The 52,939-nt window shown below is 64.3% G+C and carries 63 protein-coding genes (2 of these 63 only partly in view); 30 read left to right on the forward strand and 33 right to left on the reverse strand.

The window, feature by feature from the left end; translation table 11 throughout:
- The 3 genes in view from fdhF to BMG00_RS05370 are tightly spaced (each overlapping or abutting the next) and all read right to left on the reverse strand, a layout consistent with a single transcriptional unit that may run on beyond the window.
- Positions 1-1,470, reverse strand: the 5' portion of a protein-coding gene (gene fdhF / locus BMG00_RS05360; protein WP_078573591.1) for a formate dehydrogenase subunit alpha. Its footprint begins 1,416 nt before the window's first position; the window shows 1,470 of its 2,886 coding nt (coding positions 1-1,470); its start codon is at positions 1,468-1,470; its stop codon lies beyond the left edge, outside the window.
- Complete coding sequence (locus BMG00_RS05365; RefSeq protein ID WP_078573592.1) at positions 1,467-2,990, reverse strand: formate dehydrogenase beta subunit; 1,524 nt, start codon at positions 2,988-2,990, stop codon at positions 1,467-1,469. The genes fdhF and BMG00_RS05365 overlap by 4 nt, the downstream gene beginning before the upstream one ends.
- Positions 2,987-3,439 carry a formate dehydrogenase subunit gamma gene (locus BMG00_RS05370; RefSeq protein WP_078573593.1) on the reverse strand — a complete coding sequence of 151 codons (453 nt, stop codon included), beginning with the start codon at positions 3,437-3,439 and terminating at the stop codon, positions 2,987-2,989. Before BMG00_RS05370 ends, BMG00_RS05365 begins: the two co-directional genes overlap by 4 nt.
- Positions 3,440-3,577: 138 nt before the next feature.
- Between BMG00_RS05370 and BMG00_RS05375 the strand changes: the two genes are divergently transcribed.
- The 9 genes from BMG00_RS05375 to BMG00_RS05410 all read left to right on the forward strand — a co-directional run bounded on the left by BMG00_RS05375 (position 3,578) and on the right by BMG00_RS05410 (position 10,963).
- On the forward strand, positions 3,578-4,417 hold the full coding sequence (locus BMG00_RS05375) for a S49 family peptidase (protein WP_169836809.1): 840 nt from the start codon (positions 3,578-3,580) through the stop codon (positions 4,415-4,417).
- 3 nt (positions 4,418-4,420) lie between these two features.
- Positions 4,421-4,612, forward strand: a complete 192-nt coding sequence (locus tag BMG00_RS17705) for a hypothetical protein (protein ID WP_168172703.1) — start codon at positions 4,421-4,423, stop codon at positions 4,610-4,612.
- On the forward strand, positions 4,609-5,565 hold the full coding sequence (locus tag BMG00_RS05380) for a calcium/sodium antiporter (protein ID WP_078525176.1): 957 nt from the start codon (positions 4,609-4,611) through the stop codon (positions 5,563-5,565). Before BMG00_RS17705 ends, BMG00_RS05380 begins: the two co-directional genes overlap by 4 nt.
- A complete protein-coding gene (locus tag BMG00_RS05385; protein ID WP_078573594.1) occupies positions 5,562-6,338 on the forward strand; it encodes an SDR family oxidoreductase in 777 nt (258 codons plus the stop codon). The genes BMG00_RS05380 and BMG00_RS05385 overlap by 4 nt, the downstream gene beginning before the upstream one ends.
- 299 nt (positions 6,339-6,637) lie before the next feature.
- Positions 6,638-8,545, forward strand: a complete 1,908-nt coding sequence (gene uvrC, locus BMG00_RS05390; RefSeq protein ID WP_078573595.1) for an excinuclease ABC subunit UvrC — start codon at positions 6,638-6,640, stop codon at positions 8,543-8,545.
- A 1-nt stretch (position 8,546) separates the two neighbouring features.
- Positions 8,547-9,605, forward strand: coding sequence for a lysine-2,3-aminomutase-like protein (locus BMG00_RS05395; RefSeq protein WP_078573596.1), 1,059 nt, complete (start codon positions 8,547-8,549; stop codon positions 9,603-9,605).
- 45 nt (positions 9,606-9,650) lie between these two features.
- A complete protein-coding gene (pgsA, locus tag BMG00_RS05400; protein ID WP_078525184.1) occupies positions 9,651-10,280 on the forward strand; it encodes a CDP-diacylglycerol--glycerol-3-phosphate 3-phosphatidyltransferase in 630 nt (209 codons plus the stop codon).
- Entirely contained in the window at positions 10,273-10,521 is a 249-nt protein-coding gene (moaD, locus tag BMG00_RS05405) for a molybdopterin converting factor subunit 1 (protein WP_078525186.1), read from the forward strand. Before pgsA ends, moaD begins: the two co-directional genes overlap by 8 nt.
- 1 nt (position 10,522) lies before the next feature.
- Positions 10,523-10,963 carry a molybdenum cofactor biosynthesis protein MoaE gene (locus BMG00_RS05410; RefSeq protein ID WP_078525188.1) on the forward strand — a complete coding sequence of 147 codons (441 nt, stop codon included), beginning with the start codon at positions 10,523-10,525 and terminating at the stop codon, positions 10,961-10,963.
- On the opposite strand, the gene BMG00_RS05415 is transcribed toward BMG00_RS05410, so the two are convergent.
- On the reverse strand, positions 10,964-11,782 hold the full coding sequence (locus tag BMG00_RS05415; RefSeq protein WP_078573597.1) for a sulfotransferase family protein: 819 nt from the start codon (positions 11,780-11,782) through the stop codon (positions 10,964-10,966).
- A 149-nt stretch (positions 11,783-11,931) separates the two neighbouring features.
- On the opposite strand from BMG00_RS05415, the gene BMG00_RS05420 reads away from it, so the two are divergent.
- Positions 11,932-13,506: a DUF5928 domain-containing protein gene (locus BMG00_RS05420; RefSeq protein WP_078573598.1), complete on the forward strand. Its 1,575-nt coding sequence runs from the start codon at positions 11,932-11,934 to the stop codon at positions 13,504-13,506.
- An 11-nt stretch (positions 13,507-13,517) separates the two neighbouring features.
- The gene (locus tag BMG00_RS05425) at positions 13,518-13,898 is read left to right on the forward strand and encodes an HIT domain-containing protein (RefSeq protein ID WP_078573599.1); all 381 of its coding nucleotides are present in this window, start codon (positions 13,518-13,520) and stop codon (positions 13,896-13,898) included.
- Between the two features lie 42 nt (positions 13,899-13,940).
- Here the strand turns inward: BMG00_RS05425 and BMG00_RS05430 are convergent, their stop codons facing one another.
- Together BMG00_RS05430 and nth are read right to left on the reverse strand one after the other, a co-directional pair.
- Positions 13,941-14,927: an adenosine kinase gene (locus BMG00_RS05430; RefSeq protein ID WP_078573600.1), complete on the reverse strand. Its 987-nt coding sequence runs from the start codon at positions 14,925-14,927 to the stop codon at positions 13,941-13,943.
- Positions 14,924-15,568, reverse strand: coding sequence for an endonuclease III (gene nth, locus BMG00_RS05435; protein ID WP_078573601.1), 645 nt, complete (start codon positions 15,566-15,568; stop codon positions 14,924-14,926). Before nth ends, BMG00_RS05430 begins: the two co-directional genes overlap by 4 nt.
- Positions 15,569-15,701: 133 nt before the next feature.
- On the opposite strand from nth, the gene BMG00_RS05440 reads away from it, so the two are divergent.
- From BMG00_RS05440 to BMG00_RS05455, 4 genes are all read left to right on the forward strand, one after another.
- Positions 15,702-16,658, forward strand: a complete 957-nt coding sequence (locus tag BMG00_RS05440; protein ID WP_078573602.1) for a Hint domain-containing protein — start codon at positions 15,702-15,704, stop codon at positions 16,656-16,658.
- Positions 16,659-16,726: 68 nt separating this feature from the next.
- Positions 16,727-17,626 carry a methylated-DNA--[protein]-cysteine S-methyltransferase gene (locus BMG00_RS05445; protein WP_078573603.1) on the forward strand — a complete coding sequence of 300 codons (900 nt, stop codon included), beginning with the start codon at positions 16,727-16,729 and terminating at the stop codon, positions 17,624-17,626.
- Positions 17,627-17,736: 110 nt separating this feature from the next.
- The gene (locus BMG00_RS05450; RefSeq protein ID WP_078573604.1) at positions 17,737-18,396 is read left to right on the forward strand and encodes a YiaD family glycine zipper/OmpA-like lipoprotein; all 660 of its coding nucleotides are present in this window, start codon (positions 17,737-17,739) and stop codon (positions 18,394-18,396) included.
- A gap of 96 nt (positions 18,397-18,492) precedes the next feature.
- A complete protein-coding gene (locus BMG00_RS05455; protein ID WP_078525206.1) occupies positions 18,493-19,260 on the forward strand; it encodes a FadR/GntR family transcriptional regulator in 768 nt (255 codons plus the stop codon).
- Between the two features lie 141 nt (positions 19,261-19,401).
- On the opposite strand, the gene BMG00_RS05460 is transcribed toward BMG00_RS05455, so the two are convergent.
- The 5 genes from BMG00_RS05460 to BMG00_RS05480 form a co-directional block, all read right to left on the reverse strand.
- On the reverse strand, positions 19,402-19,962 hold the full coding sequence (locus BMG00_RS05460) for a F0F1 ATP synthase subunit B (protein WP_078527140.1): 561 nt from the start codon (positions 19,960-19,962) through the stop codon (positions 19,402-19,404).
- A gap of 4 nt (positions 19,963-19,966) precedes the next feature.
- Positions 19,967-20,539, reverse strand: coding sequence for a F0F1 ATP synthase subunit B' (locus BMG00_RS05465; protein WP_078525208.1), 573 nt, complete (start codon positions 20,537-20,539; stop codon positions 19,967-19,969).
- A gap of 90 nt (positions 20,540-20,629) precedes the next feature.
- A complete protein-coding gene (locus BMG00_RS05470) occupies positions 20,630-20,866 on the reverse strand; it encodes a F0F1 ATP synthase subunit C (RefSeq protein WP_038066250.1) in 237 nt (78 codons plus the stop codon).
- 63 nt (positions 20,867-20,929) lie between these two features.
- Complete coding sequence (locus BMG00_RS05475; protein ID WP_245794999.1) at positions 20,930-21,685, reverse strand: F0F1 ATP synthase subunit A; 756 nt, start codon at positions 21,683-21,685, stop codon at positions 20,930-20,932.
- Between the two features lie 7 nt (positions 21,686-21,692).
- Entirely contained in the window at positions 21,693-22,049 is a 357-nt protein-coding gene (locus tag BMG00_RS05480; RefSeq protein ID WP_078573605.1) for an AtpZ/AtpI family protein, read from the reverse strand.
- A gap of 215 nt (positions 22,050-22,264) precedes the next feature.
- Here BMG00_RS05480 and BMG00_RS05485 point away from each other — a divergent pair, with 215 nt between their 5' ends.
- Positions 22,265-22,660 (forward strand): ArsR/SmtB family transcription factor, encoded by a 396-nt coding sequence (locus tag BMG00_RS05485; RefSeq protein WP_078573606.1) that lies wholly within the window; start codon positions 22,265-22,267, stop codon positions 22,658-22,660.
- Here the strand turns inward: BMG00_RS05485 and BMG00_RS05490 are convergent.
- Together BMG00_RS05490 and BMG00_RS05495 are read right to left on the reverse strand one after the other, a co-directional pair.
- Positions 22,657-23,409 carry an SDR family NAD(P)-dependent oxidoreductase gene (locus tag BMG00_RS05490; protein WP_078573607.1) on the reverse strand — a complete coding sequence of 251 codons (753 nt, stop codon included), beginning with the start codon at positions 23,407-23,409 and terminating at the stop codon, positions 22,657-22,659. The two genes, BMG00_RS05485 and BMG00_RS05490, sit on opposite strands and share 4 nt — an antisense overlap.
- Positions 23,410-23,527: 118 nt before the next feature.
- Positions 23,528-24,286 (reverse strand): DUF1013 domain-containing protein, encoded by a 759-nt coding sequence (locus BMG00_RS05495; protein WP_078573608.1) that lies wholly within the window; start codon positions 24,284-24,286, stop codon positions 23,528-23,530.
- Positions 24,287-24,418: 132 nt separating this feature from the next.
- On the opposite strand from BMG00_RS05495, the gene BMG00_RS05500 reads away from it, so the two are divergent.
- Positions 24,419-25,069 carry a ribonuclease T2 family protein gene (locus BMG00_RS05500; RefSeq protein ID WP_078525218.1) on the forward strand — a complete coding sequence of 217 codons (651 nt, stop codon included), beginning with the start codon at positions 24,419-24,421 and terminating at the stop codon, positions 25,067-25,069.
- 3 nt (positions 25,070-25,072) lie between these two features.
- On the opposite strand, the gene BMG00_RS05505 is transcribed toward BMG00_RS05500, so the two are convergent.
- From BMG00_RS05505 to BMG00_RS05515, 3 genes are read right to left on the reverse strand one after another with little or no spacing between them, the layout of a single operon-like run.
- Positions 25,073-25,534 (reverse strand): SpoIIAA family protein, encoded by a 462-nt coding sequence (locus BMG00_RS05505; RefSeq protein WP_158521683.1) that lies wholly within the window; start codon positions 25,532-25,534, stop codon positions 25,073-25,075.
- 60 nt (positions 25,535-25,594) lie between these two features.
- Positions 25,595-26,581 (reverse strand): NAD(P)H-quinone oxidoreductase, encoded by a 987-nt coding sequence (locus BMG00_RS05510; RefSeq protein ID WP_078574251.1) that lies wholly within the window; start codon positions 26,579-26,581, stop codon positions 25,595-25,597.
- Between the two features lie 14 nt (positions 26,582-26,595).
- Positions 26,596-27,264, reverse strand: coding sequence for a COQ9 family protein (locus BMG00_RS05515; protein ID WP_078573610.1), 669 nt, complete (start codon positions 27,262-27,264; stop codon positions 26,596-26,598).
- A 104-nt stretch (positions 27,265-27,368) separates the two neighbouring features.
- Between BMG00_RS05515 and rpsU the strand changes: the two genes are divergently transcribed.
- On the forward strand, positions 27,369-27,575 hold the full coding sequence (rpsU, locus tag BMG00_RS05520; RefSeq protein WP_011748553.1) for a 30S ribosomal protein S21: 207 nt from the start codon (positions 27,369-27,371) through the stop codon (positions 27,573-27,575).
- Positions 27,576-27,797: 222 nt separating this feature from the next.
- Positions 27,798-29,246: a TrkH family potassium uptake protein gene (locus BMG00_RS05525; RefSeq protein ID WP_078573611.1), complete on the forward strand. Its 1,449-nt coding sequence runs from the start codon at positions 27,798-27,800 to the stop codon at positions 29,244-29,246.
- Here BMG00_RS05525 and BMG00_RS05530 read toward each other — a convergent pair.
- Positions 29,243-29,707, reverse strand: coding sequence for an Lrp/AsnC family transcriptional regulator (locus tag BMG00_RS05530; protein WP_078525225.1), 465 nt, complete (start codon positions 29,705-29,707; stop codon positions 29,243-29,245). The genes BMG00_RS05525 and BMG00_RS05530 overlap by 4 nt on opposite strands.
- A 143-nt stretch (positions 29,708-29,850) precedes the next feature.
- Here BMG00_RS05530 and ald point away from each other — a divergent pair, with 143 nt between their 5' ends.
- Positions 29,851-30,975: an alanine dehydrogenase gene (gene ald, locus BMG00_RS05535; protein ID WP_078573612.1), complete on the forward strand. Its 1,125-nt coding sequence runs from the start codon at positions 29,851-29,853 to the stop codon at positions 30,973-30,975.
- A gap of 63 nt (positions 30,976-31,038) precedes the next feature.
- Here the strand turns inward: ald and mscL are convergent, their stop codons facing one another.
- Positions 31,039-31,461 (reverse strand): large conductance mechanosensitive channel protein MscL, encoded by a 423-nt coding sequence (gene mscL, locus BMG00_RS05540; RefSeq protein ID WP_078525229.1) that lies wholly within the window; start codon positions 31,459-31,461, stop codon positions 31,039-31,041.
- 122 nt (positions 31,462-31,583) lie between these two features.
- Between mscL and BMG00_RS05545 the strand changes: the two genes are divergently transcribed.
- A complete protein-coding gene (locus tag BMG00_RS05545; RefSeq protein ID WP_078525231.1) occupies positions 31,584-32,279 on the forward strand; it encodes a glutathione S-transferase N-terminal domain-containing protein in 696 nt (231 codons plus the stop codon).
- 3 nt (positions 32,280-32,282) lie between these two features.
- On the opposite strand, the gene BMG00_RS05550 is transcribed toward BMG00_RS05545, so the two are convergent.
- The 3 genes from BMG00_RS05550 to BMG00_RS05560 form a co-directional block, all read right to left on the reverse strand.
- Complete coding sequence (locus tag BMG00_RS05550; RefSeq protein ID WP_078525233.1) at positions 32,283-32,906, reverse strand: hypothetical protein; 624 nt, start codon at positions 32,904-32,906, stop codon at positions 32,283-32,285.
- A 105-nt stretch (positions 32,907-33,011) separates the two neighbouring features.
- On the reverse strand, positions 33,012-33,803 hold the full coding sequence (locus tag BMG00_RS05555) for an inositol monophosphatase family protein (RefSeq protein ID WP_078525235.1): 792 nt from the start codon (positions 33,801-33,803) through the stop codon (positions 33,012-33,014).
- Between the two features lie 144 nt (positions 33,804-33,947).
- Positions 33,948-34,853 (reverse strand): LysR family transcriptional regulator, encoded by a 906-nt coding sequence (locus BMG00_RS05560; protein ID WP_078573613.1) that lies wholly within the window; start codon positions 34,851-34,853, stop codon positions 33,948-33,950.
- Between the two features lie 93 nt (positions 34,854-34,946).
- On the opposite strand from BMG00_RS05560, the gene metF reads away from it, so the two are divergent.
- A complete protein-coding gene (metF, locus tag BMG00_RS05565; RefSeq protein ID WP_078573614.1) occupies positions 34,947-35,813 on the forward strand; it encodes a methylenetetrahydrofolate reductase [NAD(P)H] in 867 nt (288 codons plus the stop codon).
- Positions 35,814-35,956: 143 nt separating this feature from the next.
- Here the strand turns inward: metF and BMG00_RS17470 are convergent, their stop codons facing one another.
- Positions 35,957-36,637 (reverse strand): hypothetical protein, encoded by a 681-nt coding sequence (locus tag BMG00_RS17470; protein WP_146642563.1) that lies wholly within the window; start codon positions 36,635-36,637, stop codon positions 35,957-35,959.
- Between the two features lie 245 nt (positions 36,638-36,882).
- Between BMG00_RS17470 and BMG00_RS05570 the strand changes: the two genes are divergently transcribed.
- Entirely contained in the window at positions 36,883-37,374 is a 492-nt protein-coding gene (locus tag BMG00_RS05570; RefSeq protein WP_078573615.1) for a PaaI family thioesterase, read from the forward strand.
- On the opposite strand, the gene BMG00_RS05575 is transcribed toward BMG00_RS05570, so the two are convergent.
- Both BMG00_RS05575 and BMG00_RS05580 read right to left on the reverse strand, forming a co-directional pair.
- On the reverse strand, positions 37,276-38,481 hold the full coding sequence (locus tag BMG00_RS05575; RefSeq protein ID WP_078573616.1) for a DUF2235 domain-containing protein: 1,206 nt from the start codon (positions 38,479-38,481) through the stop codon (positions 37,276-37,278). The two genes, BMG00_RS05570 and BMG00_RS05575, sit on opposite strands and share 99 nt — an antisense overlap.
- Before the next feature lie 108 nt (positions 38,482-38,589).
- Positions 38,590-39,735, reverse strand: coding sequence for a type III PLP-dependent enzyme (locus BMG00_RS05580; RefSeq protein ID WP_078573617.1), 1,146 nt, complete (start codon positions 39,733-39,735; stop codon positions 38,590-38,592).
- A gap of 226 nt (positions 39,736-39,961) precedes the next feature.
- Between BMG00_RS05580 and BMG00_RS05585 the strand changes: the two genes are divergently transcribed.
- The gene (locus BMG00_RS05585; protein ID WP_078525249.1) at positions 39,962-40,393 is read left to right on the forward strand and encodes an Lrp/AsnC family transcriptional regulator; all 432 of its coding nucleotides are present in this window, start codon (positions 39,962-39,964) and stop codon (positions 40,391-40,393) included.
- Between the two features lie 60 nt (positions 40,394-40,453).
- Here the strand turns inward: BMG00_RS05585 and ftsY are convergent, their stop codons facing one another.
- Positions 40,454-41,647 (reverse strand): signal recognition particle-docking protein FtsY, encoded by a 1,194-nt coding sequence (ftsY, locus tag BMG00_RS05590; protein WP_078573618.1) that lies wholly within the window; start codon positions 41,645-41,647, stop codon positions 40,454-40,456.
- A gap of 56 nt (positions 41,648-41,703) precedes the next feature.
- Positions 41,704-42,339, reverse strand: a complete 636-nt coding sequence (locus BMG00_RS05595; protein WP_078574252.1) for a lysoplasmalogenase family protein — start codon at positions 42,337-42,339, stop codon at positions 41,704-41,706.
- Between the two features lie 98 nt (positions 42,340-42,437).
- Here BMG00_RS05595 and BMG00_RS05600 point away from each other — a divergent pair, with 98 nt between their 5' ends.
- Both BMG00_RS05600 and BMG00_RS05605 read left to right on the forward strand, forming a co-directional pair.
- The gene (locus BMG00_RS05600; RefSeq protein ID WP_078573619.1) at positions 42,438-43,646 is read left to right on the forward strand and encodes an alkane 1-monooxygenase; all 1,209 of its coding nucleotides are present in this window, start codon (positions 42,438-42,440) and stop codon (positions 43,644-43,646) included.
- Positions 43,647-43,705: 59 nt separating this feature from the next.
- Complete coding sequence (locus BMG00_RS05605; RefSeq protein WP_078525255.1) at positions 43,706-44,116, forward strand: hypothetical protein; 411 nt, start codon at positions 43,706-43,708, stop codon at positions 44,114-44,116.
- A 196-nt stretch (positions 44,117-44,312) separates the two neighbouring features.
- On the opposite strand, the gene rplT is transcribed toward BMG00_RS05605, so the two are convergent.
- The 4 genes from rplT to pyk form a co-directional block, all read right to left on the reverse strand.
- The gene (gene rplT, locus BMG00_RS05610) at positions 44,313-44,678 is read right to left on the reverse strand and encodes a 50S ribosomal protein L20 (RefSeq protein ID WP_038077331.1); all 366 of its coding nucleotides are present in this window, start codon (positions 44,676-44,678) and stop codon (positions 44,313-44,315) included.
- Between the two features lie 18 nt (positions 44,679-44,696).
- Positions 44,697-44,897, reverse strand: a complete 201-nt coding sequence (rpmI, locus tag BMG00_RS05615; protein WP_078525257.1) for a 50S ribosomal protein L35 — start codon at positions 44,895-44,897, stop codon at positions 44,697-44,699.
- A gap of 124 nt (positions 44,898-45,021) precedes the next feature.
- Positions 45,022-45,264 (reverse strand): hypothetical protein, encoded by a 243-nt coding sequence (locus BMG00_RS05620; protein ID WP_078525259.1) that lies wholly within the window; start codon positions 45,262-45,264, stop codon positions 45,022-45,024.
- Between the two features lie 36 nt (positions 45,265-45,300).
- The gene (pyk, locus tag BMG00_RS05625; RefSeq protein WP_078525261.1) at positions 45,301-46,746 is read right to left on the reverse strand and encodes a pyruvate kinase; all 1,446 of its coding nucleotides are present in this window, start codon (positions 46,744-46,746) and stop codon (positions 45,301-45,303) included.
- A 136-nt stretch (positions 46,747-46,882) separates the two neighbouring features.
- Here pyk and BMG00_RS05630 point away from each other — a divergent pair, with 136 nt between their 5' ends.
- The 3 genes from BMG00_RS05630 to BMG00_RS05640 all read left to right on the forward strand — a co-directional run bounded on the left by BMG00_RS05630 (position 46,883) and on the right by BMG00_RS05640 (position 49,604).
- Positions 46,883-47,629, forward strand: a complete 747-nt coding sequence (locus tag BMG00_RS05630; RefSeq protein ID WP_078574253.1) for an N-formylglutamate amidohydrolase — start codon at positions 46,883-46,885, stop codon at positions 47,627-47,629.
- A 134-nt stretch (positions 47,630-47,763) separates the two neighbouring features.
- Complete coding sequence (locus tag BMG00_RS05635) at positions 47,764-48,693, forward strand: calcium-binding protein (RefSeq protein ID WP_078525266.1); 930 nt, start codon at positions 47,764-47,766, stop codon at positions 48,691-48,693.
- A 227-nt stretch (positions 48,694-48,920) separates the two neighbouring features.
- Positions 48,921-49,604: a hypothetical protein gene (locus tag BMG00_RS05640; protein WP_078573620.1), complete on the forward strand. Its 684-nt coding sequence runs from the start codon at positions 48,921-48,923 to the stop codon at positions 49,602-49,604.
- 82 nt (positions 49,605-49,686) lie between these two features.
- On the opposite strand, the gene BMG00_RS05645 is transcribed toward BMG00_RS05640, so the two are convergent.
- The 3 genes from BMG00_RS05645 to dgcN form a co-directional block, all read right to left on the reverse strand.
- On the reverse strand, positions 49,687-50,547 hold the full coding sequence (locus BMG00_RS05645; RefSeq protein WP_078525271.1) for a D-amino-acid transaminase: 861 nt from the start codon (positions 50,545-50,547) through the stop codon (positions 49,687-49,689).
- Between the two features lie 18 nt (positions 50,548-50,565).
- On the reverse strand, positions 50,566-51,528 hold the full coding sequence (dgcA, locus tag BMG00_RS05650; RefSeq protein WP_078573621.1) for an N-acetyl-D-Glu racemase DgcA: 963 nt from the start codon (positions 51,526-51,528) through the stop codon (positions 50,566-50,568).
- A gap of 69 nt (positions 51,529-51,597) precedes the next feature.
- Positions 51,598-52,599, reverse strand: a complete 1,002-nt coding sequence (gene dgcN / locus BMG00_RS05655) for an N-acetyltransferase DgcN (protein ID WP_078527148.1) — start codon at positions 52,597-52,599, stop codon at positions 51,598-51,600.
- A 270-nt stretch (positions 52,600-52,869) separates the two neighbouring features.
- On the opposite strand from dgcN, the gene BMG00_RS05660 reads away from it, so the two are divergent.
- Positions 52,870-52,939, forward strand: partial view of an L-malyl-CoA/beta-methylmalyl-CoA lyase gene (locus tag BMG00_RS05660; protein WP_078525275.1) — the start only. Its footprint extends 887 nt past the window's final position; 70 of the gene's 957 nt are visible here — the first part of the coding sequence; the start codon lies at positions 52,870-52,872; its stop codon lies beyond the right edge, outside the window.

Here is a 52,939-nt window from a genome sequence, read left to right on the forward strand (position 1 = left end):
TTCCGTCACGATCACATGGGCCAGCGCGGTCAGCACCGCGACATTGGTGCCCGGGCGTAGCGGCAGGTGGATGCCCTCGCCCATATGCGGCGTTTCCAGAAGGTCGATCCGGCGCGGGTCGATCACGATCAGCTTTGCACCCTGCCGCAGCCGCTTGCGCAGGCGCGAGCCGAAGACCGGGTGGCCATCGGTCGGGTTCGCACCGATCACCACGGCGCAATCCACCTGCTCGACACTGTCGAAATCCTGCGTGCCGGCCGAGGTGCCAAAGGTCTGCTTTAGCCCGTAGCCGGTGGGCGAATGACAAACGCGGGCGCAGGTATCGGTGTTGTTCGTGCCCATTACCGCGCGGGCGAGCTTCTGCACGAGGAAGGTTTCCTCATTGGTGCAGCGCGAGGAGGTGATGACGCCCACGCTGTCCTTGCCATGCTTGGCCTGCGCCGCCTTGATCCCCTCGGCCGCGAAATCAAGCGCCTCTTCCCACGAGACTTCGCGCCACGGATCGGTGATGCTCTCGCGGATCATCGGGCTCAGGATGCGGTCGCTATGGTTCGCATAACCCCAGGCGAAACGGCCTTTCACGCAGGAATGGCCGCGGTTCGCCTTGCCGTCCTTCCACGGCACCATGCGCACCAGCTGATCGCCGCGCATCTGCGCCTCGAACGAACAGCCAACCCCGCAATAGGCGCAGGTGGTCACGATCAAACGCTCGGGCGTGCCGATCTCCTCGACGGTCTTTTCCTGCAACGTGGCCGTGGGGCAGGCCTGCACGCAGGCTCCGCAGCTCACGCAATCGGAGTTCAGGAAGTCTTCGGTCCCGGTCGAGATACGCGCATCGAAGCCGCGCCCCTCGACGGTCAGCGCGAAGGTGCCCTGCACCTCTTCGCAGGCCCGCACGCAGCGCATGCAAACGATGCATTTCGAGGGATCGTAGAAGAAATAGGGGTTCGAGTCGTCACGGGGAATGTAACGCGGATTGGCGCCGTCGCCTGCGCGAGTCTCGACATGGTTATCGCCGGGCGTATAGCGCACGTCGCGCAGCCCCACGGCTCCTGCCATGTCCTGCAATTCGCAATCGCCATTGGCCGCGCAGGTCAGGCAATCCAGCGGGTGATCGGAGATATACAGCTCCATCACCCCGCGCCGCAGCCGTGCGAGCTGTTCGGTCTGGGTCTTCACGACCATGCCTTCGCGCACGGGCGTCGTGCAGGAGGCGGGCGTGCCGCGCATTCCCTCGATCTCGACCATGCACAAGCGACACGAGCCGTAGGCCTCCAGCATGTCGGTCGCGCAAAGCTTCGGCACCGTGATCCCGGCCTCGGCCGCCGCGCGCATGACGGACGTGCCCTCTGGCACCGTCACGTCCATGCCGTCGATCACAAGCGTCACCGGCGCACCCGATTTCGCAGGCGTGCCCATATCGGAGAGTTTCGGCCCGTGAATGCCGTCGGGGATGATCAGATCCTTCATTCCGCAGCCTCCTCAATGCGCGAAAATTCCTGCGGGAAGAGCCGGATCGCCGAACGCACCGGATAGGGCGTGAAGCCCCCCATTGCGCAAAGCGAGCCCTTCTCCATCACTTCGCAAAGTTCATGCAACAGCTCGATCGCCTCGCGGTCGCCCGCCGCCACGCGGTCGAGCGTTTCCATCCCACGCACCGCACCGATCCGGCAGGGCGTGCATTTTCCGCAGCTCTCGATGGCGCAGAACTCCATCGCGTAGCGGGCAAGCGCGAGCATATCCGCGCTCTCGTCGTGAACGACAAACCCGGCATGGCCCACCAGACCGCCCTGATCGGCAAATGCCTCGTAGCAAACACGCAGGTCGAAATCGTCCGGCCCGTGATAGGCGCCAAGCGGGCCGCCCACCTGCACCGCCTTGAACGGACGCCCCGAAGCGGTGCCGCCGCCGATCTCGTTGATTAGCGTCCCGAGCGTCATCCCGAAGGCGGTCTCGAACAGCCCGCCCTGTTTGACGTTGCCCGCGATCTGGATCGGGATCGTCCCGCGCGAACGGCCCAGCCCGAATTCGGCATAGGCCGCGCCCCCATGCGTCATGATCCACGGCACCGCCGCCAACGAGAGCACATTGTTCACCACGGTCGGTTTCCCGAACGCCCCTTCGAGCGCGGGGAGCGGCGGCTTGGCGCGCACCATCCCGCGCTTGCCTTCGAGCGAATTGAGAAGCGAGGTTTCCTCGCCGCAAATATAGGCCCCCGCACCGACGCGAACCTCCAGATCGAAAGCGGGCCCCTGCCCCATCAGGCTGTCGCCGATGATCCCAGCCGACTGCGCCGCGTTGATCGCCGCAACCATCGTGCGGATCGCATGGGGGTATTCCGAACGGATATAGATAAATCCCTTGGTGGCCCCGACCGCGAGCCCGGCAATCGCCATGCCTTCGATCAGACAGAAGGGGTCGCCCTCCATCAGCATCCGGTCGGCGAACGAACCGCTATCGCCTTCATCCGCGTTGCAGACGATGTATTTCTGCGCGTCCTCGGCCCCCGCGACCGTCTTCCACTTGATACCTGTGGGGAAGCCCGCGCCACCACGCCCGCGCAACCCGGAGGTCGTGACTTCCTCGACGGTCTTCTCGGCCCCGAGGTCCAGAGCACGGCGGAGTCCCCGCCAGCCCTCACCCGCCTCGTAATCGGCCAGCGAGAGCGGATCGGTCCGCCCGCAGCGCGCGAAGGTCAGGCGGGTCTGTTTTGCGAAGAAGGGGATGTCCTCGACCGGGCCAAGCGCCTTGGGATGATCGCCCGCTTCGAATAGCGCGGGCACGTCCTCGGGCGTCATCGGGCCGAAGCCGTGGCGAACCCCATCGCGCTCCACCTCGACCAGAGGCTCCAGCCAGATCATCCCGCGCGTGCCGTTGCGGATGATCTCGACCTCTTCGCCGCGCAGTCCTGCCGCCGACGCAATCGCCGCCGCGACTTCATCAGCACCACAGGCGACCGCAGCCGCATCGCAGGGAACCCAGACCTTCATGCCGAGACCTCCGCCACCAGCGCCTCGATCCGCTCGGAACTGGCGCGGCCCACAAGCCGGTCACCCACCATCGCGGCGGGCGCGCAGGCGCAGAGTCCGAGGCAATAGACCGCCTCAAGCGTCACGTCGCCCTTGGTCTCGCCGATCTTCATGCCCAAGGCACGCTCCAGCCTCGCGATCATCTCGGCCCCGCCCATCGACTGGCAGGCCTCGGCGCGGCAGAGCTTGATGACATGCTTGCCCGCGGGCGCGTCGCGGAAGTCATGATAGAACGAGACGACGCCCGAGACCTCCGCCCGGCTCAGCCGCAGCGCATCGGCGATGGGCTGGTAGCAATCGGCGGGCACGCAGCCGAATTCGGCCTGCAAATCATGCAGGATCGGCAGCAGGGCGCCCTCGCGGCCAGCATGGGCGGCAAGGATCGCGTCCAGCCTGTCATCTTTCGTCATGTCGTCCTCCCTGCCCCGATGATGGGGCAAGCATGGCGCGGCTCGCAAGTCACGACTGGTTCAATCGCGAACAGGCGCAGGCAGGAACCGTCATCGCTGCGCTTGCACGGGCGGGGGCGAGCCTCTACATCCCTTGTCATGAGCCTGATCCAACGCCTCCCCTTCGTCAAGAAAACGCCCTTCGTCGCGGTGATCCGCCTGCATGGCGCCATTGGCGTCTCACGCCCCGGCGCGCCCGGTCTTTCGGATGCCGCGATGGCCCCGATCATAGAGCGCGCCTTTGCGCGGGGCAAACCGGCGGCGGTGGCGCTGCTGATCAATTCGCCCGGCGGATCGCCCGTGCAATCGGCGCTGATCGCGGGACGGATCCGCAGGCTCGCGGATGAAAAGAATATCCCGGTTCACGCCTTTGTCGAGGATGTGGCTGCCTCGGGCGGCTATTGGCTGGCTTGCGCAGCGGATCAGATCTGGGCCGACCCGACCTCTGTCGTGGGCTCGATCGGGGTGATCTCGGCCGGCTTCGGGTTGGACGAGTTCATCAGCCGCCACGGCATCCAGCGCCGCGTTCACACTGCGGGCGGGTCGAAAAGCTTCATGGACCCGTTCCGCCCCGAGAAGGACGAGGACATCGCGCGGCTGAAAAAGCTGCTCGAGGATATGCATGTCAGTTTCAAGGAGCATGTGCAGTCCCGGCGCGGCGCAAAGCTGCCCGAGGATCGCGACCTCTTTACCGGTGATATCTGGACGGGCCGTCAGGCTCTGGCCGAGGAAACCGGGCTGATCGACGGGATCGGCCATGCGGTGCCGAAGCTCAAGGAACTTTACGGAGAAAAGGTCCGCATCATCCCCTACGCGCCCAAACGTTCGCTCTTCCGCCGCTTCGGCGCGCAAATGGGTGGCGAGCTGGGTGCGGCCACGGCAGGCGCGCTGATCGACGTGGCCGAGGAGCGCGCTCTCTGGTCGCGCTACGGGCTGTAAGCGATGCTGATCAAGGGCATGACCCTCTTTCTCGTCGTCATGGCGGTGCTCGCCATGTTCGGCAAGCTGCGACTGCCCGGGCGCAAGGGACCGGCCCGTGTCAGTGATCGCTGCCCTGATTGCGGCCGGCCGAAGATCGGGCGCGGCCCCTGCCCCTGCAAGACCGACAGGAACAAGACGGGACGCCGCGGATGATCTGGGATTTCGGCGAAATTGCCGCGGGGCTCGTGCTGCTTGTGGTGGCGGGAGATTTGCTGGTCAAAGGGGCGGTGGCGCTGTCGCTGCGCCTGGGTATTCCCGCGCTGATCGTCGGGCTGACGGTCGTGGCCTTCGGCACCTCCGCGCCCGAATTGATGGTCTCGGTGGCCGCCGTGCTCGATCACGCGCCGACGATCGCGCTCGGCAATGTCGTGGGCTCGAACATCGCCAATATCCTGCTGGTGCTGGGCCTGCCCGCGATAATTTCAGCAATCCGCACCGACGAGCATGACACCCGCGAGAGCTTCGTGCTGATGATGGGCGCGACGGTGCTCTTCATCCTCATCTGTTTCATGGGGCCGATCCGCTGGCCGCATGCGCTGCTGCTGCTCGCGGGGCTCGGGGTGATCCTGTTCCGCCAGATCCGTGAGGCGCTGACCCACCGCGCCAATCGCGACCCCGATGAGGAAATCGAAAGCGTCGATCCGAAAATGCCGGGGTGGCGCGTCGCCCTGTTCATCGCGGCGGGGCTCGCGGGCCTGCCGCTGGGTGCTGACTGGCTGGTCGACGGCGCCTCGGATATCGCGCGCACCTTCGGCGTGTCCGATACGGTGATCGGCCTGACGCTGGTGGCGCTCGGCACCTCGCTGCCCGAGCTTGCCACCTCGATCACCGCCGCCACTAAGGGCCGCGCCGATGTGGCTCTTGGCAATGTGGTGGGCTCGAACATCTTCAACCTGCTTTGCATCATCGGCGTCGCAGGCCTCGTCGGCAATATTCCGGTGCCCGAACAGATGCAGCGCTTCGACCTCTGGGTGATGCTGGGCGCCTCGATCCTGCTTGCCCCCTTCATCTTCGGCAATCGCGTGATCGGGCGCTGGATCGGCGTGGGCTTCACCAGCGCCTACCTGATCTACATGGTACTGCTGTTTGTCGGAGGACGGGTATGAAACGAGCTCTCGTGACCGGTGGCGCGAAACGGCTGGGCCGCGCCATGGCGCTCTATCTGGCCGGACGCGGGATCGACGTCGCGATCCATTATCATGGCTCGGACGAGGCAGCGCAGGCGACGGCCGCCGAGGCCCGCGCCAAGGGCGTGCGCGCCGAGATCCTTCAGGCCGACCTGCTCGACGAGGCGCAGATGGCCCCGCTCGTGGACCGCGCCGCACAGGCTCTCGGAGGGCCGCTCGACCTGCTGATCAACAATGCCTCGATCTTCGAATACGACACGATCCACAGCGCGACCCGCGAAAGCTGGGACCGTCACTTCAACTCGAACCTGCGTGCGCCTTTCGTGCTGATCCAGCATTTCGCCGCGCAGGCCCCCAAGGCGGACCGCTCGAACGGCGAGCCGAAGGCGCGGGCGCTGGTGCTCAACATGCTCGACCAGCGGGTGCGCAAGCTGACGCCGGAATTCATGACCTATACGCTCGCGAAGATGGGGCTGTGGACGCTGACCCAGACCGGAGCGCAGGCGCTGGCCCCCGATATCCGGGTGAACGCGATCGGGCCGGGACCGACGCTGCAAGGCGCGCGCCAGTCCGAGAGCCACTTCGCCCGGCAGCGCGCCGCGACCATCCTCGAACGCGGCGCCGACCCCGAGGATATCTGCGCCGCTCTGGGCTATTTCATGGATGCGCCAGCGGTCACGGGGCAGCTTCTGTGCGTCGATGGCGGTCAGCATCACGGCTGGAAAACGCCTGACGTCCTTGGTCCGGAATAGGCCTGGGCAGCCTGCCGTTGCGACAAGTTGTGCACCGCTGAGGGGCGCTTAACAAACCCGTTACAAAAGTGCTAAGAGTTTCAATGGCTTGCTCGAAGATAAAAATTTTTCTTTGGGAAAACAGGGACTTATTCTCGCGCCTAAAAAATGGGCAAAATGGTTGATAGCCTTTATATTAAGGCCCGCCCTCCCTGTCCCACATATTTGCCAACAGAGTTATCCCCAGAATTGGTGGACATGTTTCCTCTTGATCCCATGCGGGTAAGATTGCAGCCAGAACCGAGAATCGAAACCTGCTCATGAACGACCACGATCACAGCGACGAAACTCTCAGCCCGGCCCCGGCGACGCGCCCGCAGCACGGGCTGACGGGTCATGCACTGATCGCGGATTACCTCAAGCGGCTCGACGGCTCACCCGGCGTCTACCGGATGCTGAACGCGAAGGGCGAGGTGCTTTATGTCGGCAAGGCGCGCAACCTGAAGGCGCGGGTGTCGAACTATGCGCGGCCCTCGGGGCACTCGGCGCGGATCGCGCGGATGATCTTCGAGACCGCCTCGATGATGTTCCTGACCACGCGCACCGAGACCGAGGCACTGCTGCTTGAACAGAACCTGATCAAGCAACTCAAACCGCGCTACAACGTGCTCGCGCGCGACGACAAGAGCTTCCCCAATATCCTGATCGCGACCGATCACCCGTTCCCGATGATCAAGAAGCATCGCGGCGCGCGTAAGGAGAAGGGGCATTACTTCGGCCCCTTCGCCAGCGCCAGCGCGGTGAACCGCACGCTCAACCATCTCGAGCGCGTCTTCCTGCTGCGCAACTGCTCGGACGCGATGTTCGACAGCCGCACCCGGCCCTGCCTGCAATACCAGATCAAGCGTTGCTCCGGCCCTTGCGTCGGCAAGATCTCCGAGGCCGATTACGCCGAGCTGGTCGAAGATGCGAAGCGCTTCCTGCAAGGCAAGTCCACCACGATCCAGCGAGAACTGGCCGAGCAGATGCAGACCGCCTCGGACGCGATGGAATTCGAGCGCGCCGCGGCGTTGCGCGATCGGATCAAGGCGCTGACGAATGTGCAGCAAAGCCAGGGGATCAACCCACGCACCGTGCCCGAGGCCGATGTGATCGCACTGCATCTCGAGGGCGGGCAGGCCTGCGTTCAGGTCTTCTTCATCCGTGCGAACCAGAGCTGGGGCAATCACGACTTCTATCCGAAGACGGGCTCCGGTGCCGAGGCACCCGAGATCCTGCAGGCCTTCATCGCGCAGTTCTACACGCATCGCCCGCCGCCGAAGCTGCTGCTGCTGTCGCATCCGGTAGAGGACGAGGACCTGCTGGCCGAGTTCCTGTCCGAGCGCGCCGAGCGCAAGGTGGAGATCGCGGTGCCGCAGCGGGGCGAGAAGGCCGAGCTGGTCGAAAACGCCGCGCGCAACGCCCGCGAGAGCCTTGGCCGCAAAATGTCGGAATCTGCGGCACAGGCGAAGCTGCTGGCGGGCGTGGCCGAGGCCTTCGGGCTGGAGAAGCCGCCCGCCCGGATCGAGGTCTACGACAACTCGCATATCCAGGGTGCCCATGCCGTCGGCGGCATGATCGTCGCGGGCCACGAGGGCTTCATCAAGAGCCAGTATCGCAAGTTCAACATCAAGAACACGGACCTGACCCCGGGCGACGATTTCGGGATGATGAAAGAGGTGCTGACCCGCCGTTTCACGCGCCTGCTTAAGGAAGACCCCGAGCGGCAGACCGACGCCTGGCCGGATCTTCTGCTGATCGACGGCGGCGCGGGGCAGGTCTCGGCGGTGCGCGAGATCATGGACGAAATGGGTGTGAGCGACATCGCGATGGTCGGCGTCGCGAAGGGCGTGGACCGCGACCACGGCAAGGAAGAGTTCCACCGCACCGGCCAGCGCCCAATCGCACTGCCGCGGCAATCACCCGTGCTCTATTACATCCAACGCCTGCGCGACGAGGCGCACCGCTGGGCGATCGGCACCCACCGGGCGAAACGTGCCAAGGCGCAGATGGCGAACCCGCTGGATGAAATCCCCGGCATCGGGGCGGCGCGCAAACGTGCGCTGCTCGCGCATTTCGGCTCGGCCAAGGCGGTGAGCCGCGCGGCTCCGATCGACCTGATGGAGGTCGACGGGATCTCCGAGGCGATGGCCGAGACGATTCACAATTTCTTCAACGAGAAGGGCTGAGATGACCGATCACAGCCGCCAACCCCGCGCGCGGACCCGCGTGTACGATCTGGAACGCGACGGGCTGACCGCGCCCGAGGCACGCGCTGATCTGGAGCGCGTGGCCGAGGAATTCCGCATCCGCGTCACGCCCGAGATGCGCGGCGCGATTGCCGAGCCTGCCGATCCGGTCGCCGCGCAATTCGTCCCCTCGGCAAAGGAACTGACCACCCGCCCCGAAGAACTGGAAGACCCGATCGGCGATGACGCGCATTCCCCGGTGCCGGGGCTGACCCATCGCTACCCAGACCGCGTGATCTTGCACATCACGAAGACCTGCGATGTCTATTGTCGCTTCTGCTTCCGCCGCGAAACCGTGGGCGAGACCGGCCCGCTGCCCGAAGATCAACTGACCGCCGCTCTCGATTATATCGCCGCGACCCCGGCGATCCGCGAGGTGATCCTGACCGGGGGCGATCCGCTGACGCTCTCGACCCGCAGGCTCGCATCGGTGCTGGAACGCCTCTCGACGATCCCGCATCTCGACCAGATCCGACTGCATACCCGCGTCCCGGTGGTCGCACCCGAGCGGATCACCGACACGCTTTGCCATATCCTCCGCGCAGCGCCGACCGCATGGATCGTGCTGCACACCAATCACGCGCAGGAACTCACACCCACTGCCCGTACCGCCATCGCGCGGCTCGTCGATCACGGCATTCCGATGCTCTCGCAAACGGTGCTGCTGCGCGGGATCAACGACAGCGCCGATGCGTTGGAAACCCTACTCCGCGCCCTCACGAAGCTCCGCGTCAAACCCTATTACCTGCACCATTGCGACCTTGCGCGCGGCACCTCGCATTTCCGCACCACCATCACCGAGGGTCGAACGCTGATGGCCGAGTTGCGCCGCCGCTGCTCGGGCACGATGCTGCCGAATTACGTCCTCGACATCCCCGGCGGCCACGGCAAGGTTCCGATCACCGCGGACCATTTCACCCAAGGGGACAGCCCCGGCCATTGGCGCGTCACCGACCGTAACGGCCGGACACATGACTATCGCGACCCCGCGACCCGTTAACGCGCCCTCTTCCGCTTTTTGAACCGCGCCGTTAGGTTGCCTCCCATGAGATGGACGCTTCCCAATATCCTGACCGTGCTCAGGCTCCTGGCTGCCCCCGGTGTGGCGGTCATGTTCCTCTATTTCTCGCGCCCCTGGGCCGATTGGTTCGCGCTGGCGCTGTTCATCGGCGCGGCGATCACGGATTGGTTCGACGGCTATCTGGCGCGGGCCTGGAAACAGGAGAGCAAGTTCGGCGCGATGCTCGACCCGATTGCCGACAAGGCGATGGTGGTGATCGCGCTGGTGGTCCTGACGGGCTATTCGGGGATGAACCCCTGGCTGATCCTGCCCGCCACCGTGATCCTCTTCCGCGAGGTCTTCGTCTCTGGGCTGCGCGAATTTCTGGGCGCGGATGCCGGGCGGCTGCGGGTAACGAAGCTCGCCAAGTGGAAGACCACCGCGCAGATGGTGGCCATCGCCATTCTCTTTCTGGGAACCGGCCTCGCCTATCTCGAGCAAGGACGCGCACCGCGCGCAGGCGAAGGCGATATCCCGACGGGGGCGAGCCTTGCGGATATCGCGACCCATGTGGGCCTCGCGCTGGTCTGGATCGCCGCCATCCTCACCGCGATTACCGGCTGGGATTATTTCCGCAAAGCCCTGCCCTATCTGAAGGAGCCCGGGCATGATTGACGTTCTCTACTTCGCCTGGGTGCGCGAGCGCATCGGTCTGCCACGCGAAACCGTCGAGACGCAGGCCGCGACGGTTGCCGATCTCGTCGAAGAGCTGAAAGCGCGCGAACCGCGTTATGAGGCGGCCTTTGCCGATCTCACGGCATTGCGCGTGGCGCTCGATCAGGATCTGGCCGAGTTCGACGCATCGCTCGAAGGCGTGCGCGAGGTGGCCTTCTTCCCGCCGATGACGGGCGGCTGAGATGAAGATTTCCGTTCAGGCCGAGCCCTTCGATCTGGGCGTCGAGATGGCCGGTTTCGGCATAGGGCGAGAGGATGTGGGCGCCGTTGTCAGCTTCACCGGCATCGTGCGCGACGACACCGGCGCGATGGAGGCGCTCGAGCTCGAGCACTACCCCGGCATGACCGAACGCGCGATCGCGAAGATCGTGGGCGAGGCGATCGAGCGCTGGAAACTGGCCGATGTGATCGTCATTCACCGCCACGGACGGCTCGGCGTGGGCGAGCAGATCATGATGGTCGCCACCGCCGCCCGCCACCGGGTCGCCGCCTTCGAGGCAGCCGAATTCCTGATGGATTACCTGAAATCCCGCGCGCCGTTCTGGAAGAAGGAACACGGTCCCGAGGGCACCGCATGGGTTGCGGCGAAAGACGAGGACGAGGACGCGCTCAAGCGCTGGTGATCAATCGCCCAGCTTGGCGTGAACCTCGTCGAGATCGACCTCTCCGATCGGCATCTTGTTGTCCGGATCGTCGAAGTCGTATTGGAACAGCTGGAAATCCTTCTTGTAGATTTCCCAGATCAGGTGACGCGAGAGGTCGTCGAAATACTCGCTCACCTTATGGGCGCGCTTCGGGCCATGCCCTTCGGATTCGTTGAACCGCGGCACCTTGGCGAGATCAACTTTCACCGGGGTCTCGATATGGTCGAGCACCGACTGCATCCCTTCGTTGAATTTCTCGGTGAAGAAGATGTTGTCGTAGCGCCCGCCATTCACGATGAACGTCGCGATATGGCCCGACATGGCCGACCAGTGGATGTCAGGCTCCATCGGGCGGCGCCAGCGGATCGTGTCGCGCGCGAACAGCAGGAAGCGGCGGAACGAGGCAATCTGGTCGAAATCGAAATTGTCCTCGGGCGAGCCGACCTCGATCCCGTATTTCTGTATCAGCTGCGGCACGAGGTTACCGCGATAGCGTTTGCCGTTGCGCTGGATGCCAGCGATCTTGTCGAAGAAGGACGACAGGATGCGCTGATAGGGATTGCGCACGCAGGTGAAGGCGTAACTCTTGTGCGCGCTGACATTCTCGGAAATCGGCTTCTGGCTTTCCTCCTGCGACCACTTGTGCAGGCCTGTCTTGGAATCGTGGATATCGCCATCGAAGAACCGGCCGTGATCGGAATAGAACATGATCTGGCCGATCGACGAGCAGGCGCATTTGGGCACCACGCGATAGACGACGCTCTCGCTCTCGGTCATCCAGGTTCCGGGAAATCCCATTCGTCTTCCTCCAAGAGCGCCCTGTTCCGGCTCGGGTAGCGCAGTCGTAATAAATATGCCCTAAAGAGCAAAGAAATCCTGTCTTTTCAACGTACATTGACGGTAACAAGACGGATAATCGCCACAAGAGCCGCCACATCGTTTCCCTCATGGCCCGAATCGCCTTCATTCTGCTCACTCACAAGGATCCCGAGGGTATCATCGCCCAGGCCGAGCGGCTGACCGCGACGGGCGATTATGTGGCGATCCATTTCGACGCCCGCGCCAAGCCCGCCCATTACGCGATGCTGCGCGAGGCGCTCGATGGCAACCCGAATGTGACCTTCGCAAAGAAGCGGATCAAATGCGGCTGGGGCGCATGGAGCCTCGTCGCGGCCACACTCGAGGCGGTGAGGGCTGCCGAACAGGACTTTCCCCGCGCGACCCATTTCTACATGCTCTCGGGCGATTGCATGCAGATCAAATCGGCCGAATACGCGCATCGCTTCCTCGACGCCGAGGAGGTCGATTATATCGAGAGCTTCGACTTCCACAGCTCGGGCTGGATCAAGACCGGGATGAAGGAAGACCGGCTGATCTATCGCCACTGGTTCAACGAGCGCACCCAGCCCAAGCGGTTCTATTTCAGCTACGAGATGCAGAAGCGCTTCAATCTCGCGCGCGAGGTGCCCTCGGATCTTCAAATGATGATCGGCTCGCAATGGTGGTGCCTGCGCCGACGCACGATCGAATGGGTTCTCGATTTCATCAAGGACCGCCCCGATGTGATGCGCTTCTTCCGCACCACGTGGATCCCGGACGAGACCTTCTTCCAGACCATCGTGCGCCATCTTGTGCCCGAAAACGAGATCCGCACCCGCACGCTGACCTTCCTGATGTTCACCGATTACGGGATGCCGGCGAATTTCTATAACGACCACTACGACCTTCTGCTGTCCCAGGACTATCTCTTCGCGCGCAAGATCAGCCCAGAGGCGACCGAGTTGAAGGACCGCCTGGGTGCGCTCTGGCACGAAGAGGGCAAGGATTTCGCGATCTCGAACGAGGGGCGCGAGCTGCACCGTTTCCTCACCGCGCGCGGGCGGATCGGGCGCCGCTTTGGCCCGCGCTTCTGGGAGGCGGAGGCGACGCTTGGCCGCGAGCGCACGCTGATCCTCGTGATCTGCAAGAAATGGCACGTCGCCAAACGCTTGTTGGCCGAGCTGCGCAAACGCAGCCATGTCCCCGCGCTCGACTATGTCTTCAACGAAATGGGCCCGCTGCCCGATCTCGGCGGGATCGAGACGAACCAGGAAAAACGCAACCGCCACCGCCGGGCACTGATGCGGATGCTCTTCGACTATCACAAGGCCGACCGGATGGTGCTTTGCGTCGATCCCGCGTCCCTGCCGGTGATCAAGGATTTCGTCTCGGATCGCTGCCAGACCCGCTTGCTCGAAATCGAATGCCACTTTTCGGATGACTATCTCGCGGGCCATGCGCAGCGCGTGGGGCTCGCGGGCGAGAACACGCCGCCCCATGTGCTCGAGAAGGTCCTGCCCACGATCCGCGCCGATCTCGCCCACGAATCCGAACAGATCCGCGATGCCGAGTTCGAGAATTACGCGCTCATGCGCGAAGGCGGAGACCTCGAGGACAACGCCCGCGCCCTGGCCCATGCGCTCGACATCCCCTCGGATATGGCGCAGGAATTGGCCGAACTCGATTACATCTTCCGCGACTGAGGACCCCCGCCATGCCCTATCAATATGACGACCAGAACATCTTCGCGAAAATTCTGCGCGGCGAGATCCCGAACGACACCGTTCTCGAGACCGAGCACACGCTGGCCTTCCGCGACATCGCGCCGAAAGCGCCCGATCATGTGCTGGTGATCCCGAAAGGGCCCTACGTGACCCTCGATCATTTCTGCGCCGAGGCGAGCGATGCCGAGATCGTCGATTTTCACCGCGCCGTGGCCGAGATCTGCAAGATGATCGGCGCAGGGCCGGGACATGGCGGCGAGGGCTTCCGCGCGATCACCAATGCGGGCGAGAATGGCGTGCAGGAAGTGCCGCATTACCACCTGCATATCCTTGCAGGGCGTCCGCTCGGCCCGATGCTGCTGATGCGCTAAGGCGTGCGGCGCGCCCCCATGGCGGGGCGCGCCTGACCGGGCTCAGATGAGCCCCTGACTGGCGAAAAGCGCCTTCACATCCACCTCGGGACGCGCGCCATAGTGGCCGATCACTTCGGCCGCCGCGATACAGCCCATCTTGCCCGCCGTCGCGAGGCTCTGCCCCGTCGCATAGCCATAGAGGAACCCGGCCGCGAACTGATCGCCAGCGCCGGTGGCATCGACCGGCACCACGCGCTTGACCGGGACGCTCACCCGCTCCTCGCCCCGGATCAGCACCACGTCATCGCCCGAGCGCGTGCAGACCACCATCTCGCACTCTGCCGCCGCCTGTTTCAGCGCCGCTTCCAGATCGGTCTGGTAGAGCGATTCCCACTCGTGCTGATTGCCGATCACGTAATCCATCTGGTCACGCACCAGACGGCGGAAATCGGCGCGGTGACGATCGACACAGAACGGGTCCGACAGCGCGATCCCCGCCTTGCCACCGCCCCGGTGACAGCCCTGCGCCGCCTTCAGGAACGCGGCCTTTCCATGATCCTTGTCGAAGAGGTAGCCTTCGAGGAACAGAATCTGTGTGTTCTCGACCACCTCGAGACTGACATCCTCGGTCGAGACCTCCGCCGAAATGCCAAGGTAGGTGTTCATCGACCGCTCGCCATCGGGCGTCACGAAAATCATCGAACGCGAGGTCGGCAACTCGCCATCCTTCACCGGCGGGTTCGGAAAATCCGTGCCCTCGCCATGCAAAGCCGCCTCGTAGAACCGGCCCAGCGTGTCGTCGCGCACGCGCCCGATAAACGCGGTCGTCAGCCCCAGATTGCCCAGACCCGCGATCGTGTTGCCGACCGAGCCGCCCGGCGCCTGCGTGCGTTCCTTCATCGCGCCGTAGAGCGTCTCGCCGCGTTCACGCTCGATCAGCTGCATGATCCCTTTCTCGATCCCCATATGCTCGAGAAAGCTGTCATCGCATTGCGCGATCACGTCCACGACGGCATTGCCGATGCCGACGACCTGATACTGTTTCAAAGGGTTTTCTCCTCAAACTGGCACAGGTCCGCGATCGGACAGGCCTTGCATTTGGGTTTGCGCGCCACGCAGATATAACGGCCGTGCAGGATCAGCCAGTGATGGGCGTGGCGCTGGTATTCGACGGGTACGTTGTCCTCGATGGCGCGCTCGACCGCATCGACATCCTTGCCCGGGCAGATGCCGGTGCGATTGCCGACGCGGAAGATATGCGTATCGACCGCCTGTGCCGGGTGCCCGAACCACATGTTCAGCACGACATTGGCGGTCTTGCGCCCCACGCCCGGAAGCGATTGCAGCGCCGCGCGAGACGACGGCACCTCACCGTTATACTGATCGACGAGGATCTGGCTGAGCTTGATGACGTTCTTCGCCTTCTGGCGGAACAGACCAATCGTCTTGATGTGCTCGGTCACACCTTCAAGGCCCAGCTCCAGCATCTTCTCGGGCGTATCCGCGATCGCGAAAAGCTTGCGCGTGGCCTTGTTCACCCCAGCATCGGTCGCCTGCGCGCTCAGCGCCACGGCCACCACCAGCGTGTAGGCGTTGACATGTTCGAGCTCCCCCTTGGGATGGGGCTCGGAGGCTTCGAACCGCGCGAAGACCTCTTTCATCGTGGCATAATCGAACTGCTTGACCATGAGCTCTTTTGCCCCCCGCACGCCCGGAGGGCAAGAGCGGCCCGCGGTCACGGTGGAATTGGCGAAAATTGAAAGCAATTGGTCGCGGTCCGATTAACCGCCTCTTTGCCCTGCCCGCGCCAAAGTGGCGGCGATGAGAGAAGGGATGGGCGCGATGGAATTCGGTTACCCGCCGGGCAGCCTGCAACATGACTGGGTCCGCAACTGCTGGCGACTGGCGCCGGATTTCGACCATGGCACGGATCTGTGGCGCATCGTCTCCGGACCTCCCGGCAGCACGCAGGTCCGGCTGATCGACCCGGCTGGCCGCGAAATCGCGCAAGGTACGCTTGAGGCGGATCTGCCGGTGATCCTTGACGGGCCCGAACACGCGATCCGCCTCGACCGGATCGAAATCGGGGGGGAGCTGATGCTCTTCATCCCTTCGGAATGGCTTGCACCCGGCCATGGCTATCCCGTCGCGCAGCCCGACTGGTCCTCTGGTCGCGAGGCAAGTCCGCAAGAAATTGCGATGATCCCCACGCTTGGCGCAGGCACCATGGTCGCGACCGAGGCCGGCCCCCAACCGATCGACTGGCTGCGCTCCGGCGACAGGGTGCTGACCCGCGATCACGGCTATCAGCCGCTGCTCTGGCTGGGCCAGCATGTCTTGCCCGTGGGCGCGCCAGAAACCTGCCGCCCCCGCCGTATCGCGACGGGCGCTTTCGGCACGGCCCAACCCGATCAGGATCTGCTGCTGGGCCCCGCGACCGGGCTCTTGCTGGCCAGCGCCCAGCTCGATCTGTGGTTCGGCGCGCCGGAAATGCTCGCCCCCGCCCGCACGCTGACGCCTGCGGCCCCGGCCGATCGCCATGTGCTCTACTCGCTCCTCTTCGACGCGCCCGAGATCATCTCGGCGGGCGGGCTCTGGCTCGGCGCGGTCCATGCCGATCGCGCCTATGCCTCGCTCTTGCCTCCTGAAATCCGCTCCGCGCTTGGTCCGCAACTCGGCGCGTTGCACCGCCAGGCCGCGCGAAGCTGGCTCGCTCCGTGGGAAGTCGAGGCCATCTTGCACCTCAATAACGACAAGCGCACGGGTCTCGCAGCCTAGATGCGCAGCTTTCGGGTCGCGCGAGGGCGTTCTCCGCCCTAGGATCGGGGCAACAGAAAGGCCCGACCATGACCGCACAGGACGACATCTCCGCGCGCTATCACTATCAGGTCATCGCCCGCGCTTTGGCCGAGATCGACGCCGCACAGGCCGCAGGCGAGACGCTCGCGCTCGACGCGCTGGCAGAGCGGCTCTCGATGAGCCCCGCGCATTTCCAGCGGCTCTTCTCGGCCTGGGTAGGTGTCTCACCGAAACGCTACCAGCAATATCTCACGCTCGATTTCATCCGCGAGCTGCTCACCCGTCGCTTGCCGCTCGAAGAGGTTGCCGACCGCGCGGGTCTTTCGGGCACGGGGCGGCTGCATGATCTCGTGCTGCGTTGGGAGGCGATGACGCCGGGCGCCTTCGCGCGCGGTGGCGACGGGGTAACGATCCGCTGGGGCCGCTTCGACAGTCCCTTCGGCCCCACCATAGCGATGGGCACCGAGCAAGGGCTTTGTGGTCTTGCCTTCACCGCCGAAATGGGCGAGCGCGCGGCCTTCGAAGATCTCGCGCGGCGCTGGCCCGAGGCCCGTTTCACCGAAGACCCCGAGCCGCTGCGCCCTTGGGTCGATGCCGCCTTCGCCCGACGCGGCGAGGCGCGGCTGACGCTGATCGGGGCGCCGTTTCAGATCAAGGTCTGGGAGGCGCTGCTCGCCATTCCAACCGGCCACGTCACCACCTATTCCGACATCGCCGAGGCGATCGGCAACCCGAAGGCCGTGCGCGCGGTCGGAACCGCGATTGGCCGAAATCCGATCTCCTTCCTGATCCCCTGCCACCGCGCCTTGCGCAAATCCGGCGGGCTCGGAGGCTACCACTGGGGCCTTGGCGTCAAGCGCGCGATCCTCGGCTGGGAGGCCGCGCGCGCCGATGCGGATCAGCAACCGTTGCCGGAAACCGGTCGCGAAACACTGCCCAAAACGTGATGGGCGGAATTTCGCGCGATCTGAAATCGCCATGGAACAAGCTTGAATTTTAAGCGTATGCTTTGCGCAAGCCTCTGAGGGAGGCGATGAGACAAGGCAGAGACAGAGCAATGACCACCCTTCTCAAGACCAAGACGATCCTGTTTGGGGCCGCCGCCGCGATCGCGCTGAGCGCCTGCGTCCCGGCCAACGAATCCGATCCCAACGCAAACCGCAATGCAGGCGCCATCACCGGCGCGCTGATCGGCGGCGCCATCGGCGCGACCCGCAAGGGCGACGAGAAGCTGACCAAGGCGGCCGCGGGCGCCATCGTCGGCGGCCTTGTCGGCGGTGCCATCGGCAGCCAGCTCGACAGACAGGCGGCCGAACTGCGCCGCGACCTTACGACCAACGGCGTGAGCGTGGTGCGCTCGGGTGACCAACTGATCGTGACGATGCCGCAAGACGTGCTCTTCGCCACCGACAGCGCCGCCGTGCGCCCCGACCTCCAGCGCGATCTCTACACGCTGGCGGGCAGCCTCAACCGCTACCCGGACACCACCGTCGAGGTCATCGGACATACCGACAACACGGGCGACGCCGCCTATAACATGCGGCTCTCGCGCCAGCGCGCACAATCGGTGGCAAGCATCCTCGTCAATGCGGGCGTGCCGAGCTATCGCGTCCTGCCGATCGGACGTGGTGAGGACCAGCCGATTGCGAGCAACCTGACCGCCGAGGGGCGTCAGGCGAACCGCCGGGTGGAATTCATCATCCGCCCCACGCGATAAAGCCATCGCAGATGCTCGAAAGGCCGGGGAAACCCGGCCTTTTTTATTGCCTACCCCCCCTGTCCGGTCATACATCTTGACCACATGGAGGGGGAAATGCCGTTTCAGAAGATTGAATCCGAAAAGCTCGCCAGCGCGGTCGTGCGCCAGATCGAGGAATTGATCCTGCAAGGGATCCTGCGCCCGGGCGAGCGCCTTCCCTCGGAGCGCGAGCTTTCCGACCGTCTCGGCGTGTCTCGCCCCAGCCTGCGCGAGGCCGTCTCCGAGTTGCAGGAGGCGGGACTTCTGACGACGCGCGCCGGCGCGGGGATCTTCGTTGCGGACGTGCTCGACTCCGCATTCTCCCCTGCCCTGATCCGGCTCTTCGCGAGCAACGATCAGGCACTGTTCGATTACATCTCGTTTCGCCGGGACATGGAGGGGCTCGCGGCTGAACGTGCTGCTCAATGCGGCTCCGCCACCGATCTACAGGTGATCCAGACACTTTTCGAGCAAATGGAAGCCGCCCACAGCAAGCGCAACCCAGCAGAAGAAGCGCAGCTCGACGCGCAGTTTCACATGGCAATCATCGAGGCGAGCCACAACGTCATCATGATCCACATGATGCGTGCGATGTTCGATCTCCTGGCCGAGGGCGTCTTCTACAACCGCTCGATCATGTTCCGGAACCGTGCGACACGCGGCAAGCTGCTCGACCAGCACCGCGCGATGAACGAAGCGATCCAGCGCCGCGATCCGGCGGCCGCACGCAAGGCGGTGGCCGCCCATATGAACTTCGTCGAGGAAGAAATGTCGGCGATGCGCCGGGCCGAGCGCAACGAAGCGACGGCAAAACTGCGTCTTCAGCACAAGGTCATGAAGTAGGACCGTCGCGTCGCGCCAAACCCTCTGCCCCCGCGACGCGCCCGCCCATCTCGTCGGACACCCACATCCCTGCGGGAGCGCCCAAGCAAAAACCCCGGCCACATGGACCGGGGTTTTCGTAACTTACCCGTTCGGGAAAGATCAGTTGAGACGCTGCTCGACTTCGCCCAGCGAGGCGTCGATCATCGCGGCCCGATCCTTCGCGGTCAGCTGCTTGGCGAGCACCTCGCCAGCGGCGGCCACGGCGACCGAAACGGCGCGATCCTTGACCTCTTTGAGCGCGTGGGCTTCAGCCGAGGCGATCTGCTCGTCAGCGGCTTTCAGGCGACGCTGGATCGAGACCTTCAGATCTTCCTTGGCTTTCTCTGCCGCAGCTTCCGCATCGCGCTTGGCGGCGGCGACGATCTCGTCGGCCGTGCCCTGCACTTCACGTGCCTTGCGCTCGTAAGTCGCCAGGATCGCCTGTGCCTCGTCGCGCAGCTTGCGGGCTTCGTCGAGATCGCCACGGATATTGTCCGCGCGCTTGTCGAGCATCTTGCCCAACATGCCCGGAACCTTCGCCCAAAGGATGATCCCCACGAAGAGGATGAAGGCGATGGTCACGATGAAGTTCGTGTTCCACAGCGAAAAGAACGGACCCGATGCCGCGAAAGCGGGCTGGGCAACGGCGAGCGGGAGGAGGAGAAGCGAAAGTTTCTTCATCATCTTACCCTTTCAGCCGCGTATCGACAGCCGCGTTGATGGAGTTGGCATCCGCCTTGCCACCGAGCGCCGCGACGATCTCGCCAGCGGTATCCTTTGCGACCTGATCGACCGCAGCCATCGCACCGTCGCGGATCTCCGCGATACGCGCTTCCGATTCCGCGGAACGGGCCGCGATCTCGGCATCGGCCTTGGCGATAGCGGCGTCGAGGTCCTTCTGGATCTCGGCCCGGGTCTCGCCGGCGATCTTCTGAGCCTGAGCGCGGGCATCGGCCAGCGCCTTCTCGTAAGCGGCTTCGGCCTCTTCGGCCTTGCGCTTGAAATCCTCGGCTGCGGCGATGTCGCCCGCGATCGTGCCCTGACGATCGGCGAGGACCGCCTCGATCCGGGGCAGCGCGATGCGCGACAGCAGCCAGTAGATCGCGACCAGAGCGACCAGAAGCCAGAAGATCTGGTTCGGGAAGCTCGAGAAGTCGAGCTGAGGCATGCCGCCCGCGTCAGCGGAATGTGCAGCACCTGCAGCGCCATGGGCCGCGTCAGCGGCTGCGTGCGCCATATCTTGCGTTTCGCTTGCCATGTCGTCCCTCGACCCTGATCACAAATCCCCTTGCGGGTCACGGATGGGCTCCGAATGAGCCCACCCGCCCTCAAGGAAAAGCGTGTTGGATCAGACGGCGAACATCAGCAGCAGCGCGACGAGGAACGAGAAGATCCCGAGCGCTTCCGCGAAAGCGATGCCGATGAAGAGGGTCGCGGTCTGGCCAGCGGCCGCCGACGGGTTGCGCAGAGCGCCCGACAGGAAGTTGCCGGCAACGTTGCCCACACCGATAGCCGAGCCACCCATGCCCATGCAGGCCAGGCCAGCGCCGATGTAAGCACCCATTTGAACGATATCGCCTTCCATTGTCGTACTCCTTGAGGTTGGAAGTGGCAGAAACTTTGTGAAGCGGTTCGATCCGTTACCCGGTCAGTGTGCCGGGTGCAGTGCGTCACGCAGGTAGACGCAGGTCAGGATCGTGAAGACATAGGCCTGGATGAAGGCCACGAGAACTTCGAGCCCGTACATCGCGGTGATCGCGAGGATCGACAGCGGGGTGACGGCGATGCCGACGCCCGAGAACAGGATCAGCGGCGCGAAGGCGGCGAACACTTTCATAACCGCGTGGCCAGCCATCATGTTGCCCGCAAGACGAATGGAGTGGCTGACGGGGCGCACGAAGTAGGAAATCAGTTCGATGATCGCAAGGATCGGACGCAGCGCGAGCGGTGCCGAAGAGACCCAGAATAGGCTCAGGAAGCCCGCGCCGTTCTTGACGAAGCCGACGACCGTCACGGTCACGAACACCATGATCGCGAGGACCGCAGTCACAGCGATATGCGAGGTCGTGGTGAAAGCGCGCGGCAGCAGGCCGAGGAAGTTCGAGAACACGATGAACAGGAAGAGCGTGAAGATATAGGGGAAGAACTTCAGCGCGTCCTTGCCGGCCACGTCCTCGACCATCTTGTGAATGAAGCCGTAAGCGAGTTCGGCGATCGACTGGGCGCGGCTCGGGACCACGGCGCGGCCGCGGGTGCCGATCACCAGCATGAAGAAGATCGCCGCCACGGCGACAGCCATCCACAGCGTCGCGTTCGTGGGCGTGTACCAGTGGACAGGGCCCTCCCCGAAGAGAGGCTTAACGATAAACTGGTCCATCGGGTGGAAAACCAGCTCATTGCGCATTTCCTGTTCAAGATTTGCCACGTTCGTCTTCCTCTTCATCGGCCATCTCGGCCGCACGCTCTTCGTTCATTTCCTTGGCAGAGCGAAGCATCACCTTCACCCCCGCCGTGAGCCCGAGAAGCGTGAACAGCACCATCATCCAAGGCATCGTGCCAATCAGCACATCAAGCCCGTATCCGATGCCGAAGCCGATCCCCAGCCCCGAAACCATTTCGATCACCATACGCCAGGCCATATTCGCCTGGGACAGATGATGATCGGCACGTTGCGGAGGCGGCTCCTGCGCCTTTCTCACTGCCGCAAGCTTCTTCTCCAGCGCGGCGAGGCGCTCGGGATCGGGCTCGTCGGAGCGGTGATCAGGCATGGTTTGGCCCCCACTCAGGTCTCAGCCGTGATAGCCGCGCCCCCCTCGCGAGTCAATTCCGTATGGATCACCTTTTTCATCATGCAAGCCATTGAAAATGAAAGGTTTTGAAAAACACCGCGATTCCAGCCCCGCGCAAAGCTCACGCAAATGCGAGCAATCGCATATTCAACCGATCGGTTGACGTTTTTTCACGAAAGCCCCATCACTTGGCCATGTTGCCGCCCGCTCCGCCTTCTCTCGATGCGATCTTCGCCGCCCTCGCCGACCCGACCCGGCGGGCGATCCTGACGATGTTGCTCGAGGACGACATGGCGGTGACGGATGTGGCCGAGCCCTTCGAGATGTCGCTTGCCGCCGTGTCGAAGCACCTTGCGATCCTGACCAATGCCGGCCTGATCTCTCAGGAAAAGCGTGGCCGGGTGAAGTGGTGCAAGCTCGAGCCGATCTCGATGGCTGCGGCGACTACATGGATTCAGGGCTTCGGCCAGTTCGAGCCTCTCGATTTCGACGCCTTCGAGAAGTTCCTCGAAACCGAGCTATCCGAGATCGACTTGCCCGAAGTTAGCGAGGCCGACAACTCCGGGGCCGACGCCCGCGAGGTCGATTAGATCGAACCTGCCTCGACCATGAAATTGCTCGCCGTGCACATCGCCGCGTCGTCCGAGGCGAGGAAAAGCACCATCCGCGCGACATATTCGGGCTGGATCAGGTCGGGCAGGCATTGCTTGCGCCGATGATCCTCCAGCGCCTCGGGCGTGGCCCAGAGCGTCTTCTGCCGATCCGTCATGATCCATCCCGGCACGACCGTATTCACCCGGATCCGATGCCCGCCCAGCTCGCGCGCCATCGTCCGCGTCAACCCGTGCACGGCGGCCTTGGCCGTCGCATAGGCCGGAAAGCCCGCGCCCGCCTCCCACCAGGAATTCGACCCCATATTGATGATCGAGCCCGCCCCTTTCGCGATCATGTCCGGCGCGACGGTTTGGATCGCGAAGAACATGTGGCGCAGGTTTGTATTCTGCCGCTCGTCCCAATAGTCGACATCAATCTCGCGCCAGTCGTGGCGGTCGTCGCGCGCGGCGTTGTTCACCAGCACATCGGCCGGGCCGATCTTGGCACGCAAATCCGCCAAAGCCGCCTTCATCGCCGCGATATCGCGCAGATCGCAGAGCTCGAACGCCACCCCGTCGAGACGCCCCGCCAGCGCCGCGCTCGCCTCGGCATCGCGATCGAGAAACCCGACCCGCGCGCCTTGCGCGGCAAAGCTCTCGACGATCAGCGCCCCGATCCCCGAGGCGCCCCCGGTAACGATGATGCTCTTGCCCTTCAGGCTCGGATAGGTCGCGAAATCCGGCATGTGCTCCTCCACTCTTTCCCGCGCGAGCATCGCGCCACGCCCCGGCCCTGTCCAGAGCGCGCCAACGAAAAAGGCCGCACCCGAAGGCGCGGCCCTGATCACGGTTTGCCGGGGCGACTTACTTGTCGTCGTCCTCGTCATCCTCGTCGCTGTCGGGCAGGTTGAAGAAGCTGTCCGCGTCCGAGTAGTCCTGCTTCTCTTCTCCCTCGTTGTCTTCGCGAAGATCCGAGGAGGTGAAGTTCTCCAGACCCGCGATGGCCGAAGGCAGGCGCGGCTCGTCCGGCATGCCAAGCGACTGCTCGGTCGAGACCAGTTTGCGACGCTCGTCATCGCTCATCACGCCATCGGCGGCAGCCTTCTTCGCGGCCTTCTGCACTTCCATGTCCAGTTCCGACTGACGGCACAGACCCAGCGCAACCGGATCGATCGGGGTCATGTTCTGGATGTTCCAGTGGGTGCGCTCGCGGATCGACTGGATCGTGGGCTTGGTGGTGCCTACGAGACGGGCGATCTGCGCATCGGCCAGCTCGGGGTGGAACTTCACCAGCCACAGGATCGCGTTCGGACGGTCCTGACGCTTCGAGAGCGGCGTATAGCGCGGGCCACGGCGCTTGTCTTCACCCAGCGCCGCCTTGTTGAACTTCAGCTTGAGCTTGTGCAGCGGATCCTTCTCGGCCTTGTCGATCTCCGACTGGTCGAGCTGGTTCGAAGCGATCGGGTCGAAGCCCTTGACGCCGGCGGCCACGTCACCATCGGCGATGCCCTGCACTTCCAGCTCGTGCATGCCGCAGAAATCCGCGATCTGCTTGAAGCTGAGCGTCGTATTGTCCACCAGCCACACGGCGGTGGCCTTTGCCATCAGGGGCTTGTTCGTCATTGCAGCCATCCTTTACATATCTCTCCCGGGCCGAGAAATCGGCTGCGGCGCGGGAATTCCCTGCCGCGGTCCATTTCTGGAAGGGGAATTGCCGCCTCATATAGTCAATTGCGCGTCGGGAGAAAAGAGAAAATGCACAAACAGGGCCTCCTCGCAGCAGCGCTTCTGGCTGCCTCCGCCGCGCTCTCGCCCGCGTTGGCCGAAGGCGAGCGCGCAGGCGATTTCGACTATTATGTCCTGTCACTCAGCTGGTCGCCCACGTGGTGCGCGCTCGAAGGCGACGCGCGCAACTCGCCGCAATGTGACCCCAGGCATGACTATTCCTTCGTGCTGCACGGGCTCTGGCCGCAATACGAGACCGGCTGGCCCAGCTTCTGCCGCACGCCGCATCGCGACCCCTCGCGCCAACAGACGGCGGCGATGGAGGATCTGACCGGCGCGCCGGGTCTGGCATGGTATGAATGGAAGAAGCACGGGCGCTGCTCGGGGCTGTCGGCGGCGGATTACTTCGCGCTCGAACGCCGCGCCTATGAGAGCATCAAGATCCCCGACGTGCTCGCCCATCTCGAACGAGACGTGAAGCTGCCCGCCAAGGTGGTCGAACAGGCCTTTCTCGAGACCAATCCCGGGTTGGACGCCGACGAGATCACCATCACCTGCAAGGCAGGCCGCATTCAGGAAGCCCGCATCTGCCTGACGAAGGATCTCGAGCCGCGCACCTGCGGGGCCGACACGATCCGCGATTGCCGGATGCGCGACGCGCTGATGGAAAAGGTGCGCTGAGGCTCAGGCACCCGGCGGGATCTTGTCTTCCAGCGTCGAGAGCTTCCGCGTCGCCGCCGTGTCGTGCGAATGGTCTTCCTCCGCTCGGCCGGCTTCGCGCATCCACGCCTTCGCGTCCTCGAGCTCCGCCAGATGGAAGACCCGCAGCGGCGCAGGCACGAGCGGCATGAAGAGCTTCGTCCCGTGCCGGATCCAGTCGGTATCCGTCACCACCGCCAAGGCACCGAAATCGCCCAGATGCGAGAACCCGAGCTTGGTGTCATCCCAGGCCGCCCCCATCGTGAAGCCCTCGAACCGATCGCCCAGAACATAGAGGAGCTTGACTCGGCCCTCGGCCGCGATCTTCGCCTCGACCGCCGGGATCAGCTGCGTTTCATAGGCCGCGGCGTCGATTACACCCACGGCCTCGAAAGCCAGAACATCGGTGGGATAGCCGGTGAAAAATTCGAACGTCCCCTTGCTCATGGTCGTCTCCTTTCCGGTCATGTCCCTGAAATATGGGGATCGCGCGGGCCCGCGAAAAGCTCAGCCGCCCTTCACCTCCATCACGATCTTGCCAATATGCTGGCTGCTCTCCATCCGCGCATGGGCCGCCGCGGCTTCGGCCAGCGGGAAGGTGCTGTCGTGAATGACCCGCAGCTTGCCCGCGCTCACCATCGGCCAGACCTGCCCAAGCAGCTGCCGCGCGATCTCGGCCTTCGCCGCATCCGATTGCGGGCGCAGCGTCGAGCCGGTGATCGTCAGCCGCCGCAGCATCACCTGCGCGAAGTTGATCTCGGCCTTGGGGCTTTCGAGAAACGCGATGAAGACCATCCGCGCGTCATCGGCCATCGCCTTGATATTGCGCGCGATATAAGACCCGCCGACCATGTCGAGCACAAGGTTCGCGCCCCCCTCGGCACGCAGCACATCGACGAAATCGCCCGTCTTGTAGTTGATCGCGGTCGCGCCCAACTCCTCGCAGGCCGCGCATTTCTCCGGGCTGCCAGCGGTGGTGAAGACCCGCGCCCCCAGCGCCTTAGCGATCTGGATCGCGGTGGTGCCGATGCCGCTCGATCCGCCATGCACGAGGAACCGCTCCCCCGCCTTCAGCCCGCCGCGCATCACCACATTCGACCAGACCGTGAAGCAGGTCTCGGGCAGGCAGGCCGCCGATTTCAGGTCCACCCCGACCGGAACGGGCAAGGCATGCTCCGCCGGGCAGGTCGCGAACTCGGCGTAACCGCCGCCGGGCAGCAACGCACAAACCTGATCGCCCACAGACCAGCCCGTCACCCCCGGCCCGAGCGCCGCAACGCGTCCCGAACATTCCAGCCCCGGCAGGTCAGACGCTCCGGGCGGCGCCTTGTAGGCGCCTGCGCGTTGCAGCGCATCGGGGCGGTTCACCCCGGCATAGGCCACTTCGATCAGGATCTCGCCATGGCCCGGCACGGGCACGGCACGGCGTGCCTCAGTCAGAACCTCAGGCCCGCCGGGTTCGGAAATCTCGATACAGCGCATCTCGGTCGGCATCTCGAAGGCGTCCATCAATGCGCCTCCCTGCCCGGCATGTCATCCATGGCTTTCGGCGCGCGGATGCCGCTGAGGATCTTCGGCAGGATCGGCAGCTTCAAGGCCGCCCCCTTGACCTTCTCGAACTGCATCACGCCTTCGATGCGACGGTCGAGGAAGGCCCAGGTGTCGGCATGTCCCTCGCTCTCGTCGCCCATCCAATAGAGCACGGTCGCGGAATAGACCCCCGAGAGCGTCATCCGTTTCGTGTACCAGTTATAGTCGCGGCTCTGATCGCCCAGCACGTTCCAGATCCTGTCGCAGGTCTCCCAGATCAGCTTCGACCCGGTCGCGGCATTTTGCGGCAGCGCGAAGATGGCCGCGCCCCTGCGCACCAGTTCCGCATCGGACGCCTCCAGCCGAAACCGAACCGCGGCAGCGATTCGGTCACGGAACTTGAGCCCCGACAGATCCGTCTCTTCCAGCCGCTTGAGCATCGCCGCATCGCCCTCGCGGTGATAGGCCACCGCCAGATCGACCGCCCCGCGCGGACAGATTACCCGGGCCAGCCCCGGATCGAGGCCCAGATCGGCCACAGCTTCCTTGAATGCAGGCTCCGACCAGCCGTCGAAGGGCACATGCGGCTTGATCGCCGCCAAAAGCTCGGATCGGGCGCGGTCCATGTCGAGATGGTCATTTTTCATCGCGTTTCCTCCGGTTTGGGCGGTAGACAAACCGCCCTTTGGCCTCTATATGGAGCGCTCCTGCAAGCAACTGCAACTCTAACTTAGGAAGGTGGTGACACCACATGCAGGTCAGCGTTCGCGACAACAACGTCGAACAGGCGCTCCGTGCTCTGAAGAAAAAGCTTCAGCGCGAGGGTGTGTTCCGCGAAATGAAGCTCAAGCAGCATTTCGAGAAACCCTCGGTCAAAAAAGCGCGCGAGAAAGCCGAAGCCGTCCGCCGTGCCCGTAAACTGGCACGCAAGAAGGCTCAGCGCGAAGGCGCGCTCTAAGCGCACCGCTCCGCGTCTGCAAAGGCGCCTGAAAATGCTGGCGGGCTTGCCCGCACCGATGACCCCCGAGGCCTGGCCGCGGGGGTTTTTGGTTTCTCGGGGTCCGGCACGCCACGGGCCCCACGACAGGACCCCACGACACCAGATTGCGCTTGCCTTGCGCCGCCAGCCGCCTACCCTACCGGCGTTCACCGATCGCCCTGGCTGGATCCGCTCACACCCATGTCCGATTTCCGGCCCGTTCTTCACCTCTTCGGCCTGATCCTGACGGCGCTCGGGGTCTCGATGCTTGTCCCGACCGGGATCGACCTGCTCGATGGCTCGGGCAACTGGCGTGAGTTCTTCGAGGCCGCGATCGAGACGACCCTCTCCGGCACGCTCCTCGCGCTGGCCACCCAAGGCGAACGCGCGGGCGGGCTGACGACCCGGCAGGCCTACCTTCTGACCGCCGCGATCTGGCTCGGCCTGCCCTTCTTCGCGGGGCTGCCCTTCATCGACGGCGCCCCGAATGCCAGCTGGACCGACGCCTATTTCGAGGCCGCCTCCGGCATCACCACCACCGGCTATACCGTGTTTTCCGATCTCGACGACATGCCGCGCTCGGTGCTGCTTTGGCGGGGGATGCTCAACTGGTTCGGTGGACTCGGGATCGCCTTCGTCGCGATGATCTTCCTGCCGGTGCTGCGCATCGGCGGCATGCGCTATTTCCAGACCGAGGGGTTCGACACGCTGGGCAAGGTAATGCCGCGCGCGGGCGATATCGCGCGCTCACTGCTCTGGGTCTACCTCTCGCTGACCGCTACCTGCGCGATCAGCTATGCCGCGACCGGAATGAGCGCATTCGACGCGATCTGCTACGCGATGGCGACGATCGCCACGGGGGGGTTCGGTACGCATGACACATCCTTCGCGAGCTTCTCACCCGCCGCGCAATACGCGAGCGTGATCTTCATGCTCGGCTCCGCCCTGCCGTTCATCCGCTACGTCCAGCTCGGCCACGGCAATCTCGGCCCGTTCTGGGGAGACCCGCAGGTTCGGACTTTCCTGCGCTGGTTCTCCATCGCGCTGACTGCACTTCTGGTCTGGCGCTACACCCACGATCCGCAAGGAATCGAACCGACATTCCGCTCCGCCGCCTTCAACCTGTCCTCGATCATGACCGGCACGGGGTTCGGCACAGCCAATGTCAGCAGCTGGGGCAGTTTCGCTGTGGTGCTTGTCTACTGGGTCGGGCTGATCGGCGGCTGCACCGGGTCGAGCTCGGGGGCGCTTTCGGTCTTTCGCTGGCAGGCGCTTGGCGCGGTGATCCGCACGGCGGTGCGCCGGTTGCACGCCCCCCACCGGGTGATCCTGCCGCGCCTCGGCGACAAGCTCCTCGAAGACGACGTGCTCTCCTCGCTCATTCTCTATTTCACCGGCTACATTCTCGCGCTCGGGGTGATCTCGGTCGGGATCTCGATGACGGGTGCCGATTTCGTCTCCGCGCTGTTCGCGACCTGGGGGGCGCTTGGCAATATCGGCTACGGCGTCGGGCCGCTGACCGACCGCACCGGCACGATGGTCGATTTCAACGATGCCGCGACCTGGTTGATGACGCTGGCGATGCTGCTCGGCCGGATCGGGATGCTCGCGATCCTCGTCGTTTTCCTGCCCCGGTTCTGGCGAAGCTAGACCGGAAGCGCCGTCGTCGAGAGCACGCATTTGAGCGAGAAGCTCGACTGGATCTGCGCCACGCCGGGCAGGTTCGCGAGCTTCGCCCGGTGCAGCCGCGCGAAATCCTCGGCGTCCTCGGCCACCACCTTCAACAGGTAATCCGCCGCCCCCGCCATCAGGTGACATTCGAGCACCTCGGGCACCTTGCGCACCGCCCCCTCGAACGCATCCAGCACCTCGTCGGCCTGGCTCGAAAGCTTGATCTCGACATAGACGGTCGTGGTCCGGCCCAGCTTGCGCGGATTCAAAAGCGCCACGTAATCGCGGATATAGCCGTCTTCCTCGAGGCGCTGCACACGCCGATGACAGGCCGAGGGTGAGAGGTTCACCCGTTCGCTCAGTTCGGCATTCGAGATTCGCCCCTGTTTCTGCAACACCGTCAAAAGCCGGCGATCCGTCGCGTCCAGCTTGTCGCTCATGCAATTTCCTGCCGGTTTAATGCCATTGCGCCGAAGATACGGGCGCAGCGCCCCGGCAGCAATCGCGAATTGGCAAAGCACTTGCATGTGACGGACCCGATACTGGGCGCAGGACGTTCCAATCGCATTGAGGAGGAAACGCGATGAAGATCGGATCGGTGCGCGAGATCAAGGCGCAGGAATTTCGGGTCGGGCTGACCCCGGCGGCGGCGGCCGAAGCCGTGGCGCATGGCCATGAGGTTCTCATCGAAGCCGGGGCCGGTGCGGGCGCAGGTTTTGCCGACAGCGACTACGAGGCGGCGGGCGCGACGATCGTAGCCGATGCCGAAACCGTCTTCGCGCAGGCCGACATGATCGTGAAGGTGAAGGAGCCGCAGGCCTCCGAGCGCAAGATGCTGCGCGAAGGTCAGATCCTCTTCACCTATCTTCACCTTGCCGCCGACGAAGCGCAGGCGAAGGACCTGATGGCATCGGGGGCGACCTGCATCGCCTACGAGACCGTGACCGCCAAGGATGGAACCCTGCCGCTTCTGGCGCCGATGTCCGAGGTTGCGGGCCGTCTTGCGCCGCAGATGGGCGCGTGGACGCTGCAAAAGGCCAATGGCGGACGCGGCGTGCTGATGGGTGGCGTGCCCGGCGTGGCCCCTGCGAAAGTCGTGGTGATCGGCGGCGGCGTCGTGGGCACCAATGCCGCGCGCGTGGCTGCCGGGATGGGCGCTGATGTGACCGTGCTCGACAAATCGCTGCCGCGCCTGCGCTATCTCGACGACACGTTTGGCGGGCTCTTCCGCACCGCCTATTCCTCCAAAGCCGAGACCGAGGCGCTGGTCGCCAGCGCCGATATGGTGATCGGTGCGGTGCTGATCCCCGGCGCGGCCGCGCCCAAGCTGATCACCCGCGAGATGCTCAAGACGATGAAACCGGGTGCCGCGATCGTCGACGTCGCGATCGATCAGGGCGGGTGCGCCGAAACCTCGCGCGCTACCACTCATGACGATCCTGTCTTCGAAGTCGATGGCGTGATGCATTACTGCGTGGCGAACATGCCTGGCGCTGTGGCGCGCACCTCGACCCTCGCGCTCTCGAACGCGACGCAGCCTTTCCTGATCGCGTTGGCCGACAAGGGTTGGGAACGCGCCTGCGCCGAAGATCCGCATCTCGCGGCGGGCCTCAACGTCCATGCCGGGATGATCACCCATGCGGCGGTGGCCGAAGCGCTCGGACTGCCGCTCAACGACACGCAGACGCTGCTGCACGCGGCCGAGTGAGCGCTTCTCTCGCACAAGCAAAAGGCCCGGGGAATTCCCGGGCCTTTTCGTCTCTCTCGCGCCTTATTTCTTGAGCGCGTCGCGGATCTCGAGAAGCACGTCGAGCTCGCTCGGGCCGGTCGGCACCTCAGGCGCCACATCGTCGGGCTTCTCCGCCGCCGCCTTGATCCGGTTGACCATCTTGACCAGCAGGAACACGACGAAGGCGATGATCAGGAAGTTGATCACGGCCGTGATGAAAGCCCCATAGGCGAAGACCGGCGCCCCCGCTTCGCGTGCCGCCGCCAGCGAGGCGTATTCGCCCTCGCCAAGATTGACGAACAGGTTCGAGAAATCGATCCCGCCCGTGATCACCCCGATGATCGGGTTGATCAGATCGCCCACCAGCGACGTCACGATCGCGGTGAAGGCCGCGCCGATGATGATGCCGACGGCCATGTCCATGACATTGCCCTTGGCAATGAAATCCTTGAATTCTTGAATCATTCGCTGCCCCTAATTTTGCAGTTCGCGCCATGCGATTTGCGAACCGTAACACGGGCTGCGCGCTGCGGCACCTTTTCGTTACGGGGAAAATTTGCTTGGGTGACGCAAATTCAGGAGGTCCCATGTCCGATCTATCGCAATTTCCGATCACCCGCCGATGGCCCGCCGCCGATCCCGACGTGATCCAGCTTTATTCCCTGCCGACGCCGAACGGGGTGAAGGTCTCGATCATGCTTGAGGAGACGGGCCTTCCCTATGAGCCCCATCTCGTGCGGTTCAGCGAGAACGACCAGATGACGCCGGAGTTTCTCTCGCTCAACCCCAACAACAAGATCCCGGCGATCATCGACCCGAATGGCCCTGAGGGCGCGCCTCTTCCGCTTTTCGAGAGCGGGGCGATCCTGATCTATCTTGCAGAAAAGACCGGGCAACTTTTGCCGCAGGCGCAGCGCTACGAGGTGCTGCAATGGCTGATGTTCCAGATGGGCGGGATCGGCCCGATGTTCGGTCAGCTCGGATTTTTCCATAAGTTCGCAGGCTCCGAGATCGAGGATCCGCGCCCGAAAGAGCGCTATCGCGCCGAAGTGGAACGGCTTCTGAAGGTACTCGACGGGGCGCTTGAGGGACGCGACTGGATCGCAGGCGACTACTCCATTGCCGATATCGCGATCTGCCCTTGGCTGCGCACCCTGCGCGAGATCTACATGGCGACCGAGATCACCGGGTGGGACGACCTGAAGAACGTGCCGGCCTATCTCGATCGTTTTCTGGCGCGTCCGGCCGTTCAACGCGGTCTGGATATCCCAAAGCGCGACTGAGGCTCAGCTATCGCGGCGCCGCACCTCATCGACGAGGCGACGGGCCGCACCGGCGACGGAGCGCAACAGATCTCCCTGCCTCCGCGCCGCAAGCGGCATTGCCGCCAGCCCGTCACTAAGGCGTGCGCGCGCCTCCTGCCGGGCGCTCTCGGCCAGTGTCGCGGGTTCGAAGCGCAGGGCGTCGCGCGCCTGTGCCAACAGGTCGCGATCCTCTTCGAGCCAGCCGAAATGCTCGGGTATCTGCAACATCGTGCGCAGCTTGCGCTGCGCGGTGTGGATCCGCTCACTGGCCGCGTCGCGCCGGTCCGCATGAAAACCAAGCTCCAGCGGCAAGGTCTCGGCCAGACTATCGCGTTCCTCCCTCAGCCCATCGGCCGCGCCCATCAGCGCCTGCGCCGTTTCGGCATCGACTTCGCCTGCGTCATCCTCGCAGCCCGCGATCATCTCGTCGAGCTGGCCCAGACGATGCCGCGCGATGATTTCGGCGGCCTCCGCGTGGGCAAGATCAGCGGACGCCCTGCGAAGATCGTCCAGTGTCCGTTCCATCGGCAGAAGGCCGGACGGCGCACATAGCGCGATATCAATCGGGCGGGGGCCCGGATCGACCCCCTCAAATTGGTGGAGCATGGCAGCATCCCTCCTATGGCAGCCCGGACAGGCTGGCACAGGGGAATGAACGAAGAGTGAACAAATATGCCCACCTTTCGCACAACGCCAGAAATAGAAGTGATATCAGTCGTTTGTGCGGATCGTTTTCGCAAGCGTCGGGAACATCTCGGCATTGGCCGCGATCACCGACCCCGATTCGAGAACCGATCGACCCTCGCGCACGGCCTCGACGAAGCCACCGGCTTCCTTCACCAGAATCAGGCCCGCAGCGATATCCCAGGCATTCAGCCCACGCTCCCAATAGCCCTCGTAGCGGCCAGCGGCCACATAAGCCAGATCGAGCGCCGCCGAGCCCCAGCGCCGCACGCCCGCACATTGCGGCATCAGCTTGGCAAGGTCCTGGAGCGTCGCGGGAAGGGTCGATTTGCCACCGAAAGGCACACCGGTCGCGAAGATCGACTCGATCATCCGGTTGCGGCCCGAGACGCGCAGGCGGGTCTCGTTCATGTAAGCGCCCAAGCCCTTCTCGGCGTAATACATCTCGTCTTTCGCCGCATCGAAGATCACGCCGGCGATAACCTCGCCCTTGTGCTCGAGCGCGATCGAGATCGCCCAATGCGGCAGACCGTGCAGGAAGTTCGTGGTGCCGTCGAGCGGGTCGACGATCCAGCGGCGCGTCGGATCTTCACCGTCTTCCTCGCCGGTTTCCTCACCGATCCAGCCATAGGAGGGGCGCGCCGTACGCAGCTCTTCCTTGATGATGCGCTCGGCCTCGCGATCGGCTTTCGACACGAAGTCACCCGGCCCCTTGGACGAGACCTGAAGGTTCTCGACCTCGCGGAAATCCTTTACCAGCGAGCGGCCTGCCTTGCGGGCGGCCTTGATCATCAGGTTGAGGTTTGCGCTGCCTTGCATCTGGGGGCTCCTTCGCGTTTCAAGCGGCTGCCTTACAGGGGTTGGAGGGAAAATCCAAGGCCTTTGGCGCAGGGTGACGCCCGCGGAGGGGCTCTGCCCCGCTCCCTGCGGGAGTCCCCGCTATATTTCAGCCAATTCGAGGGCTCAGGCGCGTTGCAGCTTCACCGGCTCGGTGCGCGCGAGGCGCAGGAAATGCGCCATGAAGGGCTGGGTGGCGTCCTCGGTGCGGGTCGCCGCATAGAGCCGCTTGGTCAGACCATGTTCGGTGACGGGACGTGTGATGTAATCGGGCTGATATTTCACCTCGCGCAGCACCCAGTCGGGCAGCACCGCCACACCGCGATTCGAGGCGACCAGCATCAGGATCACCGCCGTCAGTTCCACCTGCCGCACAGCTTTCGGCTCGACCCGCGCGGGCGTGAGCAACTGGGTGAAAATGTCCGAGCGGCCCCGGTCGATCGGATAGGTGATCAGCGTCTGATCGGCGAAATCCTCGGCCTCGATAAAGGGTTTCGCGGCCAGCGGAGAATTGGCGGCGGCGATGAAGGTCGGCGCATAATCGAAGAGCGGGTTGAAGGTGACGCCCTCGATCTCTTCGGGATCCGAGGAAATCACCAGATCCACCTCTTCGCGCGCAAGCGCGGGCAGCGCCTTGAAGGCCAGTCCGGGGCGGATATCCACGTCGATATCGGGCCAGGCATGGCGGAAACGCTCCAGCACCGGGAAGAGCCAGTCGAAACAGGCATGGCACTCGATCGCGATATGCAGCCGCCCGGCGCGCCCGGACCGCAGCGCCTCGAACTCGGCCTCGGTCGCGGCGATCTCGGGCAGGATACGCTCGGCCAGCCGCAACAGCTTCATCCCCGCCGCCGACAGCTTCAAGGGCTTCGAGCGGCGCACGAACAGCTCCACCCCCGCCTGGTCTTCCAGCCCCTTGATTTGATGCGACAGCGCCGATTGTGTTATGTGCAGAACATCCGCCGCCTTCGCGAGCCCGCCCGCATCGTGAATCGCCTTGATCGTGCGCAGGTGCCGGAACTCGAGATGCATCTTGTAGTTACGCTCATAACCATTTTGAGGATTATGAGTTTGTCTCACAAAGCCCGATCTGGCACAAGAGAGCGAACGAAAGGACATACTCCCATGACGACGCCCAAGGTCAGCTTCGAATTCTTCCCGCCCCAGACGCTCGATGCGTCCTTCCGGCTGTGGGAAACCGCGCAGGTTCTGGCGCCGCTCCAGCCCGAGTTCGTCTCGGTGACCTATGGTGCGGGCGGCACGACGCGCAAGCTCACCCATGAGGCGGTCGGCACGATCCACAAGAATTACGGGCTCAACGTGGCCGCGCACCTGACCTGCGTGGAGGCGACCCGCGCCGAGACGATGGAGATCGTGAACTCCTATGCCGAAGTGGGCGTGACCGAGATCGTGGCGCTGCGGGGCGATCCGCCGAAAGGCGCCAAGGGCTTCGTTCCGCATCCCGAAGGCTTTGCGTCGTCGGTCGAGCTGATCGAGGCGCTGGCCGAGGATGGCCGCTTCACGATCCGCGCAGGCGCCTACCCCGAGCCGCACCCCGAAGCCGCCGATCCGCTGGCCGACGTGCGCTGGCTCAAGCGCAAGGTCGAGGCGGGCGCAACCTCGGCGATCACCCAGTTCTTCTTCGAGGCCGAGACCTTCTTCCGCTTCCGCGACGCCTGCGAGCGCGAAGGCATCAACGCCAAGATCATCCCCGGCATCCTGCCGATCCAGTCCTGGAAGGGCGCGAAGAACTTCGCCCAACGCTGCGGCACCTCCATCCCCGCATGGGTCGAGGAAGCCTTCGAAGCCGCGATCCGCGACGACCGCGAGCAGCTGCTGGCCACCGCGCTGTGCACCGAGCTTTGCGACAAGCTGATCGAGGGCGGCGTGGAAGACCTGCATTTCTACACGCTCAACCGCCCCGGCCTGACCCGCGACGTCTGCCACGCGCTGGGTGTGACGCCCGAAGCGGTGCTGGAGAACGTCGCCTGAAAGGGTGGTGGAGCGGAGTGAGTGGAGGGGGCCCGGCTGGGCCCTTTTTCTTTGGCTGGGGGCGGGTGTGCGATGTCAGCTTTGCGGGACGGAGCGGACCTTCGGCATCCGGCAATCAATGTCCGCTCGGCTTGCCATACTCCCTAAAATAGGTTCAGATCTTGAAGAAATTTCGCCTTAGGCTCGCAAGATTTGAATGGGCTTTCAAACAGTAGCTGAGGCCGTTCGACTGCCTGAAATTCCATGTGGCGAGGCGACCAATTGAACACGTCTATATCACCGCCATCTTCAACGAGAAGTAGGCCATGAAAATACCAAGTGTCTCCAATTTTGTAACCTGACCCTGTTGTATAGAAGGACAAGCCGCGCAGTCCCATGATGGATCCTAGTTCTCTCTCTATCGGACTGTGTTCACCAATGCAGAATGCACGGCCCGAAGATATTTCCACGGCGCTTGAGTAAGCGAGTGGAACCATAGCTAGCGACCAAACTCCGACTAACACAGGAAACATGTAAACGCCGAATGCAACCAATCTTGCTTTTTTCCCAACGGTTGAGATCAACAGAAAGGATGAGGCACACGCTGTCGTCAGAGCAGTCCCGTGCAGGAAGACCAACTTTGTTCCGCCGCCCGACAGCGCCATCATAACGAGGGTCACAAACGTCCCGGCGATTAAAATCACCAGAGCAAGGACCGTCGCAAAAACTACCGGCATTTTCCGATGGCTAACGATTGAGAGCACCAATATGGTTATTGGCATCAAGGGCAAAACAGCAATCGTCCATTCGAACCAAGTTGCCTTGGGCAGTGATGGATCGGTCAATGGAACCGGGATAAAGCCAAGAGTAATAATAGCTGCTCCAACAAGAGCTGCATTTCTTTGGGCATTGTAGAGAATACTCGTTTCCTCCTATGCGCTGGCCACCAACGCGCCAATTCGATATTCCGCATATCGGACGTTGGCGGCAACGCAGGATTTTTGCAAGGTGGGCTCGAAGCCGCCACTCGCCCCCCTTCCCTTTCCGCGCCGCCACGATAGCTTAAGGCCCGACACGGAAAGGACCCCACATGCCAGACCAATATTTCGCCGAAGGCCCGGAAGACTTCCTCCCGCTCGAGGAGGTGCTCTCGATGCCGGGGCTCGACTATATCCGCAAGATGGTCTCCGGCGAGGTGCCCTCGCCCACCGTGCAGAAGCTGATGGCCTACCGCATCACCCAAGCCGATGAGGGTCGCGTTACCTGCCGCGGCACGCCCGGCCATCCGCAGACCAACGGCTATGGCGGCATTCACGGCGGCTGGTATGCGATGATGCTCGACACGGTGATGACCTGCGCGGTGATCACCGGGCTCAAGAAGGGACAGACCCAGACCACGCTCGAATTCAAGGTCAACCTGATCCGCGCGATCAAGCCCGGGACCGAGGTGATCGGCCTGGGCCAGCTCGACCATATCGGGCGCTCAACCGGCGTCGCGCGGGGCGAGATCCGGGGCGCCGAGGACGGACGCCTCTACGCCACCGGCACCGCCACCTGCTTCATCATGACGCCCGAGCTCTGAGCCCTCCCCCGCCGGGGCCTGGGGCGGAACCCGGCGGATCTCGGGGCGCAGGATGCGCGGGCGGAACAGCGCGTGCGAGCGCTCGGGCAACGTGACGCTCTCATGCAGCCCCTCGCTCGGATCGCGCCCCACGACGCGCGGGGCGCGCAGCCAGAAGAACTTGGCCCAGCCGCCCCATGTCCCAACCGAGGGCGCCGTGGCGTCGCGCGCGAATTCCTGTGCCCATCCCGGCGGCAGAACGAGCCCCAACCCCTCGGCCCTCTCCAGCATCCAGACCAGAGGAATATTCGCCAGGGGCCGCGCATCGCCGAAATGGCCAAGCTGCCCGCCGATATCGCCATGCGCGCCGCGAAACCAGCGCTGCTCGATCCGGTCCGCCCCCGTCCCCTCGCTATCCCAGATCAGAGGCTCGAGAACCGATCGCGTCTCGTCGAGCGCCAGCGCCTGATACCCGTGATGCACGCTTTGCCCGAGGTGATGATCGTGAAAGCGCACCTGTGCCGCGCGCACCAGCCAGAAGAAGGGCAGACGTATCCCCAGCGCCTGTACCGTGTCGAAGGCGCCTACCATTTCGACCGGCACGCTCTCGTGACACAGGCTGCGCCGGAACCCCGCCATGATCGGGGCGGGCGCCTCGGTCTCGTAATGGCGCCAGGCCAACCGCGTGTTGCGCTCGATCGCATGCTCGGGCCGCAACAGCCCCACCCGTTCGATCATGCCCGCCAGCGAGCGTGCCGCGAAGGCGCCGCGCGAATAGCCGATCAGGAAGATCCGGTCGCCGGGGCGATAGCGCATCGCAAGCCAGCCATAGGCACGCTCGATCTGCTTGTTTACCCCGAAGCCGAACCAGACATCCGAGACGTCATGCCATTCGCGCCATTGCAGACCGCGCCCGTAATAGACCGATACTTTCGGGGCGGCGCGGCGCAGGAACCGATAGATCATCCCGATCGAGGTCAGCCGGTCCGGGCGCAGTGACCCCATCGTACCGTCGAGCAGGAGAACGTGATCGAGCGGCCCGCGCCCATGCGCCACCTGCCGCGCCTCGGCCCGCTCGGGACTGCGGCGACGGAAGGCCGAGATCAGACGCTCGAACAGCCCGCGCATCGATCGATCCCTTCGGATAAGCAGAACTTATGGATCCGAGTGTAGGATAAGTTTCGCTTATTTGCATCCACGCCCCGCGCAGCTTGGTTACAGCGCGCGGGGGACGGTTCAGAATGCGAGGCTGAGCGCCGTCACCACCTCAAGCTGGCCGAAGCCGTTGAAGCGGGTGTTGGTCGCGCTCGAATAGGCGCCCATGCCGCGGAAGACGAGGAAATCGCCCTCTTGCAGGTCCATCGGCAGGCCCAGCTCCCCCGGCAGCCGATCGACCGAGTCGCAGGTCGGCCCGAAAACGACGCGCGGCCGCGCGGCCTCCGAGCGAATCTCGCCCTCGGGCGAAATCGCCGCGACGCGGTCGATATTGCCGATGAGCGGTAGCTCGGCCAGACCGCCATAGACGCCGTCATTGAGGAACACATGCACGCCGTCGCGCAGCGCCTTGATCCGGGTGACATGCACGAAGGCATCGCCCACAAGACCTCGGCCCGGCTCGCAGACCAGCGCGGGACGCGCCGCACCGAAGGCCTCGCCGGTCACGCGCTCGATCAGAGCGAAGATCTCCTCGAGCACGGGCGCCGGCCCCTGCACGCGGTGGTTCGGGAAACCGCCCCCCACGTTGAGCCGCGCGATCTCGACCCCCGCGTTGCGCGCGATCTCGGCGGCGGCACGGATATAGGCATCCCAAGCCATCGGGTCGGTGCATTGCGTGCCCGGGTGGAAGGTCAGCGAAAGGATGAACCCCGCCGCCTGCGCGCGCGAGAGCAGCACCGACGCAAGCTCGGACGTCGCGCCGAACTTCGCCCCGAAATTGTAGGCAGCACCCGAAACCGGCAGCTTGAAGCGCACCGAGATCTCGCAACCTTCGGCGGGCACCATCTCGATCAGCTTGTCGAGTTCCGAGACCGAGTCGACCGACCAGGTCTTCACACCCTGCGCCACCGCGAAGGCGATCTCGTCGCGCCCGCGCACCGGGTTATGGTAATGCAGCGCCGCCGCAGGCGCGATCTTGCGGATCATCGCGATCTCGGCGGGCGAAGCCACGTCGAAGCCACGGATACCGGCGGCGACGAGGTTCTCGATCACCATCTCGTCGGGGTTCGACTTGACCGCATAGGTCACGAGACCCGGAAAGCCGCGCAGGAAACGGCGCGCCGTGGCTTGCAGCACGGTCGGCGCGAAGACCAGCACCGGATGATCCGGCTGCTTGGTACGGATGACTTCAACGGGGTTCGCCCAGATCGTTTTCGACAGTCCCACAGGCTTTCTCCTTCGCCGATGAGTGCAGCCACCTCTTGCCCCTTTCGCGGGTTGGGAGAGCGCTTACGCGTTTCAACCAGACCGCAGGCAAGGTACGTATGAGCCGCCCTTTTCCTGTCTTTCGATGCTCCGCGATATGGGGCACATTTTCACCAGACGAAAGTACAAAAATGATGCGAAATATCGTTATAATGACGAAATTGCCGGTCAAATTGTAAGGTAGAGCATGGACGAACTTGATCAGAAGATCCTCGGGCTTCTCTCGGGCGATGCAAGGATGTCGCTCGCGACCATGGCGCGACGGCTCCGGATCGCGCGCTCGACCGTTCAGGCGCGGCTCGAACGGCTGGAAACCGGCGGTGTGATCGCGGGATACACGGTGAAGCTTGGGGAGGCCGCCAAAGCCGGGCGGCTTCGGGCGACAGCCCTGCTCGAGATCGACCTGCGCGTTCAGCCTGCGATCTTGCAGAAACTGCGCAGCCTGCCCGAGATCGAGCGCATCATCACCACCTCGGGCCGTGTCGATCTGCTGCTCCAGATCGCGGCGAATTCGACGCAGCAGCTCGATGCCGTGCTCGACGTGATCGGCGAGATCCCCGGCGTGCAGAACTCGGAAAGCTTCATCCACCTCACCACGAAGCTCGACCGCGCGGTCTGAGCTAAAACACGCGGGAAGGGGAGCGCGTCAGCACGGGGGGACAGCGCCCCCGTACCCCGTTCAGCTCTCGAGACCGACGAGGGCCTGGGCGAATTCCGCGGGATCGAACGGCGCGAGATCGTCGATCTGCTCGCCCACGCCGATCGCATGGATGGGCAGGCCGAACTTGTCGGCAAGCGCCACCAGAACGCCGCCCTTCGCGGTGCCGTCGAGCTTGGTCATCACCAGACCCGACACATCCGAGATCTTGCGGAAGACCTCGACCTGGCTCAGCGCGTTCTGACCCGTCGTGGCATCCAGAACCAGCAGCGTGTTATGCGGCGCGCTCTCGTCGACCTTGCGGATCACGCGCACGATCTTGGCGAGCTCCTCCATCAGATCGGCGCGGTTCTGCAACCGGCCCGCGGTGTCGATCATCAGCAGATCCGCCCCTTCCGCCTCGGCCTTCTTCATCGCATCGAAGGCGAGCGAGGCTGGATCGGAGCCTTCCGGCGCGGTCAGCACCGGCACGCCTGCGCGGGAGCCCCAGACCTGGAGCTGTTCGACGGCGGCGGCGCGGAACGTGTCGCCTGCCGCGATCACCACCTTCTTGCCGGCGGCGCGGAATTGCGAGGCGAGCTTGCCGATCGTGGTGGTCTTGCCCGAGCCGTTCACGCCCACGACCAGCACCACCTGCGGTTTTTTCGGATAGAGCGGCAGCGGTTTGGCGACCGGCTCCATGATCCGCGCGATTTCCTGCGCCAGCAGGACCTTGATCTCGGTGACCGAGAGCTTGCGCCCCATCCGGCCTTCGGCAAGGTTCGCCGAGACCCGCAGCGCCGTATCGACCCCCATATCGGAAGCGATCAGCAGCTCTTCGAGGCTCTCCAACATCTCGTCATCGAGCACCCGGCGCGGCTCGGAGGGTTTCGCCTCGCCACCGAAGATGCGCCCGAAGAGACCCGGTTTCTTCGGGCCGGGATCGGGGCGTTCGGGGGCCGGCTCGATATCGAGCGGCGCCTTGGCGATCTGCGCGTTTTCCTCCTCGACCGGCTCGGTCACCGGCGCGGGGACATAGCCCGGCGCGGGTGGCGTCGGATCGGGGAGATTGATCGTCTCGGGAGCCGCGGGCGGCGCAGCTTCGGCTGGAGGAGCTTCCGGCGTCTCCACCTCATCCTCGGGCGCGGCATTTTCCGCCACGATATCCTCGAGCCCCTGCTCGAGCTTCGAGGAGGAGCGCGTCAGGCGGGATTTGAGCTTCTTGAAAAACGACATGGGACAAGCCTTTCCTTCCGCTTTCACCTAGTTCATCGCAGCCAAGGATGGAAGGCTTATCCCGCCGCCATCGACGCGCCCGCACCCCATCCGATCAGCGCCTGCCCGCCCCAATAGAGCACCCAGAGCGCGCGCGAGGCGAACAGCTTGGCGCGCGCGTCGCGCAGCACAAAGAGCTCGAGCGCCAAGATCATGTCGGAGGCGACGAAGGCGGCGCTGCCCGCGATCACCGGCCAGAGCCCGCCCGGCAGGCCCATGGCGGCGGCAGCCATCGCGACGATGATCCAGATATAGCCGCGCACCGGCCAGCACAGGCCACCCGTGCGCGGCAGCAGCCAGAACTCGGTTGAAAGCCCGAGCGCGATCAGCCCGATCGTCCAGCCCGAGGGCATCGCGCCCAGGTCGAGAAACGCCCAGAGATAGGCGAGATGGCCCGCGGCAAAGGCCGCCATACCGACGAGAAAGGCGCGCTGGCCGTCGCGAGAAAGTGCGAAATCGCCCACCGCTCCGAGTGCAAGCCCCGCGAGGATCGGCAGCGGCGCCCCGGCAAGCCCCGCCATCGGCACCAGCGCCACGACGGCCGCCGTCTTGCTCACGCTCTTGGCACGGCTTTGCGGGCCTCCGGCATGGCGCAAGAGGTAGATCAGTGCGAAAATGGCGGCGAGCGAGAGACAGATCAGAGGTGCAGGCATCATCCCCGCAACAGGCGCAGATTTTTCCACAGCCAGCAAGCCCCGCCACAAAAAGGTCGAAATCGCGAAGACAATACGAGGAAAGTTGCGAGACTGTCATGGCTATCGAACCGGACCTGAAGCAGACGCCGGAACACGAACAAGGTGCAAAGCGCTCCCGCCTGCCGGGGCCGCTTGCGACGCTGTTCGGACTGCGCCGCGAAATCCCCGAAGTCGACACCTTCGCGATCGTGACCTTCCTGCCGGTGCCGCTGCTGATCCTCGCGGGCATCTTCGGCGGAATCGCTGCCTGGGCGTCACTGATCTGGATCGGTTTGTGCCTCTTCATGCTCGACGAGATCATCGCCCGCCCCAGCCCCGACGCGCCCGAGGGCTCGGAATTTCCGGCCGCCGATGCGCTCTCGGTGGCGCTTGGCGGGGTGCATTTCCTGCTCCTCTTTCTCGGCGTCGCGGCCCTCTCGGGCTTCACGCGGCTCGAAGGATCAAGCTGGATCGCGGTGCTGCTCGCCTTCGGGCTCTTCTTCGGCCAGGTGTCGAATTCCAACGCGCATGAGTTGATCCACCGCTCCGACCGGCGGCTCTTCCTGCTCGGCAAGTGGATCTACATCTCGCTGCTCTACGGCCATCACAGCTCGGCGCATCGGCTGGTCCATCACCGGTTCGTCGCCACCCCCGACGATCCGAATTCCGCCCAGCTCGGCGAGGGGTACTGGGCCTTCCTGCCGCGCGCCTGGATCGGCAGCTTCGTCGCCGGATACGAGATGGAACGCGGCCGCGCCGCCCGTCTGCCCAAGCCCGACCCGAGCGCACCGCTGGGCCAGCGGGTGCGGGCACTGCTCGCCCGGATCGGCCCCTATCCTTCCTATGTGCTGGGCGGGCTGTGGTTCGTGATGCTCTTCGGCATTCTCTTCGGGGCCCGCGGCGCGCTCGCCTATCTGGCCCTTTGCGCCTATGCCCAGCTGCAGATCCTGCTTGCGGACTATGTCCAGCATTACGGGCTTGCCCGCGCACGGCGCGGGGATGGCAGCTACGAGCCCGTCGACACGCGCCATAGCTGGGACGCCCCCCATCCGGTGACCTCGCTGTGGATGCTCAACGCCCCGCGCCATTCCGATCACCATGCCCATCCGGGCCGGGAATACCCGGCGCTGCGGCTCGGCCAGCTCGATGCCCGGCAACGTCCGATCCTGCCCCGGTCCCTGCCCGCGATGGCGTCGCTCGCGCTGATCCCGCCGCTTTGGCGCCGGGTGATGGACAAGCGCGTCAAGGCTCTCGGACAGGGCAAGAGCGCGACCCTGCGTCTCTAGGCAAGGGCGGCCCGATCTGGCAGGCTGGCGCCAACCGTCACCGAGGAGCTCCCAGCCCCATGCGTCCGATCCCAGCCCTTGCCCTCGCGCTCCTGCTGCCCGTCACGGCCCTTGCGCAAGACGATCTCGGCCCGCCGCTCACCGCAGAGGAGTTCGACGCGCGCACGGTGGGGCGCACGATCACCTATTCCGCCTTCGGCAAGCCCTACGGGGTCGAGCAGTACAAGCCCGGCCACAAGGTGATCTGGGCCTTCACAGAAGATGAATGCAAGGAAGGCGACTGGTATCAGAGCGGGCAATATATCTGCTTCGATTACGGCGAAGAGGTGCCGCTGCAATGCTGGACCTTCTACGACAGTGCGCAGGGACTGGTGGCGAAATTCAGGGGAGACAGTACCGGCGAGCCTCTTGTCTCGCTCAGTGAAAGTCACGAACCGCTGAGTTGCCAGGGACCCGATGTCGGGGTCTGACCGACAACCTCGGCTCTCTTCTTCTTGATGAAAATATCTCGGGGGTGAATGGCGAAGCCAGAGGGGGCAGCGCCCCCTCTTTCACCAACGATTGTCGCCCTCCGGCGACGGCGGGCAGCGCCCCCTGCCCCGCCCGCCAAATGAAAAAGGCCGCCCCGATCGGAGCGGCCTTTCCCAAATCTTTTCGCCGGGGCGATTACGCAGCAGCGGCGGCTTTCGCCTGCTCGACGATCGCGCCGAAGGCTTCGGGCTCGTGCACGGCGAGATCGGCGAGAACCTTGCGGTCCACTTCGATCCCGGCCTTGCCCAGGCCGAAGATGAACTTCGAGTAGCTCAGATCCGCATCGACGGCGCGCACGGCGGCGTTGATACGCTGGATCCAGAGGGCGCGGAAATTGCGCTTGCGGGCCTTGCGGTCGCGGGTGGCGTACTGGTTCGCCTTGTCGACAGCCTGGGTCGCGGTGCGGAAGTTGCGCGAGCGGGCGGCGTAGTAGCCTTTCGCCTTCTTGAGCACTTTCTTGTGCGAGGCGTGGGTGACCTTACCGGATTTGACGCGTGCCATTGTTCAAGTCTCCCGAAATCAGCGGTTATACGGCATGTATTTCTTGACGATCTTCGCGTCCGCTTCGCTCAGCACCATGGTGCCGGCGGTTTCGCGGATGAATTTCGTCGAACGTTTGATCATGCCGTGACGTTTGCCGGCCGGACCCACCTTGACCTTGCCGGTCGCGGTGAACTTGAACCGCTTCTTGGCAGCGGATTTCGTCTTCATCTTGGGCATTTACAGCTCCTTTGCAGGGTGTGAAAGCGCGACTCGGCATGCCACATTGGCCGGCCGCGCGGGTTAGAGCGCGCCTGATAGACGGGCGCGGCAGGTTTGGCAAGGGGGAAAACCCCGTTCCGGCCTAGTAATTCAACACCCGCGCGATCGTCGCGGCGACCGCATCGGGGATCGTCCTGAGCCTGTAGCCGCCGGGCTTCGAAACCAAAGCCAGCACCACGAGCCCCAGCGCAAGCACCATCGCCACCGAGGCCACGCGCGGCGGGCGCTCATCGGAGAAGGCTGAGAAAGCTGCGGGGATCGCGAAGATCGCGATCCCAAGACCGATCGTGAGGATCAGATCGCTCTCGCTGGCGGCGAACCCCATCGCACGCTCCCACAAGCCGTATTCCCTAAAGGAAGCTTACTCGGGGTCGGTGCGGTAGATCAATCGCTCGTCACAGGGCGCCACGCGCAGGATGTTCGTCGTGCCCTGCACGTTGAACGGCACGCCCGCGGTCACCACGATCTGCTGCGTCTCGTCGGCAAAGCCGAAATCGCGCGCCGCGCGGGCCGCGTTGACCACCGCCTGCTTGAAGCGTTCGAGCTCGCCGCAACGGACCGCATGCACGCCCCAGTTCAGCGAGACCCGGCGCAGCGTGGCGTCGATCGGCGAGAGCGCGATGATCGGCACGCGCGGACGCTCGCGCGCGATCAGCGCGACGGTCTTACCCGACTGGGTATAGGCGCAGATCGCCGCGATATCGGTCGTCTCCGCGATTTCGCGCGCGGCGGCCACGATCCCGTCGGCCACGGTCTGGCGCGCGGCCGAACGCGAAGCCTCGATGATCTCGCGATAGGTCGGATCCTTCTCGACCGAGACGGCGACATTGTTCATCGTCTCGACCGCTTCGACCGGGTAATTGCCGGCCGCGGATTCCGCGCTCAGCATCACCGCGTCGGCGCCCTCGTAGATCGCGGTCGCCACGTCGGAGACCTCGGCGCGGGTCGGCATCGGGCTCTCGATCATGCTCTCGAGCATCTGCGTGGCCACGATCACCGGCTTGGCGGCGGCACGGGACTTGCGGATCAGCTGCTTCTGGATCGGCGGCACCGCCTGCACCGGAAGTTCGACGCCCAGATCGCCGCGCGCCACCATCACGCCGTCGGAGACCGCGAGGATCTCGTCGAAGCTGCGCACGGCCGAGGGCTTCTCGATCTTCGAGAGCACCGCCGCACGCCCCTTGGCGAGCGTCTTGGCCTCTTCGACATCCTCGGGACGCTGCACGAAGCTCAGCGCGAGCCAGTCCACGCCGATCTGGCAGGCGAATTCCAGATCCTTGCGGTCCTTCTCCGAGAGCGCCGCCAGCGGCAGCAGCACATCGGGGACGTTGACGCCCTTGCGATCCGAGATCGTGCCGCCGACCGTCACCGTGCAATCGGCGAAATCGGGGCCGCAATCCTTGACCTGAAGGCGGATCTTGCCGTCATTGACCAGAAGCTCCGACCCCTTCTCGAGGGCGGCGAAGATCTCTGGGTGCGGCAGGCGCACGCGGTGATTGGTGCCCGGTTCGTCCACCAGATCGAAGCGGAAATTGTCTCCCTCTTCGAGATCGGCGCCATGGGCGGTGAAGGTGCCCACGCGCAGCTTCGGGCCCTGAAGATCGGCGAGGATCGCGATCGGGCGGCCATATTCGGCCTCGAGCTGGCGGATGATGGCGTGACGGGCGCGATGCTCGTCATGGGTGCCGTGGCTCATATTGAGGCGGAACACGTCGGCCCCGGCCACGAACAGGGCCTTGATGCTGTCATAGTCCGAAGAAGAGGGGCCCAGCGTGGCCACGATCTTCACGTTGCGAAGGCGTCTCATGCGTCCTCGTTTTCCGTTCAAAAAGTTGTCATGTCGTGGGCCAATTAAGCGTATGGCGCAATTTGTCGCGGGCCGCAACTGGCGCCTGCCATTCTTTGTCGTTATCCCCGCGTTATCGACAAAGCGTGAAGAGAAAATGACGCAGAAGGCAGCATATACGATTAGCGGAGAGGCGCGGCCGGCACGCTGGCTCGTGACCTGCGACCATGCGCGCAACACGGTGCCCGACTGGGTGAACGGGGGCGATCTGGGGATCTCGCCCGAGGATATGGCGCGCCATATCGCCTATGACGTGGGCGCGCTGGGGCTATCGGAAGCGCTGGCCGAGCGGCTCGATGCGCCGATGATCGCCACGGATTTCTCGCGGCTGGTGATCGACCCGAACCGGGGCGAGGATGACCCGACGCTTGTGATGAAGCTCTATGACGGCACCATCATTCCCGCGAACCGCCATGCCGACGCCGCCGAGGTGGAAAAGCGCCTCGACCGGCTCCACCGCCCCTATCACGCGGCCTATGAAAAGCTCGCCGCCCGGCGCGACGATACCGTGATCTGCGCCATCCACTCCTACACGCCTCAGCTGCGCGGCCGGCAGCCCCGCCCCTGGCAGGTCGCCATCCTGCACGCGCCCGCCGACCCGCGTCTCGCCCGTGAGATGATCGCGGCGCTGGAAGCCGAGGGCGATCTGTGCGTGGGCGACAACCAGCCCTATCTGGGCCATCTGGAGGGCGACTCGATCGACCGCCATGCGCTCGCCAAGGGCCGCCCGAACGTACTGATCGAGGTCCGCAACGACCTGATTTCGACCGAAGAAGGCCAGCGCGAATGGGCGGAACGACTCGCCCCGATCCTGATGCGGGTCCTCGCGGAAAGCGGCATCTGATTGCGAACAATGCTGCATCTCGCAGCACATTGTCGCGCAAGGAAAAACGTGAAGGCACATTCCTGCCATAATCGTTGACGCGCTCGTGAAAGCGCGTGATATCGAATCGTTAATTTTTCCTCTGGGGGTCAGGGATGTTTGCGATTCTTCTTCTTTCTTTTCTGCCGCTTGCTTTGGTCGCGGTTGCTTTCAACGACGATGATTCCGATCACGACAACAATGACGCTGTCCGCGACGAAACCGATCACGAAACCGGCGATGGCGAAGAGATCCAGGTCGACGCGTCCGATCAGGTGACGACGGGCACCAATGGCGACGACACGATCCGCGGCACCGACGGCACCGATTCCGTCTACGGGCTCGCGGGCGAAGACGACATCTATCTCGGTGATGGCGACGATATGGGAACGATCTCGCTCGAGGCCGAAGATGCCATGTGGGAGGCCACCACAGCCGGGGATTTCATCGAAGCCTACGAGAACTCGGGCTTCTTCGGAGCGGTCGGCGGCACGGGCAACGATTACATCGACGGCGGTCACGGCAATGACGCGATCACCGGCAGCCAGGGCGACGATACCCTGCGCGGCAACCTCGGGGCCGATACGCTGGTCGATTTCGAGGGCTCGAACGAGCTTTTTGGCGGCTATGGCGACGACTCGCTGATCGCCACCGATTACGATCACGCGCCGGACCTGCTCGATGGCGGGGCCAATGACGATTACCTCTATGGCAATGACGGCGACACGATGACCGGCGGCAGCGGCTCGGACTTCTTCAGCATCTGGTGGACCGGCGGCGAGGACCCCGTCTCGATCACCGATTTCGGCGATCTCGGCCCGAACCCGGCCCCGGGCTCGCTGGGCGAATTCCTCTCGATCGAGGTGGACGATCTCGCCGACGTCTCCAATTTCCAGGTCAGCCCGAGCGGTTCGGGCGCCGAGGTTTCGCTCAACGGTCAGACCGTGGCCCAGATCGAGGATGTCGATTATGCGGCCCTCAAGGCGGCGGGCGCGATCTATGCCGAAGATACCTACGGCAACGCGATGCTGCCCGCCTACGCCTGACCCGGCTCGGGGCCGAATCAAACCCGAAAAGGCCACGCCCGACGTGGCCTTTTTCATGGCAGCCCGAGAGGGCCCCACTCTCCCTTTCAGCCTTTTCGCATCAATGCCCCGCCTCTTCCGCGAATGGTTAACCGAGGCTGAACAATGGCGTCGATTCCGCGCCACAAACCGTTTGCCCTGCCCACGCCGCATGCGGAGACTCGAAGGCAGGATAGGGGTTAACGATTATGCTTGGACTTTTCATTGCCGTGACAATGGCGCTCTGCCTGCTGAGCTGGGCCGAGCAAATCCCGAATGGGGCGGGGTTGGCCAATGCCGGGGCGCGCGATGGAGGCGACAAGGCGACAAAGCCCGTCGCCACCGACACGCATCGGGGCAAATGGGCGCTGCCGCGTCTCAAACTGCGCCTGCCCAGGCTGCGACGAAAATCCGCGCCTGCACCGTACCACCAGACCACCGAGATTGCACCGGTGGCGCCGCTCGAAGAGGCGCGCGCGCTGACACCGCACGAGGCCGCGAGCGAGGCCCGTGACGCCGCGATCCTCTCGCGCATTTCGGAAATGCTCGCAGCCCCCGATCACATGCCCGGGCCGCAGCACGAAGAACCTGCCGCGCCCGCCCTCCAATCCGCGCCCGGATCCACCGCCGAACTCTCGCCTGAGACCAAGACCGCGGCACCCGCCGCGCGCAGCTTCCCGGAACTGCCGGTGGTCGAAGGCTTCGAGCCGGGAGACATCATCCTGCTTGAGCTGATCGGCCCCGCGCCGCGTCGCGAGGATATCCGTTTCCGGCCCTGCGCGAATGGCGCGCTGGTCGAGATCGAGGGCGAGCCCGCCCTGATCATCGCCAGCACCGCACCCGAGGCGCTCGACCCCGGCATCTTGCAGTTCCGCGCTCACGCGGCGGCCTGAGAACCTGCCGCCCGTGTGAGAGGAAAACGCCCCGGCTGGGCTGGCCGGGGCGTTTTTCTTTTTACCGAAAGATCACAGGCGATCAGATCGCGGCCTTCAGGCTCTCTTCGAGATAGATCTCGCGCAGGCGCGCCGCCACCGGGCCGACCTTGCCATCGCCGATCGCCGCGCCGTCGACTTCGACCACCGGCATCACGAAAGCCGAGGCCGAGGTGTAGAACGCTTCATCGGCGTTCTGCGCTTCCTCGATGGTGAAAGGACGCTCTTCGATCTCCATCTGGCTTTCGGCCGCGAATTTCAGCAGCGACGCGCGGGTGATCCCGTGCAGGATGTCATGGCTCAGATGGCGCGTGATGATCTTCCCGCCCTTCACGATATAGACGTTGTTCGACGAGCCTTCCGTCACGAACCCGTCCTCGACGAACCAGGCATCGTTCTTGCCCGCTTTCTCGGCCGCCATCTTCGCCATCGACGGATAGAGCAGCTGCACCGTCTTGATGTCGCGGCGATGCCAGCGCAGGTCGGGCAGCGAGATCACCTTGATCCCCACCTTCGCCTTCGGATCGTCGGCCAGGTTCTCCTTGGCCTGCGTGTAAAGCACCACCGTCGGCGGCGTGCCCTCGGGCGGATAGTGGAAATCGCGATCGCCCGCATTGCCGCGCGAGACCTGAAGGTAAACCATCCCCTCGTCGATATTGTTGCGCTTGATCAGTTCGCGGTGAATCTCGATCCACTCGTCGCGGGTCAGATCGCAGGTCATCTCCAGCTCGGACAGCGACCGGTCGAGCCGGTTCATGTGACCTTCGAATTCGAGGATCTTGCCGCCGAGAACGCTCGTCACCTCATAAACCGCATCGCCCATCACGAAGCCGCGGTCGAAGATCGAGATCTTCGCCTCCTCTTCGGGCAGGTATTCCCCGTTCAGATAGACAATCCGGCTCATCTCGATCTCCTTGAATTCTCAGCCCCAGAGCGCGGGCTCGGGCGGCGAAACCTCACTGCCGTCATAACGCAGCGGCACGTCGCGGTCTTCTGCCAGAAGAAGCGGGCCGTCAAGATCAACATAGTCCGCCCCTTGCGCCACCAGCATGGCGGGCGCCATGGCAAGGCTCGAGCCGACCATGCAGCCGACCATCACGCCGAACCCTTCCGAGTGCGCGATCGCGCGCAACCGCAGCGCCTCGGTCAGCCCGCCGGTCTTGTCGAGCTTGATATTGATGACGTCATATTTGCCGCGCAGGTCCAGCAGGCCCTCGCTCGTATGGCAGCTCTCGTCGGCACAGATCGGCACCAGCCGCTCGATCCCCGCCAGCGCTTCGTCGGCGGCTGCGGGCAAGGGCTGTTCGACCAAAGCGACGCCGAGATGTTTCAACTCGGCCTGGATATCGAGGAAGGTCTCGATCTCCCAGCCCTCATTGGCATCCACGATGATGCGCGATTTCGGCGCACCCTCGCGCACCGCACGCAACCGGGGCAGATCCTCGGGCGTGCCGAGCTTGATCTTCAACAAAGGCCGCGCGGCCTGCTTCGCCGCCGCCGCGCGCATATTCTCGGGCGTATCGAGCGACAGCGTATAGGCCGTGGTCAGCGAACCGGGCTTCGCGATCCCGGCCAGTTCCCAGACCGGAACGCCCTTCGACTTGGCCTCCCAATCCCAGAGCGCACAGTCAAGCGCGTTGCGCGCCGCCCCCGCGGGCAGCGCCTCTTGCAACTCGGCGCGCGTGATATCGACGGGCACGCTCTCGATCTGGTCGGTGACGCTGTCGAGGCTCTCGCCATAGCGCGCGTAGGGCACGCATTCGCCCCAGCCCTTCATCCCGTCGCGTTCCACCGAAACCGTGACGACCTTCGCCTCGGTCCGCGATCCGCGCGAGATGGTGAAGACCTGCGCGAGCTTGAACGTGTCGTGCTGCACCCGGATCATCGGCGCCCCCTTCCTCTTGGCTCAAATATCCCCGCCGGAGGCATCCGACGGGGCTCGACAGTGAGACAATCAGATCGCGGCGAGCGCGTCCACCAGCTTGCCCGCGCCAAAGCGGAACGGGTCGGTCGCGGGCAGGCCCATCTCGGCCTCGACTTTCGCCAGATAGGCCCTGGCCTCGTCCTCGCCCATCTTCTGGGTGTTGACCGAGATCCCCACCACCTGACAGTCGGGGTTTGCCACTTTCGCCAGCGCCAGCGCCATGTCGCGCAGCGCCTCGAGCGAGGGCAGCTGATAGCCCGGAAGCCCGCGCATGTGGGCGCGCGTCGGTTCGTGCGAAAGGATCAGCGCGTCGGGTTGCCCGCCATGGATCAGCGCCATCGTCACGCCGGAATAAGAGACGTGGAACAGGCTCCCCTGCCCCTCGATCAGATCCCAGTGATCGGCATCGTTGTCGGGCGTCAGGTATTCGATCGAGCCGGCCATGAAATCCGCGATCACCGCATCGAGCGGCACGCCGTCGCCGGTGATCAGGATGCCGGTCTGGCCGGTGGCGCGGAACGTCGCCTTCATGCCGCGATCGCGCATCTCGCGTTCGAGACACAGCGCGGTATACATCTTGCCGACCGAGCAATCCGTACCCACGGCGAGGCAACGCTTGCCTTTGCGCTTCTCACCATTGGCGATCGGGTATTTCACCGCCGGGATGCGTACGTCATGCAGCTGACGCCCGCAGGCCTCGGCCACCGCCACCAGATCGGGCTCGTCGCGCAGCAGGTTGTGCAGGCCCGAGGCCAGGTCGAGCCCCTCTTCGAGCGCCTCGACCAGCACCTTCTTCCAGGCCTGGCTGATCACGCCGCCGCGGTTCGCAACGCCGATCACCAGCGTCTTGCAGCCCGCCGCGATCGCTTCTTTGATGTCGAGATCGGGAATGCCCATATCCGCCTGGCACCCCTCCATGCGGAATTGCCCGACGGCAAATTCGGGCCGCCAGTCCTTGATCCCCTGCGCCACTTTAGCGGCCAGCGGGTCGGGGGCATCGCCCAGAAACAGCAGATAGGGGGTGTCGATCAGCGCCATTATGAGCTCCCTGTTTTCTCGTTGAAGAAGATACTAGGGCGGGTCAGGAAAATTTCTTGGGGATTTCCGTGCGTTTTCTCGCTCTTTCCGGGAGATTCTTCACAACATAGCCATAGCAGCCGAAGATTTGTGCCACGCAGGCAAAACCAATGCTGCAATGCGGCTCACGATTCTGCGCCCGCAAAATCGCCTTGCATGAGCGCACGCAACAATATACCCAATCTGCAACCAAAAACGTAACTTCATTGCGAAAGGCCCGCGCCGATGAGCTTCCGTCTGCAACCGACCGCCCCCGCCCGTCCGAACCGCTGCCAACTCTTCGGCCCCGGCTCGA

This window comes from Thioclava marina, assembly GCF_002020135.1.
Classification (GTDB): Bacteria; Pseudomonadota; Alphaproteobacteria; order Rhodobacterales; family Rhodobacteraceae; genus Thioclava; species Thioclava marina.

Excerpts from the sequence above, each read along its gene's own strand:
- BMG00_RS05595 (WP_078574252.1), bottom strand. The coding sequence starts at position 42,339 with ATGCCTGCACCTCTGATCTGTCTCTCGCTCGCCGCCATTTTCGCACTG.
- BMG00_RS05600 (WP_078573619.1), top strand. The coding sequence starts at position 42,438 with ATGGCTATCGAACCGGACCTGAAGCAGACGCCGGAACACGAACAAGGT.
- BMG00_RS05505 (WP_158521683.1), bottom strand. The coding sequence starts at position 25,534 with ATGAGCAAGGGGACGTTCGAATTTTTCACCGGCTATCCCACCGATGTT.
- BMG00_RS05630 (WP_078574253.1), top strand. The coding sequence starts at position 46,883 with ATGACGCAGAAGGCAGCATATACGATTAGCGGAGAGGCGCGGCCGGCA.
- BMG00_RS05385 (WP_078573594.1), top strand. The coding sequence starts at position 5,562 with ATGAAACGAGCTCTCGTGACCGGTGGCGCGAAACGGCTGGGCCGCGCC.
- BMG00_RS05480 (WP_078573605.1), bottom strand. The coding sequence starts at position 22,049 with ATGCCTGATCACCGCTCCGACGAGCCCGATCCCGAGCGCCTCGCCGCG.
- BMG00_RS05490 (WP_078573607.1), bottom strand. The coding sequence starts at position 23,409 with ATGCCGGATTTCGCGACCTATCCGAGCCTGAAGGGCAAGAGCATCATC.
- mscL (WP_078525229.1), bottom strand. The coding sequence starts at position 31,461 with ATGATTCAAGAATTCAAGGATTTCATTGCCAAGGGCAATGTCATGGAC.
- ald (WP_078573612.1), top strand. The coding sequence starts at position 29,851 with ATGAAGATCGGATCGGTGCGCGAGATCAAGGCGCAGGAATTTCGGGTC.
- BMG00_RS05415 (WP_078573597.1), bottom strand. The coding sequence starts at position 11,782 with ATGGGATTTCCCGGAACCTGGATGACCGAGAGCGAGAGCGTCGTCTAT.
- BMG00_RS05585 (WP_078525249.1), top strand. The coding sequence starts at position 39,962 with ATGGACGAACTTGATCAGAAGATCCTCGGGCTTCTCTCGGGCGATGCA.
- BMG00_RS05445 (WP_078573603.1), top strand. The coding sequence starts at position 16,727 with ATGACCGCACAGGACGACATCTCCGCGCGCTATCACTATCAGGTCATC.
- BMG00_RS05375 (WP_169836809.1), top strand. The coding sequence starts at position 3,578 with ATGAGCCTGATCCAACGCCTCCCCTTCGTCAAGAAAACGCCCTTCGTC.
- ftsY (WP_078573618.1), bottom strand. The coding sequence starts at position 41,647 with ATGTCGTTTTTCAAGAAGCTCAAATCCCGCCTGACGCGCTCCTCCTCG.
- rplT (WP_038077331.1), bottom strand. The coding sequence starts at position 44,678 with ATGGCACGCGTCAAATCCGGTAAGGTCACCCACGCCTCGCACAAGAAA.
- nth (WP_078573601.1), bottom strand. The coding sequence starts at position 15,568 with ATGGTCAAGCAGTTCGATTATGCCACGATGAAAGAGGTCTTCGCGCGG.
- BMG00_RS05555 (WP_078525235.1), bottom strand. The coding sequence starts at position 33,803 with ATGCAAGGCAGCGCAAACCTCAACCTGATGATCAAGGCCGCCCGCAAG.
- moaD (WP_078525186.1), top strand. The coding sequence starts at position 10,273 with ATGATTGACGTTCTCTACTTCGCCTGGGTGCGCGAGCGCATCGGTCTG.
- BMG00_RS17705 (WP_168172703.1), top strand. The coding sequence starts at position 4,421 with ATGCTGATCAAGGGCATGACCCTCTTTCTCGTCGTCATGGCGGTGCTC.
- BMG00_RS05455 (WP_078525206.1), top strand. The coding sequence starts at position 18,493 with ATGCCGTTTCAGAAGATTGAATCCGAAAAGCTCGCCAGCGCGGTCGTG.
- BMG00_RS05410 (WP_078525188.1), top strand. The coding sequence starts at position 10,523 with ATGAAGATTTCCGTTCAGGCCGAGCCCTTCGATCTGGGCGTCGAGATG.
- rpmI (WP_078525257.1), bottom strand. The coding sequence starts at position 44,897 with ATGCCCAAGATGAAGACGAAATCCGCTGCCAAGAAGCGGTTCAAGTTC.
- BMG00_RS05495 (WP_078573608.1), bottom strand. The coding sequence starts at position 24,286 with ATGACGAACAAGCCCCTGATGGCAAAGGCCACCGCCGTGTGGCTGGTG.
- BMG00_RS05420 (WP_078573598.1), top strand. The coding sequence starts at position 11,932 with ATGGCCCGAATCGCCTTCATTCTGCTCACTCACAAGGATCCCGAGGGT.
- metF (WP_078573614.1), top strand. The coding sequence starts at position 34,947 with ATGACGACGCCCAAGGTCAGCTTCGAATTCTTCCCGCCCCAGACGCTC.
- BMG00_RS05425 (WP_078573599.1), top strand. The coding sequence starts at position 13,518 with ATGCCCTATCAATATGACGACCAGAACATCTTCGCGAAAATTCTGCGC.
- BMG00_RS05485 (WP_078573606.1), top strand. The coding sequence starts at position 22,265 with ATGTTGCCGCCCGCTCCGCCTTCTCTCGATGCGATCTTCGCCGCCCTC.
- BMG00_RS05575 (WP_078573616.1), bottom strand. The coding sequence starts at position 38,481 with ATGCGCGGGCTGTTCGAGCGTCTGATCTCGGCCTTCCGTCGCCGCAGT.
- BMG00_RS05500 (WP_078525218.1), top strand. The coding sequence starts at position 24,419 with ATGCACAAACAGGGCCTCCTCGCAGCAGCGCTTCTGGCTGCCTCCGCC.
- BMG00_RS05440 (WP_078573602.1), top strand. The coding sequence starts at position 15,702 with ATGAGAGAAGGGATGGGCGCGATGGAATTCGGTTACCCGCCGGGCAGC.
- BMG00_RS05550 (WP_078525233.1), bottom strand. The coding sequence starts at position 32,906 with ATGCTCCACCAATTTGAGGGGGTCGATCCGGGCCCCCGCCCGATTGAT.
- BMG00_RS05365 (WP_078573592.1), bottom strand. The coding sequence starts at position 2,990 with ATGAAGGTCTGGGTTCCCTGCGATGCGGCTGCGGTCGCCTGTGGTGCT.
- BMG00_RS05530 (WP_078525225.1), bottom strand. The coding sequence starts at position 29,707 with ATGAGCGACAAGCTGGACGCGACGGATCGCCGGCTTTTGACGGTGTTG.
- pyk (WP_078525261.1), bottom strand. The coding sequence starts at position 46,746 with ATGAGACGCCTTCGCAACGTGAAGATCGTGGCCACGCTGGGCCCCTCT.
- rpsU (WP_011748553.1), top strand. The coding sequence starts at position 27,369 with ATGCAGGTCAGCGTTCGCGACAACAACGTCGAACAGGCGCTCCGTGCT.
- BMG00_RS05635 (WP_078525266.1), top strand. The coding sequence starts at position 47,764 with ATGTTTGCGATTCTTCTTCTTTCTTTTCTGCCGCTTGCTTTGGTCGCG.
- BMG00_RS05395 (WP_078573596.1), top strand. The coding sequence starts at position 8,547 with ATGACCGATCACAGCCGCCAACCCCGCGCGCGGACCCGCGTGTACGAT.
- BMG00_RS05460 (WP_078527140.1), bottom strand. The coding sequence starts at position 19,962 with ATGAAGAAACTTTCGCTTCTCCTCCTCCCGCTCGCCGTTGCCCAGCCC.
- pgsA (WP_078525184.1), top strand. The coding sequence starts at position 9,651 with ATGAGATGGACGCTTCCCAATATCCTGACCGTGCTCAGGCTCCTGGCT.
- BMG00_RS05515 (WP_078573610.1), bottom strand. The coding sequence starts at position 27,264 with ATGAAAAATGACCATCTCGACATGGACCGCGCCCGATCCGAGCTTTTG.
- BMG00_RS05475 (WP_245794999.1), bottom strand. The coding sequence starts at position 21,685 with ATGCGCAATGAGCTGGTTTTCCACCCGATGGACCAGTTTATCGTTAAG.
- BMG00_RS05465 (WP_078525208.1), bottom strand. The coding sequence starts at position 20,539 with ATGGCAAGCGAAACGCAAGATATGGCGCACGCAGCCGCTGACGCGGCC.
- uvrC (WP_078573595.1), top strand. The coding sequence starts at position 6,638 with ATGAACGACCACGATCACAGCGACGAAACTCTCAGCCCGGCCCCGGCG.
- BMG00_RS05545 (WP_078525231.1), top strand. The coding sequence starts at position 31,584 with ATGTCCGATCTATCGCAATTTCCGATCACCCGCCGATGGCCCGCCGCC.
- dgcA (WP_078573621.1), bottom strand. The coding sequence starts at position 51,528 with ATGATCCGGGTGCAGCACGACACGTTCAAGCTCGCGCAGGTCTTCACC.
- BMG00_RS05510 (WP_078574251.1), bottom strand. The coding sequence starts at position 26,581 with ATGCCGACCGAGATGCGCTGTATCGAGATTTCCGAACCCGGCGGGCCT.
- BMG00_RS05640 (WP_078573620.1), top strand. The coding sequence starts at position 48,921 with ATGCTTGGACTTTTCATTGCCGTGACAATGGCGCTCTGCCTGCTGAGC.
- BMG00_RS05470 (WP_038066250.1), bottom strand. The coding sequence starts at position 20,866 with ATGGAAGGCGATATCGTTCAAATGGGTGCTTACATCGGCGCTGGCCTG.
- BMG00_RS05560 (WP_078573613.1), bottom strand. The coding sequence starts at position 34,853 with ATGCATCTCGAGTTCCGGCACCTGCGCACGATCAAGGCGATTCACGAT.
- BMG00_RS05380 (WP_078525176.1), top strand. The coding sequence starts at position 4,609 with ATGATCTGGGATTTCGGCGAAATTGCCGCGGGGCTCGTGCTGCTTGTG.
- BMG00_RS05570 (WP_078573615.1), top strand. The coding sequence starts at position 36,883 with ATGCCAGACCAATATTTCGCCGAAGGCCCGGAAGACTTCCTCCCGCTC.
- BMG00_RS05605 (WP_078525255.1), top strand. The coding sequence starts at position 43,706 with ATGCGTCCGATCCCAGCCCTTGCCCTCGCGCTCCTGCTGCCCGTCACG.
- BMG00_RS05370 (WP_078573593.1), bottom strand. The coding sequence starts at position 3,439 with ATGACGAAAGATGACAGGCTGGACGCGATCCTTGCCGCCCATGCTGGC.
- BMG00_RS05525 (WP_078573611.1), top strand. The coding sequence starts at position 27,798 with ATGTCCGATTTCCGGCCCGTTCTTCACCTCTTCGGCCTGATCCTGACG.
- BMG00_RS05450 (WP_078573604.1), top strand. The coding sequence starts at position 17,737 with ATGACCACCCTTCTCAAGACCAAGACGATCCTGTTTGGGGCCGCCGCC.
- BMG00_RS05645 (WP_078525271.1), bottom strand. The coding sequence starts at position 50,547 with ATGAGCCGGATTGTCTATCTGAACGGGGAATACCTGCCCGAAGAGGAG.
- BMG00_RS05620 (WP_078525259.1), bottom strand. The coding sequence starts at position 45,264 with ATGGGGTTCGCCGCCAGCGAGAGCGATCTGATCCTCACGATCGGTCTT.